The organism is Paenibacillus sp. IHBB 3054 (genome assembly GCF_051594305.1).
Lineage (GTDB): Bacteria > Bacillota > Bacilli > Paenibacillales > Paenibacillaceae > Paenibacillus_AQ.
This window is the reverse complement of the sequence record NZ_JBOFBG010000051.1, coordinates 1-51,531: the sequence shown is the minus strand read 5'-3', so window position 1 is coordinate 51,531 and position 51,531 is coordinate 1. Positions and strand designations below refer to the sequence as shown.

36 protein-coding genes are annotated in these 51,531 nt (G+C 50.9%); 4 read left to right on the top strand and 32 right to left on the bottom strand.

What is annotated here, in order from left to right; all coding sequences use genetic code 11:
- Positions 1–48: 48 nt before the first annotated feature.
- The 4 genes from ACQ76X_RS32470 to ACQ76X_RS32455 all read right to left on the bottom strand — a co-directional run bounded on the left by ACQ76X_RS32470 (position 49) and on the right by ACQ76X_RS32455 (position 5,170).
- The gene (locus ACQ76X_RS32470; protein WP_438497905.1) at positions 49–1,365 is read right to left on the bottom strand and encodes an ABC transporter substrate-binding protein; all 1,317 of its coding nucleotides are present in this window, start codon (positions 1,363–1,365) and stop codon (positions 49–51) included.
- Between the two features lie 158 nt (positions 1,366–1,523).
- On the bottom strand, positions 1,524–2,393 hold the full coding sequence (locus ACQ76X_RS32465) for a response regulator transcription factor (RefSeq protein ID WP_438497904.1): 870 nt from the start codon (positions 2,391–2,393) through the stop codon (positions 1,524–1,526).
- 15 nt (positions 2,394–2,408) lie between these two features.
- Positions 2,409–4,274, bottom strand: a complete 1,866-nt coding sequence (locus ACQ76X_RS32460) for a sensor histidine kinase (protein ID WP_438497903.1) — start codon at positions 4,272–4,274, stop codon at positions 2,409–2,411.
- A gap of 140 nt (positions 4,275–4,414) precedes the next feature.
- Positions 4,415–5,170, bottom strand: a complete 756-nt coding sequence (locus ACQ76X_RS32455; protein WP_438497902.1) for a helix-turn-helix domain-containing protein — start codon at positions 5,168–5,170, stop codon at positions 4,415–4,417.
- Between the two features lie 128 nt (positions 5,171–5,298).
- On the opposite strand from ACQ76X_RS32455, the gene ACQ76X_RS32450 reads away from it, so the two are divergent.
- Positions 5,299–7,563 carry an FAD-dependent oxidoreductase gene (locus ACQ76X_RS32450; RefSeq protein WP_438497901.1) on the top strand — a complete coding sequence of 755 codons (2,265 nt, stop codon included), beginning with the start codon at positions 5,299–5,301 and terminating at the stop codon, positions 7,561–7,563.
- 80 nt (positions 7,564–7,643) lie between these two features.
- Here ACQ76X_RS32450 and ACQ76X_RS32445 read toward each other — a convergent pair whose 3' ends face one another.
- On the bottom strand, positions 7,644–9,089 hold the full coding sequence (locus ACQ76X_RS32445) for a DEAD/DEAH box helicase (protein ID WP_076112242.1): 1,446 nt from the start codon (positions 9,087–9,089) through the stop codon (positions 7,644–7,646).
- Between the two features lie 90 nt (positions 9,090–9,179).
- Positions 9,180–9,833, bottom strand: coding sequence for an HD domain-containing protein (locus ACQ76X_RS32440; RefSeq protein ID WP_076112241.1), 654 nt, complete (start codon positions 9,831–9,833; stop codon positions 9,180–9,182).
- Positions 9,834–10,154: 321 nt separating this feature from the next.
- Here ACQ76X_RS32440 and ACQ76X_RS32435 point away from each other — a divergent pair, with 321 nt between their 5' ends.
- Positions 10,155–11,429, top strand: coding sequence for a histidine--tRNA ligase (locus ACQ76X_RS32435; protein WP_438497898.1), 1,275 nt, complete (start codon positions 10,155–10,157; stop codon positions 11,427–11,429).
- Positions 11,430–11,458: 29 nt separating this feature from the next.
- Here the strand turns inward: ACQ76X_RS32435 and ACQ76X_RS32430 are convergent, their stop codons facing one another.
- The 16 genes from ACQ76X_RS32430 to ACQ76X_RS32355 all read right to left on the bottom strand — a co-directional run bounded on the left by ACQ76X_RS32430 (position 11,459) and on the right by ACQ76X_RS32355 (position 36,567).
- Positions 11,459–12,478: a phosphotransferase enzyme family protein gene (locus ACQ76X_RS32430; protein ID WP_438497897.1), complete on the bottom strand. Its 1,020-nt coding sequence runs from the start codon at positions 12,476–12,478 to the stop codon at positions 11,459–11,461.
- 139 nt (positions 12,479–12,617) lie between these two features.
- On the bottom strand, positions 12,618–12,884 hold the full coding sequence (locus ACQ76X_RS32425) for a CD3324 family protein (RefSeq protein WP_038589454.1): 267 nt from the start codon (positions 12,882–12,884) through the stop codon (positions 12,618–12,620).
- 281 nt (positions 12,885–13,165) lie between these two features.
- On the bottom strand, positions 13,166–14,515 hold the full coding sequence (locus ACQ76X_RS32420) for a helix-turn-helix transcriptional regulator (protein ID WP_438497895.1): 1,350 nt from the start codon (positions 14,513–14,515) through the stop codon (positions 13,166–13,168).
- 141 nt (positions 14,516–14,656) lie between these two features.
- Complete coding sequence (locus ACQ76X_RS32415; RefSeq protein WP_438497894.1) at positions 14,657–16,690, bottom strand: methyl-accepting chemotaxis protein; 2,034 nt, start codon at positions 16,688–16,690, stop codon at positions 14,657–14,659.
- Positions 16,691–16,923: 233 nt separating this feature from the next.
- On the bottom strand, positions 16,924–17,949 hold the full coding sequence (locus tag ACQ76X_RS32410; protein ID WP_438497892.1) for a bile acid:sodium symporter family protein: 1,026 nt from the start codon (positions 17,947–17,949) through the stop codon (positions 16,924–16,926).
- A gap of 128 nt (positions 17,950–18,077) precedes the next feature.
- On the bottom strand, positions 18,078–19,088 hold the full coding sequence (locus tag ACQ76X_RS32405; RefSeq protein ID WP_438497890.1) for an L-rhamnose/proton symporter RhaT: 1,011 nt from the start codon (positions 19,086–19,088) through the stop codon (positions 18,078–18,080).
- A gap of 461 nt (positions 19,089–19,549) precedes the next feature.
- Positions 19,550–20,503, bottom strand: a complete 954-nt coding sequence (locus tag ACQ76X_RS32400; RefSeq protein ID WP_438497889.1) for a radical SAM protein — start codon at positions 20,501–20,503, stop codon at positions 19,550–19,552.
- Between the two features lie 238 nt (positions 20,504–20,741).
- Positions 20,742–21,986, bottom strand: coding sequence for a stalk domain-containing protein (locus tag ACQ76X_RS32395; RefSeq protein WP_438497888.1), 1,245 nt, complete (start codon positions 21,984–21,986; stop codon positions 20,742–20,744).
- Between the two features lie 110 nt (positions 21,987–22,096).
- Complete coding sequence (locus tag ACQ76X_RS32390) at positions 22,097–23,047, bottom strand: nucleoside hydrolase (protein WP_438497886.1); 951 nt, start codon at positions 23,045–23,047, stop codon at positions 22,097–22,099.
- 264 nt (positions 23,048–23,311) lie between these two features.
- The gene (locus ACQ76X_RS32385) at positions 23,312–24,490 is read right to left on the bottom strand and encodes a MalY/PatB family protein (protein WP_438497885.1); all 1,179 of its coding nucleotides are present in this window, start codon (positions 24,488–24,490) and stop codon (positions 23,312–23,314) included.
- A 228-nt stretch (positions 24,491–24,718) separates the two neighbouring features.
- Positions 24,719–25,372: a deoxynucleoside kinase gene (locus ACQ76X_RS32380; RefSeq protein WP_038589434.1), complete on the bottom strand. Its 654-nt coding sequence runs from the start codon at positions 25,370–25,372 to the stop codon at positions 24,719–24,721.
- Positions 25,369–25,992 (bottom strand): deoxynucleoside kinase, encoded by a 624-nt coding sequence (locus ACQ76X_RS32375; RefSeq protein ID WP_438497883.1) that lies wholly within the window; start codon positions 25,990–25,992, stop codon positions 25,369–25,371. The genes ACQ76X_RS32380 and ACQ76X_RS32375 overlap by 4 nt, the downstream gene beginning before the upstream one ends.
- A 202-nt stretch (positions 25,993–26,194) precedes the next feature.
- Positions 26,195–33,997, bottom strand: coding sequence for an S-layer homology domain-containing protein (locus ACQ76X_RS32370; RefSeq protein ID WP_438497882.1), 7,803 nt, complete (start codon positions 33,995–33,997; stop codon positions 26,195–26,197).
- Between the two features lie 30 nt (positions 33,998–34,027).
- Positions 34,028–34,186 carry a hypothetical protein gene (locus ACQ76X_RS32365; RefSeq protein ID WP_438497881.1) on the bottom strand — a complete coding sequence of 53 codons (159 nt, stop codon included), beginning with the start codon at positions 34,184–34,186 and terminating at the stop codon, positions 34,028–34,030.
- Positions 34,187–34,418: 232 nt separating this feature from the next.
- On the bottom strand, positions 34,419–35,102 hold the full coding sequence (locus ACQ76X_RS32360; protein ID WP_438497879.1) for a helix-turn-helix domain-containing protein: 684 nt from the start codon (positions 35,100–35,102) through the stop codon (positions 34,419–34,421).
- Between the two features lie 112 nt (positions 35,103–35,214).
- Positions 35,215–36,567, bottom strand: coding sequence for a cytochrome P450 (locus ACQ76X_RS32355; RefSeq protein WP_438497878.1), 1,353 nt, complete (start codon positions 36,565–36,567; stop codon positions 35,215–35,217).
- Between the two features lie 211 nt (positions 36,568–36,778).
- Between ACQ76X_RS32355 and ACQ76X_RS32350 the strand changes: the two genes are divergently transcribed.
- Positions 36,779–37,366 carry a response regulator gene (locus ACQ76X_RS32350; protein WP_438497876.1) on the top strand — a complete coding sequence of 196 codons (588 nt, stop codon included), beginning with the start codon at positions 36,779–36,781 and terminating at the stop codon, positions 37,364–37,366.
- On the opposite strand, the gene ACQ76X_RS32345 is transcribed toward ACQ76X_RS32350, so the two are convergent.
- Positions 37,353–38,822, bottom strand: coding sequence for a sensor histidine kinase (locus ACQ76X_RS32345; protein WP_438497875.1), 1,470 nt, complete (start codon positions 38,820–38,822; stop codon positions 37,353–37,355). The two genes, ACQ76X_RS32350 and ACQ76X_RS32345, sit on opposite strands and share 14 nt — an antisense overlap.
- Before the next feature lie 171 nt (positions 38,823–38,993).
- Between ACQ76X_RS32345 and ACQ76X_RS32340 the strand changes: the two genes are divergently transcribed.
- Complete coding sequence (locus ACQ76X_RS32340; RefSeq protein WP_438497874.1) at positions 38,994–40,601, top strand: stalk domain-containing protein; 1,608 nt, start codon at positions 38,994–38,996, stop codon at positions 40,599–40,601.
- 473 nt (positions 40,602–41,074) lie between these two features.
- Here ACQ76X_RS32340 and ACQ76X_RS32335 read toward each other — a convergent pair whose 3' ends face one another.
- The 9 genes from ACQ76X_RS32335 to ACQ76X_RS32295 all read right to left on the bottom strand — a co-directional run bounded on the left by ACQ76X_RS32335 (position 41,075) and on the right by ACQ76X_RS32295 (position 51,466).
- Positions 41,075–42,058 (bottom strand): phosphotransferase enzyme family protein, encoded by a 984-nt coding sequence (locus ACQ76X_RS32335; RefSeq protein WP_438497873.1) that lies wholly within the window; start codon positions 42,056–42,058, stop codon positions 41,075–41,077.
- A gap of 286 nt (positions 42,059–42,344) precedes the next feature.
- Positions 42,345–43,481: a carboxynorspermidine decarboxylase gene (gene nspC, locus ACQ76X_RS32330; protein WP_438497907.1), complete on the bottom strand. Its 1,137-nt coding sequence runs from the start codon at positions 43,479–43,481 to the stop codon at positions 42,345–42,347.
- A 20-nt stretch (positions 43,482–43,501) separates the two neighbouring features.
- Positions 43,502–44,701 (bottom strand): saccharopine dehydrogenase family protein, encoded by a 1,200-nt coding sequence (locus ACQ76X_RS32325; protein WP_438497872.1) that lies wholly within the window; start codon positions 44,699–44,701, stop codon positions 43,502–43,504.
- 360 nt (positions 44,702–45,061) lie between these two features.
- A complete protein-coding gene (locus ACQ76X_RS32320; RefSeq protein WP_438497871.1) occupies positions 45,062–45,631 on the bottom strand; it encodes a DUF5808 domain-containing protein in 570 nt (189 codons plus the stop codon).
- Positions 45,632–45,801: 170 nt separating this feature from the next.
- The gene (locus tag ACQ76X_RS32315; RefSeq protein WP_438497869.1) at positions 45,802–46,563 is read right to left on the bottom strand and encodes an alpha/beta hydrolase; all 762 of its coding nucleotides are present in this window, start codon (positions 46,561–46,563) and stop codon (positions 45,802–45,804) included.
- A 24-nt stretch (positions 46,564–46,587) separates the two neighbouring features.
- Entirely contained in the window at positions 46,588–47,568 is a 981-nt protein-coding gene (locus tag ACQ76X_RS32310; protein WP_438497906.1) for a FecCD family ABC transporter permease, read from the bottom strand.
- Between the two features lie 59 nt (positions 47,569–47,627).
- Positions 47,628–48,635, bottom strand: a complete 1,008-nt coding sequence (locus tag ACQ76X_RS32305; RefSeq protein ID WP_438497867.1) for a FecCD family ABC transporter permease — start codon at positions 48,633–48,635, stop codon at positions 47,628–47,630.
- Positions 48,636–48,664: 29 nt separating this feature from the next.
- The gene (locus ACQ76X_RS32300; protein ID WP_438497865.1) at positions 48,665–49,690 is read right to left on the bottom strand and encodes an ABC transporter substrate-binding protein; all 1,026 of its coding nucleotides are present in this window, start codon (positions 49,688–49,690) and stop codon (positions 48,665–48,667) included.
- Between the two features lie 123 nt (positions 49,691–49,813).
- Positions 49,814–51,466 (bottom strand): helix-turn-helix domain-containing protein, encoded by a 1,653-nt coding sequence (locus ACQ76X_RS32295; protein ID WP_438497864.1) that lies wholly within the window; start codon positions 51,464–51,466, stop codon positions 49,814–49,816.
- Positions 51,467–51,531 lie beyond the last annotated feature (65 nt).

The window sequence follows — 51,531 nt, the reverse complement described above, 5'->3', positions numbered from 1 at the left end:
ACCGCTCCCCATAAGGGAACGGTTCTATGCAGCACAACCGGCTGCGGCTTACTGATTTTGCTTCAGCCATTCATTGTGGCGTTTGACCATACTCTGTACCGTTTGTTCCGCAGTCTGGCTGCCAAGAAAATATTTCTCGTATTCCTGGGCGCGCATATCCACGATTTCCTGGGCGATGCTGCGGACAAAGGTTGGCGTCTTATCGCCGTAGAGCACGAACTCAAGCGAAGCTTTATCATAGGTGTCCGCATGATCGCCGAGCAGATGGGTGATCGCGGTCTGCTGGTCCACCGCATTGGAGGAAGGCAGGCGGCCTCCGGCCGCCATCGGTATCATACCGCCGTCGGCATACCATTTCAGGAACTCCCAGGCCGCTTGCTTATTTTTGGATTTGGCGTTGATGGAGATGAAGTCGCCCAGTCCGCCGCTTTTGACGAAATCCGCTTCATTGTCCGCCAGCCTTGGAACGGGAGCAAAGGCGATGGTGAACTCACGCGGAAAATCCGTCATATTGTTGGAGCTGCGGATCAGCCATTCCCCAATGTTGATCATCGCTGATTCTCCGCCGAGGAACATGTTCTCCACAGGCATCTTGGAGGTCAGCTGCTCGCCAAGCGGCGGGGTGGTGGCATCCTCCTGCATCATTCCGTTCAGTGTTTCAAGCCATTTGGTGATCAGCGGATCATCAAGGTTAGAGCTGCCATCCGCCTTGACATAACCGTTCTTCACGAGAACGGAATCCAGCGGATCAACCAGCGAGGCAGTATGCTGCACCAGCCCGTACTTGAACCCCTCTGCCTTCAGCTTGGCGGCATATTCTCTTGCTTCATCCCAGGTCCATGCCGTTGGTAAGGCCAGCCCGGCTTTATCGAGCGCATCCTTGTTCAGGGCAAAGAACAAAGCATTCTTTTTGGTTGGCATCCCGTAGTATTTATCGTCTATTTTCCAGGTAGCAGCATCCGTACCCATTTTCTCGTCGATGTTGTAGTCGCTGAATTCGCCGAGGTCGAGGGCAGTGCCGCCCTTGATGCGTTTATCCAGATTGGTCAGAGTATAATTGACGAACAGATCGACGTTCTGCCCCGTCGAGAGTGCGGTATCAAGCTTCAGGTTGCCGTCATCATCATTGACAAAACGCACGTATTCGACCTGAGTCTCAGGATGCTCCGCATTCCAGGTATCCACAACCTCCTGTGGTCCGTTCTCCGGCGGAACGGCACCCCACATGGTTAACTTCACCGTTTTGCTGCCTTCGTTCCCCTGCGCTTCTCCACCGGTGTTATTTTTAGTTCCTCCGCATCCGCCCAGTATCCCAAGCATCAGCACGCATGCCGCCAGCAGGGTCAACCCTTTTTTAGTTTTCATCGTTTCTGTCTGCCTCCCCGTTTTTGTTATGGATTGTGCTTCCCTTACATCCTAGCAGGGACGCTGGAGGCATTTTAGATACAAATCCACCATCCTAGCGGAACAAATATACGGAATTTGCAGCAGGGACCGGGCAAAAATGATCACACATATTTCTTCTATTCCTCACGGTGGCGGTATTGGCTCGGGGTGCATCCGGTCCAGCGCTTAAAGATTTTGATGAAATAGTTATCGCTCGGAAAGCCCACCCGATGCCCCACCTCATGCACAGGCAGATCGGTTTCCCGCAAAAACACTGCCGCTTTCTCCATCCGCACACCGTGCAGATAATGGATCAGCGTATGCCCGGTTTTCTTTTTGAATAAGGCGCTGATATAATTCTCTCCCATCATCACATAGCGGGACATGGACTTGACTGTAATATCGCGGTCATAATGCTCTCCGATATATTCAATGATCTTGCTAATCTCCGGATGCGAAACAACAGGCCCAGACAGGGACCCAAAGCCGGACAGCGGCGGATTTTTCACCTCATCTTCAGGAAAAGCCCCACCCGGTCCGGGGTTAGCAGTGTCAGGTGCTTCCGCAGAAGCTGCAACAACCGCTGGAATCCCGTCCGCCTCCAAAAGAGCAACATTCCGGTGACTGCCGGCACTCAGCTCGGCGCTAACCTTGCGCAGCGTATCCCGCAATGAACCTACGCTCATTGACAGCTTGAGAATATAATTGGAGGCCCCGTATTCCATCGCTTGGCGGACATATTCGAACTCCCCCATGCAGGTCAGCATAATAAATTTCGTATTCAGCCCCGCTTGACGGGTCTGCTTCAACAGCTCAATGCCGTTCAGACCAGGCATCACGATATCCGCGAGCACCAGATCAGGTTTATCCCGCGTGATCAGTTCCAGCGCTTCGGTCCCGTTGCCGGATTCACCGATAACCATGAAGCCGAGCTCCTCCCAGGAAATAATCTCCCGCACCGACTCTCTTACGAATACCTCATCCTCCACCAGCAGTACGCTCCACATGAGACCTTCCTCCTTTTACTCGATCTTCTTGTCCTGCACATAAGGTGTCGACAGCAGGAAGGGAATACTGAACCGGATCAGGGTTCCCGGTGACAGCTGGAGGATCTCCAGCTCACTTTGGCCCTTGAAGAGCAGCCGCAGCCGTTCCTTCAGGTTGGACAGTCCGATCCCCTTACGGGTCCGTGTCACCTGCAGGCGCCTGGATTCCTCCATGCCGATGCCGTTATCCCCGACCTCCAGCGTAAGCTGCGCTTTGTCATTTCTGTAAATACGGATACTGATCTGCCCCCGTTCAGTCAGAGGGCCGACGCCATGACGGATCGCATTCTCCACCAGCGGCTGCAGGCTCAGCTTCGGCACCAGCGCATACTCCAGCTCATCGTCAAAGTCGCAGGTTACCTCAAAGCTGCCCTGGTACCGGATCCGCTGAATATGCAGGTAAGCCTGAACCAGCTCGATCTCGTCCTTGAGGTAGACCAGCTCAACTTCAGCATTCAGGCTGACCTCCAGCAGCTTGCCAAGCGACACGCACATTTCGGAGATCTCCTCATTCCCGCTGCGGATGGCGCTCCATTTCATCGTGTTCAAGGTGTTCAGCAAAAAATGCGGGTTCATCTGGGCCAGCAGCATATGGAAATGAACCGCTTCCTTCTGCCGCTCCTCTGCCTTCAGCTGGGCAATCAGCTTATTCGTGTCATCCAGCATTGTATTGAAGGTCCGGGTCAGCTCCAGCACTTCGCCATGGCTCCGGCCTTCGGGGATGCGGATTTTCAGGTTTTTGCGGACGACATCCTTCATCTTGTTTTGCAGATGCGACAAAGGGCGGGTAAAGGTAGCAGAGATCATAAAGGCCATTAGTACAAATGCAGCTGTGAAGGCAAAAAACGTCAGGAAATAACGCTGCTTCAGCCCGGAAATTTCATTAAACAACACGGCCAGCGGGATCCGGTTGACCATATACCAGTCCAGCGACTCGATGTAGACATAATTGATCAGTGTGCCGGACTTGTCATCGGTCAGATATGCCTGTGCAGGATGGAGGGCAATTTCCCGGGTGATCTCCGGGGCCAGCACCGCTTTTTTGGAGGAGCGGGCCACTGTCTCTCCCTTGCCGGTAATCAGAAAATAATCCTGACTGCTTAGGGATTCCTTAAGGACGGACTGGAACCAGAAGGAATAATCAATACTGATCCGGGCCAGCCCGTAGCGGTTGCCTCCGCTGTCCTTCATATAGGCATAAAGCGAGAGCAGATAAGGGCTGGTGGATACCTCCCGCAGCATATTGTTCTCGTCCCGTGAATCCCATTGGTAGAACAGGCCTTGGGCTTCTGCGGAATCCAATGTTTGCGCTGCTGCTTCACCCGGGAGGGCAGCCTCTCTTTGAACCGTGCCCTGATCTGCAGGGACAGCGCTCCCCAGATGGCGGCGGAAGAGCTCACGGTACGGTTCATAGGCCAGCGCCTGTTTCGGCAAATAAGAAGTGTATACGCTCTCATGAAAGTCCAGCAGGGTGAAATATACGGAAGGATTGTATAGGAAAAAGCTGTTGTTGAGCATTTTAAATTTTTCTTCGATCAGCGCTTTATTCTCTAGAGGCGACCGGTTGCCTGGCTTTGTCAGAACACTGCGGACCGCCGAATCCTGCTCCAGAAAGATCAGCGTCTTAAAGGCTACGCTCATCTGATCCTCCAGCGTTCCATACATCTGCACCAGCTGCTCGTGGCTCTGCTGGCTGATTTTCTCCTCGACGAGGGATTCAATCTGCCGGTAGTTGTATACATTCAGCACACTGAACGGCAGAAGGATAAGGATGAGAAAAGCGCCGAACAGCCTGTATCTCAGCTTCTGTGGCACAAACATCTTCCAGTCCGGCTTCTTCATTTCCGCAGCTCTCTCCCTTCATTTGTGGGCTTATTATAACATCTGCAGGGGTCACCCGGCTGAAGCTGGAGGAAATTGCATTGTTTTGTCGCATCGCTCCTATAGACCGGGGTTATGATGCACAGATTTGTTCTATGCTTCTACAGCCTATGCCGTTTACGGTATTCCGCCGGACTCATTCCGGTGCTGTTCGTGAACACCCGGCTTAAATAGAATCCGTTCTCATAGCCGCATCTTTCGGCAATCCGGGCCAGATTCAGTTCACTGTCCTTCAGCAGAAGGCGTGCTTTGGCCAAACGGAGCGATTTCAAATAGGAGGAAGGCGTTTCCTGAAAAGCTGCGCGGAAGCGCCGCGTAAACTGCACGGGACTTAATCCCAGCTCCCGGGCGAGCTCCAGCAGGCTGAGTGGTTCAGCGGCTCTATCGGCAATGACGGATGCAGCTTCATCCATCATCGCGTCTTCGGAGAATTTACGCCCTCCGGCTTCCGCCCGGCTCTCCATATGAACCGGCAGCCACAGGTCTTTGATAAGATGCTGTTTCCATTCCCTTGCGGCTGGACTATTGTCTTCGCTGAGCTGGCGCAAATAGGCATAGGTCGAGCTTAGGCGCTTCGTATCGCTAAGCTGTAGGAGCCCCGGCTGCGGCAGGCTTTCATCATTCTCCGGAGTGAACTGGATGTAATGGAAGGTGAGCGGTGTAATTGTCTCACGAATGAAGGGAATTCCTGGAGGGCAGACGACCAAATCTGCAAACCCCGCTTCACCGCCATGTTCTCCAATTTCGAAGCGGAACAGCCCCTCCTCTACCGCAAAGGCGACCCAGGAATCATAGCAGTCGCTTGGCAGGGCAAAACTCGTCTTCTGCTTCCAGTAGATATGGTCCAGAAGTTTCATGGCTCCATCCTTTCGCGAAATAAAGTATATGCTTAATGATATAATCGTGCATTTCAAAAGTAAAGCAGCATCTTCATTATGAAATTATAGATATGCATTAAGAATATAATCCTAAGAGGTGCTCATTCATGAAGCAGGAGCTAGTGCAAAATGACATTACGGTGATCGGCGGCGGGCTGGCTGGAGTATGTGCGGCAATTGCTGCCGCGAGACTTGGGCAAAAGGTGGCTCTGATCCAGAACCGCCCTGTGCTCGGCGGCAATTCCAGCAGCGAGGTGCGGGTCTGGGTCTGCGGAGCAACGGCACACGGCACGAACCGCTACGCCCGGGAAACGGGAATTATGGGTGAATTGTTCGTGGAGAACCAGTACCGCAATCCGGAAGGTAACCCCTATCTATGGGATCTGGTCGTACTGGAGGCTGTCAAGGCTGAGTCCAATATCACACTCTACCTGAATACGGATGTCCATGAGGTTCTGGCTGAAGGAGACGAGCAGGAGCGGACGATTACTGCGGTCACCGGCTGGATGATGGGTTCGGAGCGGAGAATCACTTTTAAGAGCAGCATGTATCTCGATTGCACGGGTGATGGCCTGATCGGATTTCTGGCCGGAGCCAAATTTGCCCTTGGACGGGAAGCCCGGAGCGAATACGGCGAAGAGTGGGCGCCGGAGATCGCCGATGACATTACGCTGGGCAGCACCATCCTCTTCTATACCAAAGATACCGGCGTACCGGTGAATTTTGTGCCGCCTTCCTTTGCCAAGGACATCTCGCAGACGACGATTCCGATCCGACGCGTCATTAAGAGCGGTGATTCCGGCTGCCACTACTGGTGGATTGAATGGGGCGGCGAGCATGACGCCGTTCATGACAATGAAATGATCCGCGACGAGCTGTGGTCGGTCATTTACGGCATCTGGGATTATATCAAAAATTCCGGCAAGTTCGGCGCTGAGAATATGACACTGGAATGGGTCGGCTCGCTGCCCGGCAAACGTGAATACCGGCGGTTTACCGGAGACTATGTGCTGAACCAGAATGACATTATCGGCCAGCGCGAATTCGCGGACGGCGTAGCCTTTGGCGGCTGGTCGATCGACTTGCATCCGCCGCAGGGGATGTATGCCGACGCCAGCGGCTCCAAGCATATGCATGCCGACGGGGTATACCATATCCCCTTCCGCTCCCTCTATTCCGCCAATGTGCGGAATATGCTGATGGCCGGGCGTGATATCAGCGCCTCCCATGTCGCCTTCGGCACGACACGGGTGATGGCCACCTGCGCCGTGATCGGTGAAGCGGCCGGAACCGGAGCGGCGCTCAGCAGCCGCAAGGGAATCACCCCGCGCGAACTGCAGGAGCGGCATCTGGAAGAGCTGCAGCAGACGCTGCTGCGCAGTGATGCCTCGATCATCGGGCTGCGCAGCAGCGATGAAGATGATGTCGCCCGCAAAGCGCGGATCACCGCTTCAAGCACGCTGGGCGTGATTGAGCTGGCCCAACCGGGCGAAGCTTATCCGCTGCAGCATGATGCCGCTGTGCTGATTCCTGCGGATCCGGGAATCAGCCGCTTTCAGCTGCTGGTGGATGCCAAGCAGGCCACTTCGGTTACAGCCGAGCTGTGGGACACCGGGCGCAGGGAAAATTACGTGCCGCATACCCTGCAGGCAAGGGCAACTGCCCATACCGAAGCCGGTGAGCAGCAATGGCTTACCTTCGATCTGCAGTGGCAGCCGCAGGTGCCGCAAAATGCTTTTATCATCATCAAGGCGAATGATGTGGTCAGACTGTATCATTCGCAGCAGCCGCACAGCGGCGTGCTGGTCTTCTTCAAGGATCAAGAGCCTCATGTAACCAAGGATCTGGAGGACCACTCCACGGATCAGCCCGTGGTACTGTGGAAGATGCGGGGCAAAGCCCGCCAGCCGTTCTGCTGCCGGATCGGGCCACAGACCGCCGCCTTCGCAGCGGACAAAGCCGTAAACGGCTATCACCGCCCGTTCGGCGGACCGCAGCAATGGATGTCGCAGCCGATGGCAGACGGACAGCCGGAATGGCTGCAGCTGCAGTGGGATTCGGTGCAGTCCATCGCCGAAATCCACCTGACCTTCAACGATGATGTCAACGAAGATCTGGTGAACCTGCATCATCACCGCACGGCTTTTGCCATCATTCCCGAGCTGGTTCGTGACTACCGGGTAGAGGCGCTTGTTGCCGGCGGGGAGTGGACTGAGGTTGCAGCCGGAAGCGATAACCGCAAGCGCAAGGTGATCCACCGTCTGCCGAATCCGCTGCAGGCTGACCAACTCAGAGTACTGATTGATTCGACGAACGGCAGCCGTTATGCGGAGCTAATCGAGATCCGTGCGTACGGGGCCGTTCACCAGTAAGCGGTCCGGCATTCCGCAAAGACAAAAAGCAGTATCAGACTTTTCGTCCGATGCTGCTTTTTGCAATCTATCTTTGCGTCTTATTTCTTCGCGATATGCACCTTCAGCAGCTTGCCTTTTACCGTAGTGTCTTTCATCGCTTGCAGCACCAATGCGCCTTTGCCGTTCAGGATGTCTACGTAGCTGACGTTATCCTGGATCGTGATGATCCCGATGTCGTCTGCGGTGATGCCTTCAAGCTTCGCTATGGTGCCGACGAAATCGACGGCTCTGAGCTTCTTTTTCTTGCCGCCGTTAAAATACAGCTTCATGATGTTCTCGTTCATGACCTCAGTTTTGCCCGCTTTGCGGACCTGCTGCTTGCCCAGCTTCAGATCGAAGGCCGGTTTCGCGTAGGCCACAGCATCGTCCGAAGGAGCTTTCATTACCGGCAGGCTGAAACCGATATAGCCCTCAATGTCCGCTACCCATTTGTGCTCATTCGGCGTAACGAGCGTGATCGCTTTGCCGCTTTTACCCGCGCGTGCGGTCCGGCCGGTGCGGTGGACGTAGCTTTCTTTTTCCAGCGGAATATCGTAATTGATCACATGGGTGATGTTCTCAATATCAATACCTCTGGCGGCCACATCGGTGGCAATCAGATAACGGAACTGGCCACGCTTAAAAGCATTCATGACCTCAAACCGCTCGTCCTGCATCATCCCGCCGTGAATCTTATCCACCGGATACTCCAGATCGGCCATCCCGCGGAACAAGGCGTTCACCTGATCCTGGGTGCGGCAAAAAATAATGCAGCTGTCCGGATTCTCCACGGTGAGCAGATCACACAGCAGCTGGAATTTGGCAGCTTGTCTCACTTCAATCAGCGCATGCTCAATCGACGCTGTCGTGATGCCGCTGGCTTCAATCTCAATATCCGCCGGACTCTGCATATATTTGCGGCATAAATTCTTCACCGCCTCCGGCAGCGTGGCGGAGAACAGCATCGTCACCCGTTCCCGGGGCAGCTGCTGGATGATCTTCTCGATCTGCTCGATGAAGCCCATGCTGAGCATTTCGTCGGCCTCGTCGATGACGAGATATTTGATCCGCTGCAGCGGCAGCGTACCGCGTTCAATATGGTCGAACACACGGCCCGGCGTACCTACGACAACATGCGTCTTTTGCGTAAGTTCAATTTTCTGCGGGGCAAACGGCTGTTTGCCGAACAAGGCGACCGCCTTAATCCGCTTGAAGCGCCCGATGTTGGTGATATCCTCCTTCACCTGAGCAGCCAGCTCACGGGTTGGGGTCAGCACCAAAGCCTGCGGCTTGTTCTCCGCCCAATCCACCAGCTCGCAGAGCGGGATACCGAACGACGCTGTTTTGCCGCTGCCGGTCTGCGATTTCACAATCAAATCCTGCCCTTGCAAGGCTACAGGAATTACTTTACGCTGTACTTCAGTCGGCTCCAGATACTTCAGCACATCCAGCGCCCGGATAATTTCTTCATTCAAACCATACTCTCTAAACTGCAGTTCACTCATGTTCACTTCAACCTCTTCTATGCCGATTGTTCCGGTTCAAGCGGGGGTTCCCGCGTTCCTTCCATCTTGTGCATAGTCTCATTATAACAGTTAATGGCTGCCTTGATTCCATTCCTTATAAAATTGCTCCAGAAAGCCCAGCATGAAATCATGCCGTTCTTCGGCCAGCTTGCGGCCATAGGGGGTATTCATCAGGTCTTTCAGTTTCAGCAGCTTCTCATAAAAATGATTGACCGCCGTCCCCTTGGAATAATCGCGGTATTCCTTCTGCAGCGATTCATCGCGCGGCGCGATCTCCGGATCATACACCGGACGTCCCTTCGCACCCGAGAACACCATCGTTCTGGCAATGCCTATGGCACCAAGCGCATCCAGCCGGTCCGCATCCTGCACAATCCGCCCTTCCAAGGTCGACATAGGTTCTCCTCCACCGCCGCTGAAGGACATCGTCTCAATGATGAGCATGATATGTTTGATTTGGGCTTCATCCGCCAGGTGCTGCTTAAGCCAGTTATGTACTTTATCCAGTCCTGCTTCCTTGGAAGGGTTCAGCTTCTCGTCGGCAACATCATGCAGTGTCGCAGCGACTGTACAAATAAAAACATCCCCCTGCTCCATCTCCGCAATCAGCGCCGCCGTATTCCGCACACGTTCTGTGTGAAACCAGTCATGGCCGGTGGAATCTCCGGCCAGCTGTTCTTTGGCAAAAATCTCAGCCTCAGCAACAATAGGTGAATGATTCACAGTAAATCCCCCTTTTCGTTCAATTGATTATTCTAAACCATCCGCAGTATCACACTTGCAAGGATTTTCACTATCCGCTATAATGTGCTGTAATCCAGTCTGAAAGGGAGTTGATTCCAGTGAACAGCACAAACAGCATTACCATCATACAGAATCAGCTTCATCATCACAAGCAGCGTTAGCACTCCTGAACATCTATCAGGGAGGGCTAACGCATTTCGCGTTTGACCTCCCTGCGGCATCCATAAGCGCGCAGGACCATGAGGTCCGGCGCGTTTTTTTATGCTGATTTATATTTCGAGGTTAAAGGAGCTGCTTAACATGCAAAACATTAAAGGAACCTACGATTATTTCGGCCGGGAGCAAGCGGTCAGACAAAAGGTGCAGGCTGTGCTGCGCGGGCTGTTTGAAAGCTATGACTTTGAATCCATGGATACAACACTGCTGAATGAGCTTGAATTGCTGACCTCCAAATATGCCGGTGGAGACGAAATTCTCCGCGAAATGTACCAGCTCACCGACCAGGGCGGCCGCAGACTGGGACTGCGCTACGACCTGACGATTCCCTTTGCCAAGGTGATTGCCCTCAATCCGGGGATGGAGTTCCCCTTCAAGCGGTATGAGATCGGCAAGGTGTTCCGCGACGGTCCGGTCAAAAAAGGCCGGCTGCGCGAGTTCCTGCAATGCGATGCCGATGTGGTCGGAATTGCCGGTCCGCAGGCTGAAGCGGAGCTGATGCAGCTGGCCGCCGAGGTATTCCGCAGACTGGACATTGCGGTGGTGGTCAAATGGAACAACCGCCGGTTCCTCGGCGAGATTCTGGAATCGGCAGGTGTCCCGGCGCAGGAGCACCTCTCCGTGATGCTGACCCTCGACAAGCTCGCCAAAATCGGCATCGGCGCCGTGCTGGCGGAGCTGTCCGCTAAAGGACTAACTCCGGAGGCCTTACTGGCGATTTCCGATTTGCTGGAATCCGGCAACCCGGGTTTTGAGGAGCTGACGCGCAAATATGGACTCGCCGGCTGCCCCGGCGCGCTGGAAGTTCTGGCTCTGAAACAGCTGATTGAAGAAATTGGCCTGGACGGCTTCTGTGTCTTCGATCCGTTCCTGTCACGCGGCCTATCTTTCTATACCGGGACCGTTTATGAAATCTTCGACGCCTCCGGCGTTTATACATCCAGCCTTGGGGGCGGGGGAAGATATGATTCCATCATTGGAAAGCTGGTCGGACGGGAGGATATCGAATACCCTACGGTCGGCATTTCATTTGGTATGGAGTCGATCATGGCCCTGCTTGAAGAGCGTCCGGTGCAGCAGGAGCCGACTGGAGTATGGATCGTCCCCATTGGCGGGAATATGCCTCAGGTCTTACTCGCCGCTGCAAGGCTGCGGGCCGCAGGCATCCGCGTAACCGTTGATTCCGGTACCCGTAAGCTGAAGAAAACGATGGCCGCAGCCTCAGCAAAAGGCATCCGCTATTGTCTGCTGCTCGGTGAAAGCGAAGCCGCACTCGGCAAGCTCCGTCTCAAGGACATGTCTGCGCACAAGGAGGAACTGCTTACCGTGGAGGAAGCCATCTCGCTCATCTCCAGCTAATTCTCCTGGACCCGCAAAATTCCGGCTAATCATTTCACTTCCTCGGGCTCAATCACCTCGAACAAAAAGGGAGCACTCTTTAAATATTCCCTGAGATACGCCTGGGAATAAGGCTGCTGCTCCCGCAGTCCGGGGACTTCCGCCGGGTTCGAGGCATGATGGCTGTAATTTCCGATCATAATCATAATAAAAAAACATTCCAGTCTACGTACATATCCGCTTTCCAGCTTCTTCCGGCTTGCATAGCCTTCAATAAACCGCTTGCGCTGCCCAGGGGAAAGCTCCAATAATGCGGCAGCCAGATCATAGAGATAATACCCGTAACCGCATCTTCCAAAATCTATCGGATAGGGCTGCTCCCCGGCAAACACAACGTTTCCGCTATGCAGATCTCCATGAATCAGTCCATATTGATCTTCGTTTGCCTCCATGCTCTCCAGTTCGGAGAGAATTTTTGCAGCAGCTAACTGATAAGTCTTCCATCCCGTTTCGGATACAAACCCGCTGTAATAACGTCCCAGCTTATCTATCTCACGCTTAAAGCTCTGCTCCCCCCATACAGGGCGGATAAACCCAGCCGGAGGAACGAATCCTGCAGCCGTGATGTGCAAGGCTCCCATCATTGCTCCCATATCGAATATTCTCTGATCCGTCATTTGCCCGCCAGCATGCTCCCCTTCGACCCAGCGGGTAACTGTAACCCACAAGGAAGAGGCATCCTCTTCGGAATCTGCCTTGAGGATATAAGTGCCTGCTATACTGGCCACCCCTTCCGGCATCGTCAGTCCCTCCACCCGGTTCAGCGCCTGAAGCAGCATCAGCTCCGACTGAATCTCTGCATAGCTCATCCATCGCCCGTGCATCCGCAACAAATAGCTTCCGCTGCTTGCCGTCCCGATCTTATAAGTGATGTTATCGGACAGGCCGATATACGAAATTGCGGTCCAATCCAGCCCATACTGCGGCAGTGCCCACATCACGATGCTCCTTGCCTGCTTCAATAGAAGCCGTCTATCCTCATCCGTATCACAGCGAAAAGCTTCGAACATTCTGCTTCCTCCTTAACGAATATGTCCGTTTATTATAATGGCAGCGCCGCTTAGCTAATAGATAGACAACTCTTCTAAAGAGATTATTGCACACAAAAAACCGCATCGGACTGTTCATCCCATACGGCATTTTGTGAATCTATTTTTTGCAGTAGATAATTTTTTTGATGCTGTCGTATGACAGACAAAATTGCTCAGAAAGTTCACGGGCGGTAGCTCCGCCGGCATGCTGCTCCCTGATTTCATTGTTTCTCGCTGTCAGATACATTCGGCTGCCCGAATTCTCGCCCCATTTCTTCCGCACGCCTTCAGGCTTCGGAATATAGAGCATTCCACCGTGGATATATTTCTGAATTTCCTTCAGCAATACTTCGGGCAGAATCACATCTGCGTTAACATATTTCATTTTATAGCCCGCTCCTTAAAATTAGTAAACGTTTTAAGGGAGCAAAGTCTATAGGAGAAACAATTATCTTCTACAAGATAACTTATGCGGTAACCTGCTTACAGCTCTATACAAACAACCGCGGTTGTTAATCTATAGACTTTGCATAGAGCTGTGTGCCGAAACTTGTCATGGTCCTGTCTCCCTTCCGCTCAAATCCGGCAATGCTTAAATTTAATTTACCATAAAATGACTTGAAGATGAAGACGCAGGCCTTCACCCCCTTTTTGAAGAAGGCCTTATTATACCTTCATTTGTCTCTTCAAGTACCACTCCCGGTAGTCCTTGGGATTTCTGCCGCTGTACTTCTTGAAGGAGCTTATAAATTCATCAGTCACGGAATAACCTGCCAGCATTGCGATCTCAGAGCATTTCAGTGTATTTTCCCGCAGCTGCTGCTCAGCCTGGGCCATTCTCAATTTAGTGACATAGTCGTTCAAAGGAATGCCAACATGCATTTTGAATAATCGGCTGAGCTCGGCCTCAGATACATGAAATAACGCTGCAAGAGATGGAGCTTTCAAGTCGCAGGCAAAATGTTCTTTCACGTATTTCCTGATAGCCTCACCCAGCTCTCTTCCACCGGATGCCTGCGTCCTTCTCACTTCCGCCATGACTAGCTGTCCCAGTTCCTGCAGTAATTCCTTTGCATGTTCACTCGATGTGCAGGCGGCAAGGGTCATTTGGCTGTTCCATAAATATTTTTGGAGCGCAGTGCCGCCGTATTCAAATTTCCCCGCAGCTCCACCTAGAACCAGCAGCGTACGCTGCGCCAAAAAGCGGCAAACCTCCAGTTGAGAAGCCGCACCGTCCTCCAGAGTGAACAACGAATCCAGCTCCAGGCGGAAAGCAGCACTAGCTGGCTGTTCTAGACTCAACGTCAGCCTCTGTTCCGTCGCCTGGCTGAATGCAGTCAACCGGTCACTGGCACGGCTCTGGAGAACCAGCCCTGTGCCGCTGCCGGGAATAGCGCTCCGGCTCCCGCTTAAAGCCAGTAAACACGAGGCATAGCCATTCTTTAGCCGCTTCAGTCCTTTGTACTCTGCACCGATTCCTGCGGCAAGCCCCAGCCTCAATCTGCTCTCTACATTCTGCTCAAGCTCTCTGGCGAAGTGCTCAGCTCTGTCATTCTTATGTGACGCATTGTCTTTCATGACAATCAAGAAATACATTACCGGGCTAATGCTTCCGGCATCGCAGAACGGATACACACCCTTCGACCCTGCAGCCGTCCTGCGGCATATCTGCTGGAAATCCTTATAAAGCTGATTCCGGCGCTTCCGTGGCTCTCCGATTTCTCCTGCCGGAATCTGCAGCTCTACGGCTGCAAATTGCAGCTTCACTCCCTCATCGGCCAGCGGATGGAGCTGAAGCTGCCGCAGCCGTTGTTTCACCTTCTCCGGACTGAGCCACTCTTCCCGGACCATCTGCAGCAGAAAGCTCTCCTGCATAAGCCGAAGCTGATCCAGCCTGCGTGTTTCTCTATCGTTAACGGTTAACAGGGGAAATGCTAATCTTACGCCATCCCCATTCAACTCTGCTTGATTATGGCTGTATTCCTTCTCTTCGTCCCCGAGCGTTATCTTAATCATTACATCCCCCCATATCAGCGGCTGCTCTGCTGTATCCTGTCCATAGTATGGTCCAAAAAAGGATGAACCTATCAATAGATGTAATGATGATGAACAAAAAAAAGAACCCCGCCAGTGTGCGGCGGGGTCGAAGTTATAGCTTTATATTTTAAATTTCTCCACCAGTCCCTGAAGCGCTTTGGCACTTTGCGTATTTTCATCGGCCATCGTCGCTTCATGGAACGTCTTCTCTACAATATCCGCTGTCTTCTCGGCAATATCCTGCACACCGATTGCACCTTCGTTGACAGTAGCTGCCACCTCATTCACCGCAATCGCGATGCTTGATACCGTCTGGTCCAAGTGATCTGCGGACTCCTCGAACTGGTTCATGAGCGTATTGATGATGGAGGCGTCACTGTTGTACTGCTCGCTGACCTCTGTCAGGCGCTCATAATCCCCCAGCACATTATGGTCAATAAACGTAAGCATGGCTTCGGAATTCTCTTTCATCTGCTCTACAGAAGAGTATACATTCTTGACGACATCCTGAATTCCCGCTGCCGTTTCGGAGGATTTCTCTGCCAGCTTGCGGATTTCTCCCGCAACTACCGCAAATCCCCGCCCTGCTTCACCCGCGCGGGCAGCTTCAATTGCCGCATTTAACGCGAGCAGATTGGTCTGGCTGGTAATCGACAGAATGGTATCTGCCAGGAGATTGATTTCATTGATCGCGCCTGACTGCTCAATCGCCTTCTCCATTTCGATACGCACCGATTCGTAAATCCGCTTGGCATTGTCCGTAGACTGCACGGCGTCATGCTGCAGCACCAGTGCCCGCTCGATAATTTGGCTGGTCACTTCCGTCCCTTCCTTGACCTTTCCGGAGATCATTCGGACATTGTTCTCGATTTCATGAATCGCTGCTGTCATCTCTTCTGTTGAAGCTGCCGTCTCTTCCATACCTGCCGACAGCTGCTCCGTCGTGGCTGAATTGTCATGCGCATTCTCTCTGACATCAATGGACAGCTTCTCCAGCGTTTCCGCATTGTCCAGCACCTTCGTGGAGATGGTGATCAGGCTTTCAGCCATTTCCCGGAGCACAGCGCGGGTATGGAACATGGCTTTAGCAATGATTCCAGTTTCATCTTTGTTCTTCAACAAATACTCATACTGCGCATCGTATTTGAGTTCCAGCTTAGCTGTCTGGTTAATCATCTCCGTCAGCTTTATGATCGGGGAAGAAATTCTGCCGGCGACAAACAGTCCAATAATCAGAGTCAGCAGCAGACTCCCCAGACCAAGCAGGATAATATAATGCGTCATATTGTCTACAGGCTGCATGACCTCCCCGACATCACCAGTCAGCACCAGTGTCCAGTTCGTTTCGGGAATGACGGTATAAGCAGCTTTTTTCTCCGCATCACCGATGCTGTACTGCACTTTGCCGTCTTCAACCTTCTCTCCGGCTTTCACACGTTCCACAACAGCCTTGATCTGATCATTCTCGACAGGCAATCCAATCTTCGTCTCATCGGGATGATACAGCATATTTCCGGTCTCATCTACCAGATAGGCGTACGAGGAAGGCGCATTTGCCACATTGGCACCGGACAAGTATTTGATAATACTGTTCGCATTGACAGCCGAGGCGACAAAGCCGATCATTTGGCCGCCGCTGGTCACCGGATGCACAAACGCCACAACATAAGCCCCCGTGGCTTTAGATTTCAAAGTTTCACTGATGACGGGGGCGCCGGTCTCGATCACGCGCTTTGCATAACTTCTTTCGCTGAAATCCGTACCCACCAGCGCCGTGTCGCTATCTGCTACCGCAATCCCCTTCATATCGGATACAAATATATGTTCAAGATTGCCGGCATCCTTCACGATCCCTTGCAGCTTGGTGTTCACTTCGGCCTGCAGCGCATCTTCATCTGCTATGCCGCCGGTTTTGTTTTGTTGCAGCAGTTCAATAATTTCGGTCTGTCCGGCCACCAGAGCCATACTGCGTTTCTCTTTATCAATCATCGCCGCTATGGTTTCCGCTTTATTGGTGTTGACTTGCTTCATTGCAGATTCGGTAAGGCCCAGAATGGTGTTGGTGGATTTGTAATACGTGAAAGCCCCCATGATTACAGTAGAAAGCAGGGTAACGGCAATCATCATAACTGACAGCTTCATACGAATTTTCATTATTTTCTACGTCCTTTCATACTGGTCTTATAGTCCTGGTTATCTTCCTATTTCTATGTAATTTGTTACACTTATTATCGGTATACCCATGAAAACAGTGAAGATAAGATGTAGAATTTCAGAAAATAATAGCGTATTTCGTCGAAAAAATAGTTTTTTCGTATCATTTTCATTACTACTCAAAAAATAAGCAGGCCGGAAAGATATTCCGCCTGCTTATCGTTATATTGCTTCTATGAGGAGATCGTCGTTTCTGTTGGAGACGTTGAGGTTGACTGCGCTACAGTATCTTCGGATTGCATGCGTCTCATCCTGCTGCGGATTACAAATCCTGAGCATGCAGCCAGAATCTGCTGGAAGAGCATCCCGGAAATGACCGGGAGCGCCACAGCGGGAGGGAAATACTTCACCGCCAGCACAGCCCCCGCGCTCAGGTTGCGCATTCCGGAGTTAAACTGCACGGCCACCGAATTTTCGTAATCCCAGTGAAGGCGGCGTGACACCAAGGCTCCGATCACATATCCAAGCACAACCGTTGCAAAGGTGACGAACAGGATCAGCGCGAGTTTGCCGTCCGGATGCTTTAAATACCGGGCAATACTGGCGCCGTTAATCGATACGACGATAAAAAGTCCCACTTTGACAAATGGAGCCAGCGGCGGACCATACACTTTCCCGGCCGTTCCCTTCGTCCATTGATTCAGCAGCATCCCCGCCAGAGAAGGCAATACGACCATCCACAGCAGTCCCTTCATCATTTCCCCGAGCTGGATTTCCACGCTTGCCCCCAATAGCAGATGCAGTGTACCCGGTACAATCAGCGGTGACAGCAAGGTGTCAATGAGAATCAGCGCCAGCGTAAGTGCCACATTGCCGCCGTGCATGGATACCCAGACCACGCTGACGACTCCAGTCGGAATGGCGAACAACAGTACATAACCCGTAACCGTATAGGGATCGCCCGGAAAAAAAGCCTTCGCCGCAACCCAGCCGATCAGCGGCATGACCACATGCAGAATGACCATTAGAATAATCAGCTTCTGCGGTTTGAGCAGTACGGCCAGCAAATCGCGAAAATTAGACTTGAGACTGCCAATCAGTGTCATGAAGGCAAATATCCACGGCACCAGCCAGGTAAAAGGCAGCAGCCTGCTCTCGTTCAGAACGCCAAACGCGATGGCAGCCGGTGTCAGCAGCGGCATTATTTTTTCCAGCAACGTATTGGAACGCAGCAATCCATTCCTTATTCCATTGAGCATGTTCTTCTACCTTCATGTATGCAGCGGCATACAAGCCTTCTCCATAGATTTCACATTGCAGACTCTATTGAAATCTTAACAGATTCTCATGATGCCTCTGTCTGTTAATCATGGCAATTTGCAGAAAACTACGCCATGCTGTTCGCAATCCCCACGACAATCCAGGACATAATCAGGATTACATTGCCCCATAACAGCAGTTTCTTGGGAGCTGCAAACCCTTTCCACTCCCCGTCTCTGAGACCCCAGGCATTACTGATAATTAAGGACAAGCCGTTAAAGGCGAGCCAGCCGACCACGGAGCCAAGCGGCCCCAGCAAAGCTGTCGCTTTTGCATAAAAGCCAAGTGCCAGAAACCAGACTAATGCGGTAGCCAAAGCTTTGACATAGGCGGTGCCTGCCCCCTTAGCGACATAATCCCTGTAAGTGCCGTTTTTGATCAGCAGGATGAGCGCATAGGCGAAGTTGGCAACAAAACCACCGGACAACGTAATTACCCAGGAAATAAGGCTGGCGCTGATCTTGGCCGTTCCGTCAGCAACGGCAATATCCACAGCCTGATTCGCATAGGAGAAGCCGATATTCATAGCTGCCGAACCCAGACCGGCAACCGAAGCTATAATCAATCCTCTGGTAAGGCTGCTGCCGGAGCTTGTCCCTTGACCGGAAGCGGTAATCAGCTTTTCCTTGAGCAGACCAGCCTTAGTAATGACTGCAACCCCGCCCAGCATAATCGCCGCACCGATCAGAAGCACGGTGAAGGAACCCGCAGCAGGTATATTTCCAAAGATAAACAGCGGAATTAATGAGCCCAGGGAAGCCGATATGCCCATGTTTACCCCGTAAGTGAGCGAAACCCCGATGGAGTCAATCGCTTTGCCGAACATTATGGAGCTGATCCCCCACAGAAAACCGCAAAAAGAAGCGGTCCATAGCACATCAGAGGAGGTCTGCCGGATGTAGCTGAAGAAATTAGGCACCTCGATCCATGTCCAGACCACCGGAATGATCAGAATCCCCACCAGAGAGAAGATCGTCCAGAAGGCCTCCCAGGAGAACGGCTGATATTTCTTCATACCGAGTCCAAAGCTGCCCTGGAAAAAACAAGCCAACAGCAATAGTAAAAATCCGTAAATCACGTTGTAATCCTCCCAAACTATATAAGTTGAACTTTAGATTTACCGATCCGGCATTAGAACGCAACTGCGGTGAATGTTTGGACTTCCGGCCGCTGTTGTCTACAGATTTCTTGTTTTATACCGCTCTTAGCGGTTGAAATCCGTAGACAAAGGCGGTCGCTACCGCTCCTGCAGTTCCAAACTTCCCCTCCGCTGCTTTGCCTCTAGCTAGTTCTCTAGTTCAACTTAAATAGTATTCTTTGTCTATGTAGGTAAGCTGCAGAGTATCTCTGCATTAGTAGTGCACATGCTGATGATTATACATGAAAGTTTTCATTGTGGGATGAAATTCACAAGAAATATCTCACGCTGATCTATCAAACCGGCAACAAAAACAGACCGCAGCTGGAAAGCTACGGTCCTGTCTGCTGCAGAGCTGCCGAACCGGCTCTTTCAAGCTGAATCCGGTTCTTTACAGCTCTCTATAGGCCTTGCGGAAACAAAGCGTCCAGCGCCGGGCAAGGCTGCTTCTCGAGAAACTGCGAGAGCGGCGCAGGCATGTTACTGTACAGCTCGTTCAGCGAGGTTCCCTGATAAATGTTGCCGATGATTACCGGGTGGCAGAGCTCGGAGATCAGAATATCGCCATTGCCATGCAGATGCAGCTGTTTCTTGCCTTCTATGCAATGCGGGAAATATACCCCAGGCTGCTCCTGGAAACCAAGTGCTTCCATAAAGCGGTCCATACAGGTGAAGTATAGTGTTGTATCTTCTTTTTTGCGGTCAATCAGCTCATTCACTGCATTCTTCAGCTGTTCGCGGGCAGCAATGGCTTTCCAGCCGGTATGGCCCATGATGATGCTGTTCTGAATTTCGTGCGTTCTAACACCCATAGAGTAGACATGATCGCTGATTTCTTTCATATTGTCCTGTGTTTCATTGAACAGCAGCGTTTCCAGCACGACGTCCACACTTGTCTTGGCGAACATCATGATGTTCTCTCTGATTTTGTCATAGACGCTTGGATGAATGTTGTAATAACGGGAGAAGGCATCCGCTGTCGTAAAGTTGAACGAGATATGTATCGTAGTCAGCCCGGCAGACACCAGTTGTTCGATGCGTTCCGCATTCAGCAGACTGCCGTTGGAGTTCAATTGGGTCTGGATGCCCCGGGAAGCGCAGTAGGATACAATTTCAACGCAGTCCTGAAACTTCAAGGTGACTTCACCGCCGGAGAGGCGGACCCGCTTCAGCCCGGGAAGCTCCTCCAGGATACGGATAACCTCCTTGCCATTAATGCTCTGCCCGTCGTTTCTATTATATGCACAGCAGTAATCACAGCGGAAATTGCAGTTTGAGGTCACGCCAACCTCCAAACCTTCCAGTTCATACGTCAGCGGTTTGTCCAGCTCCAGTGATTTATATTTCATGCTCATGTTTGATAAGCCTCCTAAAAAAATAAGATATCCTGCTCAAGGGTCAACCTTAGAGATTATAAAGGTTTGCAGCTCAAGTTAATGTGATATTTGTTGTATAAAGAACACAATCTGCATTGCTGCCTTCCCTGGAATTAGCAAGAAGAGGCTGCCCGGTGGGCAGCCTCTAGTTCCAAACCGACTAACATTCATCTTCAACCTTTGGATTCAATCTATGATTTCCGGCAACTCTACCGTTCTACAACTCTACCGATTTGCTCATCTCATTCCAAACAGGCTGTCCGATCAGTCCAAGCCGCCAGATAGCGATGCCTTTGAGGCCATAGCGTTTGGCCAGTCCAATCTTGGCGTTGACGGACGTTGCATTCTCACTGTATACCGAGATGCCGAGCACCAGCTTGCTTTTATCCACCTGCTGCAGGGCGAGACGAATGCCTTCATCCACTTTGTTCATCGGCTCCGGACCTGACTCATCCTCATACGCATAAGCCATAATCACCAAATCATCGGCCAGCGATGCCAGCGTCTTATAATCATACCCTTTGTAGGAGCCGTTCAGCGGGGGAAGAATAACGGTCAGCTTAAGACCTGCCGCCCGCGCCATTACGGATAATTTTTTGACAAAAACATTATATTGGCTCTGTACCAGCTTCTTGTCGCCGGTCATCCCCAGCCCTTCCAGATCAAGCCCGATTCCCTTGAAGCCTTTCTGCGAAGCCAAATCAACAATGCTGGTAATCGTCTTCTGCTGAAGCTCAAGATCTTCCATATTCTTGGTCAGCTCCAGTTCTTTGTCCCCGGAATAAACCATCAGGTAAGGCGTGGTTCCTCCGGCAGCGGCATTCTGGACGATGGACTCTGGTGTCACATCGCCGTCAGCCTTCGGCCACCAGAAATCCGTACTGGTCGTTGTAAATTGTCCGCTGCGGTCGATCCGGCTCCACCCAAAGGCGACCGCGCTAAAATCAGGAATAAGCGAAACCTCGCTATAGGCTCCCTGCGCATAAAATCCAAGCGTATACATATCCTTCTTCGGCGAAGTGATCGATACAGTCTTGCTGGCCTGATTCCAGGATACTGCTGCGCCAAATTGCTGGCCAAAGAAGCTGAGCGGGATCATCGTGGTGCCCCGGATATTTTGCGGAGCTACAGCCAGCTTCACAGTTGCGCCGTTCACCGCTGCATTTTTGCTGCCAAGTGTAAGGATAACCTTAGTGGTCCCGGCGGCACCGCTTGTCGTTGCTGTGATTTTACGTGCGGCCTGGTCCCATACCACCGGAATTCCCAAAGCTTCCGCGATTGCCCGGAACGGCACCATCGTGGTTCCGCTCATTACCGCAGGTTCAACCGGAAAAGGCAGCGGATATCCGTCCAGCATAATGCTGACACCCGCTGCGGCAGCCTGAGTCGGCTGGGCAGGCAAAGCGGCAAAGCCGCTTACAGAGATTGCTGCACATAATAGCAGCTTCGTTAAGCGTTTCATGTATAAATTCTCCATTCTATGATAGGATGTCGTGTCTCTCAAACCTAGTTCAGTTCCGTCTACCATTTTACCAAAATAGTTATTTTTAGCAAATTAATAGATTGTAACTATCACATAAACGCGCTCAAAAAGACGCCGATGGCCCGTTCCGCATCCACATCAACGGCAACCTCTATGAATTCACCCGCTTTGGGCTGTGCCCGCAAATCGGCAACGACCATTCCGGCGGTATGCTCACCCCGGGTCTCCACGCGGACCTTCATCTGGCGGCAGGTCAGCAGGTCCGGCTGCAGCGCGGCCATCAGCGCCAGCGGATCATGCAGTGGTGCACCACCTATCAGATAATTAGCTTCACGGTAGAAATTAAAATAATACTTCAAGGATTCGTCCATGAAGTCAATCAGGGCCTTGTTCTCTTCCTTGCCGAACTGCCTCAGAAGCTCCAGATGCTCTGTGGTGATGAGCGTCTTCAGCGTAACATCCAGCCCGACCATCAGCACGGGAAGCCCGGAGGTGAAAACATGGTCGGCCGCTTCCGGATCACCCCACAGATTAGCTTCCGCCACCGGTGTAACATTGCCGGGTTTAAAGACAGTGCCGCCCATGGCGACTACTTTCTTAAGTTTCCCGGTTAGAGCCGGGTCCAGATCAAGCGCCAGCGACAGGTTGGTCAACCGTCCCAGCGTTACGAGGATAATCTCGCCGGGATTCACATCCGCCAGGCGGACAATAAATTCGGCTGCCGTTTCCAGCACCGGCAGTTGAGACGATGGAGGCAGCTGAACACCGCCAATACCGTTCTCACCGTGCACATGGGTCGAGAAGCCGCCCAGCTCGCGGACGAGCGCTTGGGACGCGCCAAGGGCTACGGGAATCTCATAACCGGGATTGGCCAAGGCCAGCAGCCTCAATGTATTATCTGCTGCCTGAGCGACATCAATATTGCCGAAAACAGTGGTGATTCCTTCCACCACCACATCTGGAGTCCGCAGGGCATATAATATGGCCAATGCGTCGTCAATGCCGGTATCACAATCAATAATTATGCGGGTTTTACTCATCTCTATTTTTCCACTCCCATTATATATCAATATCATAGATTTCATCTTAACACGGGTATCCCAAGTGCTCAATGCATGGCAGGTCAATAGGATACTGCCTAAGGCTTCAAATTCCTCTATAGGCTGTCTGTTGTGAGCAGGCAGAGAAAAAACGCTGCGCAAAATGATAGAGTATCAGCAGGGGCAAAAAAGCCCGCCGTATCCTCTGAACATTGCAGTGTTCAAAAGAGATACGGCGGGCTATCGCTAACAGCGTAAATCCCCTTATTTTACATAAGGTGCTGCAGCCTGACTGAAACGCTCCAGTGCTTCGGCCAGAATGGAACGCGGGCAAGCCAGATTAATCCGCAGATGGCCTTGTCCCTCCGTGCCAAAGACTGATCCTTCATTAAATGCCACTTTGGCTTCACGGTACATCAGCTTCTTCAGACCCTCAGCGTCCAGTCCAAGTGCGCGGCAATCCATCCACAGCAGGTAAGTGGCCTCTGGTGTCATTGGCTTCACCTGTGGCAGATGCTCCGCGAGGTAGCCGACGGCATATTCCGCATTGCCGCTGACATGCTGTATGAGTTCATCCAGCCATTCCCCGCCTTCATTGTATGCCGCTTCCACGGCCTCTGGTGTAAAATATGGAGACATATGCAGGCTAAGCGCCTTAAGCTTGTACTCAAATTTCCGCTTCAATTCCGGATTGGAGGTTACGATGTAAGAGGTCTGCAAGCCCGGCAAATTGAACGTTTTGGTAGCTGCCAGCGTGGTCAGTGTAAGATTCGACAGCTCCTCCGACAAGGAAGCGAACGGAATATGCTTGTGGCCCGGCATAGCCATATCACAATGGATTTCATCCGAGATCACCGTTACCCCATACTGCAGGCACAGCTCTCCAAGACGCAGCAGTTCTTCCCGCTCCCACACCCGGCCTCCCGGATTATGCGGGCTGCACAGCAGCAGCAGCTTGGCGCCGCCGGCCATCAGCTCTTCCAGTTGGACATAATCCATAACATAATGGCCGTCTTCGAGTTTCAGCGGATTAATGGCCACCTTGCGGTCATTCATCCGGATCACATCATAAAAAGGATAGTAGACGGGCGACTGCAGAATCACCTGATCTCCCGGCTTGCTGAACAGCTCCACCGAGAGACTGAGCGAGGTTACGATTCCGGGGGAATCCGTGATCCAGTCCTTTTGAATCTCCCAGTCGTGGCGTCTGCGGTACCAGCCGGCAATCGCCTCTTTGTAGGAATCACTCGTCACGCTATAGCCGTATATTCCCTCCTGAACGCGCCGCAGAATCGCTTCTTTCACAGCAGGCGGACTCTCAAAGTCCATATCCGCTACCCAGAGCGGAAGAATCTCCTTGTCTCCGAACAGCTTCTCGGACTGATCCCATTTGTAGGAGCGGGTATTGTGGCGGTTAATTACTTTGTCAAAATCATACTTCAAGTGAGGTTCCTCCATCCATTACGGCTTTTCAGATTATTGTATCACAGGGGGACATCTTCAGGCACCTCTCTCAATAATTCCTATCCATCAAGTGGAAATGGCTTCGCCGTCCTCAAAAGGACGGTATCCGTTTCAGCGAGAAATAGAAGGATAATTTATAGCGTGAAGCATATAAATTCTTATATTTCAAAAAAGGCCAACCGGATTCCTCCGATTGACCTCCAACTTCTACTTCTCCACCGGAACCCGCTGGATCGACTTCCCTACCTGCTTCAGAATCTCCGCCATTGAAGCCGCATCATTCACATCATAATCGTCAATATTCAGGCGCAGCACCGGGCAGGCGCTGAACTCACCAATCCACTGCGAATAACGTCCGTGCATATGCTCCCAATAGGAGACATCGGTCTGGATTTCCATCTCGCGGCCACGTTCATTGATGCGGGTCAGGATCGACGGCAGGCTGCCTTCAATATAGATCAGCACGTCAGGATGCGGGAAATAGGGCGTCATCACCATGGCCTCGTACAGGCTGGTGTATGTTTCGTAGTCCGTTTTGGACATCGTGCCCTGATCGGCATGCATTTTGGCGAAAATACCGGTGTCCTCATAAATGGAACGGTCCTGCACAAACCCGCCGCCCAGCTCGAACATTTTCTTCTGCTCCTTGAAGCGTTCGGCCAGGAAGTAGATTTGCAGATGAAAGCTCCATCGTTCAAAATCATGGTAGAACTTCTCCAGATACGGATTGTGGTCTACCTGTTCCAGCGAAGTCTGAAAATTGAGACGCTTCGCCAAAGCTCCGGTCAGTGTGGACTTTCCGACACCTACCGTACCGGCTACGGTGATAATTGCGTTATCAGGGATGTTGTATGGGTTCATTTCATAAGCTCCTTTAGGTGGTCGGCGATTGCGGAAAAGTCTTCTTGGTTTCCCACAAAATCTACCTGGGTTCCGTCGATGGTCACAATAACGGTTGACGGTTCGCTGACGGCCAGAGAAGCCATCGCATCGTCGTAATCCTCTATTAATTGCTGCAGATAAGCAGGAGCAATCTCCTCTTCGAACGGGCGGCCGCGCTTGGCGATTCTGGTAAGCAGCGTATCAAGATCCGCTCTGATATAAAGAATGATATCCGGTTTCGGCAGATCATCGGTCAGCACATGATAGATTTCGCGGTATTTGTCACGTTTGGTGCCTTTCAGCGTCCGCTCGCCAAAGATCAGGTTCTTATAAATATGATAATCCGAAATAACCGGCTTGTTCTTAGCGATGTACTCGTTCACGGTATCTTCAAGCTGCTTATACCGGTTGCAGAGAAAGAACATTTCAAGCTGGAAGCTCCAATCGTCCATGTTCTGATAGAACTTGTCCAGGAACGGATTCTCCTCCACAATTTCTTTGATGACCGGAAGCTGCAATTCACCGGCCAGCATCGTGGCAAGTGTTGTTTTACCGGCTCCGATCGGGCCTTCCACTGCTATAAAGGGTGCATGTTTCATTAACGCTGATTTCCTCCTCAGGTACGGACAATGCCGGATACAGCTTGCTGTGATTATTCCTTTAAAAAACAGACTAAACTATTGTATCACAGGAGGGCTTTCTGTGAACGGATGAATTCGTGATTTTTTTTGCAGGCGCAGCTCCAGAAAAGGCCGTATCCGCTTCAGACTTAGCGGATACGGCCTTTTGATTGATACTGTTTTACTCTTCCAGTTGACTGAGTAATCGCTTGAGCACGACAGCGGCCTGGGCACGGGTGGTGATGCCTGCAGGCTCAAAGCGGCTACCTGAGATGCCATTCATGAATCCATCATTGATTACGGCTGACACATCATCCTCTGCCCATTCATGAACCATGCTGCTGTCTGAAAATCCCTCCAACAGGCTGGAGTCTACCGTGGATAGACCTCCAAAGCCCAGCAGCGGATAAGCACGTCTTATCATGACAGCCATCTCTTCGCGGGTAATTGTCTTGTCAGGAGCAAAATGGTTGTTATCCCATCCTTTAATGAGACCCTTGGACACTGCACTTTGCACAGCTTCTCTGTACCAGGCCCCTTGACTCACATCCGTGAATCCAGAACCCGTTTGTTTGTCACCTTCCGGAAGATTCAAGGCTCTCACAAGCATAGCAGTGAACTCCGCCCGGGTAATGAAATCATCGGGTTTGAACGTAGACTTGGACGTACCGTTCACCAGCAAACGGCGCACCATCCAGTCAATATCCTGTTCCGCCCAGTGCCCGCCTATGTCGTCAAAACGGCGATTCACGCTCATGAGAGCCGCGTAAGGACCGATGGTCTGGATATCGAACAGCAATCCTGTACCCTTTGCATTCCGGGTACTTTTCACGTAAACCCAGCGTGCAGATGCAGTATCGAACCGATAAATATCGATAAGCTCTGTTTTCTCTGTAAACTCTACGAATTCCCCCTGCAAGGCCCGTTTAACAGCAGCCAGCGGGACCGGCGCAGCCAGATCCTTGCTGATGGTTTCCGCATGCACCCTTACCGCAGCGGTAAGCATCTTGATTCCTGTACCTGGTTTGCCTGCTGCTTCGGATGCTGTTGCCGGAGCTGGGCCCGCTGTCTTCACAACAACTAACCGATACTTCGCTCCGTCAACCAAAAAGGTCCCTTGCAGTGCCGCTACGGTATTAATTTTAACATTCATCAGTACTGTTTTTACCAGCAATATGGCCTCCGCATTTTTCATTTGCAGCATGCCTTTAGCCGGAATTTGCAGAAAAACGCCATCTGCCTTCTCTTTAATTTCAATATAAAGTTCTTTGGACTTCTGGCCATCTTTCAAGGCTTGCACTATTGCTTCTGTACTGATATCGACGTATACAGTCGTTTTGCCATCAGGTGTGGTTTTTCTGGATATTATTGCACCATCACTTACATCCAAAGGATCTTTCGGCTCCCCACCCGGAGTAGACGTTGGGCTTACCGTCGAGGTCGGGTTTGCCGTCGGAGCCACACTTGCCGTTGGCGTCGTACTTGCCGTTGGTGTCGCACTTGGTGCAGGCGTCGCACTTGGTGTCGGTGTCGCACTTGGTGTCGGTGTAGGCTCGCCTCCACCGGAATTTTTCACATGAATGCGATACGTTTTCGCTGCGATTCCGGTTCCAAGATCAACAGACACCTGAATGATTTTATCCTCAGGGATGGTTAGCTTCTTTGTGAATCCGCTAACCGCCGGTTCGGAGCCTATTGTAAGCTTCACGGTATCGTCTGCTGCAGTAGCCGTAATCTCCAGTTCCTTCGTACCCGCAGGAAGTGTCAGACTGTACTCAGTTTGTGCCGGATCAAACGCCGGAGTGAGCGTCCCGCTCCCTACAGTTAGAGCACTCAGATTCGGATTCACATCAGGTGTTAACGCCAAAGACATTTCTGCTGATGGATTTCCCTCCACATCCTTAGCAGCTTCCGCAAGTAAAGTCAGCTTAGAAGGTTCCAATATAGTGCTGCTCAGTGTAATCAGAAGCTCACGGGATTCGTCGCTGCCTTGTTTCGTTGCGGCTACAGCCGAAGTAATGATACCAGGTGTGCCATTTAGCAGAAATTTAGCAGCATCCGCAGTCGCTTGAACGGGTTCATTATACATGATCCGGATCATTCGTCCGCCGCTTTCCATACTTGCTTTAACTGCCGTTGGCCCTTGCAAATCGAGCACTTTCACCGAAACCGGGTACGGGCCTGCATGTTTATCCAGCATCATTACGTTGGCATAGCTGCTGAAGAAGCTCTTAGCAAGCTTCACACTGTAAATTCCATCAACGGTTAAGTCTGTTTTTGGGGTAAAACGAACGGTCCGGGATAAGGAGATATCCGGATTCGCCGCACTCTCCTCCTGCTGAATGAATTCAGCGGTACCCTCCAGCAAGTTCTGATCACTGCCGGTGAGGATTACGGCTCCCTTCGGCAGATCAGTCAACTTAAGGTATTTGGAGAACGTAACATCCACATAGCTTCCGCCCTCATAAGTGACTCCTTGTACGGTGGAAACTTGGGGAGATGCCCGGGAGATTAGTCCAGCGTTCACTTCCGTATGTGGCGGCGGCACATCTAATTCTGTGCTTGATAGGGATTCATAACCTGATTTACTCCAGACTACCTTCCATTTGCCCGGAGGCACATCCCATCCATATTTGCCGGCATGATCCGTTAATTGCGGATTCACCTGCTCATACTCCTCAGCATTCCAGACCCTCCACGCCCCGGAATTCGTGTCTTGGTACAGCACGGTTGCCGTTACTCCTTCAAGCGGATTGCTCTTCACTGCTTCATACACGAAACCGCTAGGGTCATAAATCCATTTCGGACTGGCAACCTTCATGCCCTTCTTCCGATTCTGCTTTTTGTCCGGGTTTTCTTTACATTCATTGTACCCTGACCCTACTTTATCAATTTGCTGGTCGACATATTGATTGATTTTATAGCCGGCATATTTGGTTATCCCCGCCGCCACAAGTGCACCAGGTCCGGTTAGAGCCATCGCGCCAGTACCTGCACTCATAGCGGTTTTGGCTACCTCGCCAAGAATGACAGCGGCGACAGCTTTCCCTGCTTCTTTGGCAGTTGTCGGCATTTCATCTATGCAATCGAGACCGCTGGATTCGACATTATGCATGATTTTATTGATCTTTCCGGCATATTCCATGTAATCGTCGTATTGCCCCTTAATATCACTTATAGGACCATGAACCTCACCAACCTCATCTTTGATATCCATCATTATGATATATTGAGATGTGTGCTCCCAGTCTTCCAGACCGGGAATAGCCGTACTTCTTCCTCTTAGATTTCCTTGTTCCTTGAATAAGAAATTGCCGGGAATATACCCCTCCAGCTTAAGACTCATGGACGTTTCCGTTTCATTAGCCTCATAGACCTTCTGTACAACAGGGATACCTGAGCGCCGGGCCAGCTCCTGCTCCTCCGCTGTCGGTTTATACCTGGAATCAGGATCGACAGTTATCGAATAGCTCATCCTGATATCATGAAGCTGAGGAAAACTCAGAACCGCTTCTCCCGAATATTTCCCATCCACAAGCTCAAACTTCTTCATGGAAACTACTTCGAAATCCCTCATCTTCAGTGGCATTGACGCACGAATCTGCTCGATGTTTGGAAGACTTCCGTCATAGGTGAGCGGCTGATTCTTGACGTCATAATCCACATAAATAGCCCCTAATGCATTCTGAGTTGTCGGCACACTGGCCCGGAACAAGTTCCCTTCCCTCACTGCGGGAATGGATTCTCCTTCCTGTCCATCCATGTATACTCTTACGTTCTCCACTTGCTCCGGCTGTGTAAACTCCAGATCGAACAGAAACGGATGTCCAGGGACGACAGTATACGGGAGGTCTGGTACATTCTTGCCAACCTCCAGCGATATCCATCTGCCGTCAGGCGCTTGGGAATAGGCCATTCGCACCAGCTGCGGCAGATTTACATCGTATTCCGCATAGGCTTTTGCGGACTGTAATTTCACAGCATTCACTTCGGTTTCAGCCCATAAGGCATGCATGCTCTGATTCCCCATATCCACCAGGGTCACGGCAACCTTCCAGATCCCTGAGGCATTGGCAACCGCACCGCCAACCCGTGCATTTGTGTCATAGATGTGCACCATGCTTCCAGCCGGCGCATAGCCGCTCAGTACAGTCTGCATGCGGGCGTCCGAGATTTTTTCCGGTGCATCCAGCGTGACTTTTGGCGTATCCAGATGCACAGTACCAATCGTCTCTTCTACGCTCTCCGTATTCAGGCGTGTCTGGATTCTCGCGGTTGCGGATACGCTTGATTGATTAAAAGCAGGGGAAACCTGAAGCTTATAGGAGACCATCCCGCTGCTTCCATTAGCCAGATCGCCCAGAGGTACACGCAATACGCCTTCTTCCAGGGTGGCTGATCCGGCTCCGCCCGTTACAGCCATATTCCCGATTGAATCGGTAACGATTGTCATATCCTCGGGCACCTCAAGCAGGAGATACGCATCCTCTGCCGTAAAGTTCGTATTGTTTCTGTATGAGGCCTTCATAACTATTGTACTTCCGGGGATAGCCCGTGCAGGCTGCGCTATAAAGGCATTCCCGGATTGATTCATAAAATGACTGGATGAGTTGAAGGTAATCTTGCCCAAGTTTTTAATCTGATTCTCTTCAACTGTAAATTCGACGGTCGCGTATTCATAATGATGCTTATAGCTCGCGTCCCGGATGATTTTGAGAATATCCATCCGGAAGGTTCCGCCTGTAGGGATATTTACGTTAAAAGGATAGCTTTGGAACTGGGCATCCCCAGCTGCAGTAACCCATTTCTTTCCTCCGTTCGAGGTGATTTCGTAAATGGAAGCACTGTACATTATATTGCGCCCTGTCTCCACCTCACCTTGAATTCGGGCTCCTTCTTCCTCCAGGCGAACCTCCACATTGGCGTTGGAATTTTCATCCCTAATTGCAGTTCCGCAAGATTTCACATACCCGTAGATATTTCCCTCCACACAGGCTTCTACCTCGCTGCCGGGTCTTCCGCCAAGAGTAAGAGAATTCGAAAAGTAGGATTTGATCCATGCGCCACCCGGCTTAACGGACACCGTAGACAAGAAAAATTCATCGTTCAAATTCAGAGGCCCTATCCATTCTGTATCCAGTGCCTTTTTGTACACATTCAGATTGACTACATACTTCTCCGGCTGATTCATTGGAATTTCCATAGTTGTCGTGGCCTCGGCCTTCACAGTGGCCTTCAGCAACCCGGAGCTGAGCTGGTAGGAGGATTGAACAGCCTCCAGTGTCGCTTCCCCTGCATACAGCTCCAGCTTCACTTTGCCGTCAAAACTGGTACGTCCTTTGGTGACGACCGGTTTGCCTTTGTAAGTTTGGGTAGCGGTGACTATTGAATCATATACGAGTTTGTTCTCAGGATCCCGAACCGTGACCTCCAGCTTTCCGCGGTCAGGGGAGACGAGATTTACCAATAATTCATTGTCCCCTCTTTCCAGTGTGATGCTTGAAGGCATGCCGGGCGCAAGCTCGTATTCAACATCGTCCAGCTCTAGCTCAGCAGTAAGGGTCTGATTCTGCAGCAGCCCTTCGCGCCACCCGGTTGCCCCGTCAATCTCAGTTATATCTGTCTCTACCAGTTGGTGCTCAGAATCCCAAAGGTTCACCGGGATATCGGGAACCGGCTTTCCGTAGGAATCCAGCACCTTCACTCGGAGCTGCGCAGGGAGTGTAACGGGGACAACGATGGAAGTCGTTCTTCCGGGTTCAATTGTCACTCCTTCCACGCTGGCCATTTCATACCTGTAATCCGGGGTATAGAGTATAAATTTCGTTTCCACGTCAGGCTGCAGCCCTTCGATAAGCTCCAGCTTATTTCCACTCAGTGTGGCGGATCTTTCTGCAGCGTCTGATTGAAATAGGGTAAAGATGGCACCCTGCAATTCCTCTGGCGGCACACCGCTAAACTCAATATCCAGACTTCCTCCAACAGAGAGGGGCAGGTCTTCCGCTTCCTTCTCCTCTACCTGCCCTTCACCGGTCAACGTGAGCTTCATGCCGGAAAGCTCTGTCACTTCCGGCGGTAATTCAAACGAGGCTGTGTATAATCCCGATGCCGCTGGTGTTTCTTTCATTAGAAGGGATGCCGATTTATCTACTTGAACATCACCCTCCCATTCCTTGTACGTCCACTCTACTTTCGCTTCACGGCCCGCCGTTCCCTGGGCATACAGCTGAATCTTGCTTCCCTGTTGCAGCGGCCCCCAATCACTGCCGCGTTCTCCCACCCAGTCGAAGTATAGAGGCTCTTCCCCCGGAGGATTCTCTCCGCCTTCCCTAAGCCATGTATACGCAGGACCGCCCATGCTCATATGATATCGACTGTTAATAGCTTCAACCTGGATCAGATCCTCATCATCAGCCCCTTGGGGCTGATTGGTCAGCGTATAGGTTGCTTCCTCGCTCGCCGGTATATATGCAACACGTTGCCCGTTTACATATAGGGCATAACCCGTAACGCCATCCGGGTGGGAAGCTTCCGGCCAGCTTACAGTAATATGATCCTTACCGATATCTGTTGCCGTAAGGCGGCTGCCTTCCGGCCATACTGGTGCTATTCCGCTCGTAGCCACAAAATAATCAAAGGATTCAAACTCAGTGTCTCCCACGTGCTCCATGTAAGTAGAGAAGAAGGTAACGGTTATTCCTCCATCCCCAACGGTGGGCCTCATCGCTACAGCACCAAGTTTTATAGCAGACTCCGGCACGGCAATTTTCGCCGAGGTTAGATCCTGAATACCCGCTACATAACTCTCTGCCGGATCGGAAGTACTATCCTGTTTCACCTCATAGGCTACATAAGCACCATCCCCGCTGATCGAAGGGTATCTGCTGTTCCTGGTATGCTCGCTCCCGTCTTCCTGCAGGGAGACTCTCCGGAAACTGTCTTCTGCGTGATCGTACACATAGATATCATCTTTGCCGTTGTCGTCTCCGGTTGCAAGATCCTGCCGGTAGGTGGTGAACGCCACATATCGGCCGTTGCCACTGATAGACGGCGATCTCCCCTGGGTAACCCGCTTCACCGCGCCATCTGCGAGGCTGTACAGGTATATGCTTTCTGTGCCGATGTAATCCTCCTGAGAAGTGAGTTTAGCCTTGGAAACAAATGCGATGATGTTTCCATCCCCGCTAATAGAAGGGGCCAAACTGTCATAGTTCACGCCTTCCTCCAGCGGTACACTTATCCGCTTCAGCTTATCCCCGTTTCCCATACGATCATAAAGGTATACATCCCGTTCCTCATTGGTATCCTGAGCCACCAGCTTGGCATCGGTATCAAAAGCCACATATCGTCCATCTGAACTGATGGAGACATATTCACCATCGTCATATCTTATGTCGTTAGGACCGCTTGTTCCGCTCACCGTTTCCAGCTGATCCGTCGTTCTGTCATACAGATACACCTTGGTAACTCCACTAACCACATCTTCTCCATAGGTATACACGATATACCGGGCATCGGGCGTCATATCAAAATAGATCACAGTGCCGGTTTGATCCGGCGTCTTAACAAGCTGGAATTCCGCCGTACTCCGATCCTGGATGTACACTGCCTTCCTTCCTGAAGCCTGCTCATCATTTTGCGCATAGGTCATAAACGCCATATATCTCTCATCCTTACTAAGCTTGGTGAGCGGCATATCAAATGTAGGATACATGAAGGACAAAAATCCCCTGTTGAGTCTACTGAGCAGATTCCATGACGCAGGAGTACCAGTCCCGGCACTCACTGACGGCAGCAGGGCTCGAACCCCGTCTGCATCATATACCGTTTCTGTAACACTATCTGCAACAGAAGGGGAAGCCGGAAGGATGTCCGGTGTAACGGAAGCAGCCACTGTCCCTGGCATTGCTGCTGTGATCAGCATCGTGAATGCCAGCAAGGTAGCAAGCTTTTCTTTTATGCCTCTGATAAACCCGATTTTCATTTCATTCTACCCTCCAATCCCATACTTCTATTATTGTTGAGCAGCATCGGTAATGACGATTTTTCCTTCATCAAAAAACACCTTCATTTTCATATTCTCGCTGACGAAGCGAATGGGGAGCAGGGTAAAGCGGACGTACCGCCTTCCTGATTGAACGGCGCGACCTCCAGCGTGTAGTCCTTCTCTCAACGCTGGCCTTCACAGAATCATTTTCAGCATATGAAGTAATGTTTGATTTCACTGTTCCCTTATCCGTAACGATCTCCAGATAATAATATTTTCCTGACTTCAACCGTTGTTATCCGAATCATAGAGCTCAAACTGATTTTACGAAACATGATATCAGCTCCTTTAGCTTTGAACTCCTATTCACCTTCACTCAGGTCACCACCGAGGCGCTTCTCTCTAGAGGCGCTACCCCCTAAACTTCCAAATACCTTTTGAGCAAGTCTAGAAGATCCATCTCATTGCCAGCCAACCACTGCTTATCTTCCGCATATAACGTCTTTTGAACTTTAATAATCCCGCTCCGTTTGGCCAACCGGTTCATCTGGTTCTGCATGAACTTAGAATTGCAGAGAACGATGACTTGTTCGCAATAAGGAAGGAACCAGCGCTGAAGATCTTCCCATATTTCCGTAACCTCGTGTTGAAAAGCTATCGGCTGGCCCTTGGTCATCATTTTACTGTTATCGATAAGCAGCTTTACTTGACCAGGGATTAGCTGACGGCAGGCCGCTTTTAAATTCATGCATATCCGTTTTACTTCATCGGGATGCAGGGCTCCGGTCACCTTCCAGGCCAGCAGATTCTCCTCTGCCAACACGCTGTAGCTGAAACGGTCTGCCAAGGGTCTGGTAAGCTCCTGTTTGAAGAACGCGCTATGGACCGAGAACCGTTCATCGTCAAAAAAATAACTGATGTCCACATCCAGTGTATTGCACAGAATTTCAATATTTTTCAACGATACATTCCGTTCTCCGCGCTCCACGCTGCCAATATAAGTCCGGTCCAGACCGGAACGGGAAGCCAGCATATCCTGTGACATGCTCGACCGTAATCTTAATTCCTTCAGCCGGATTCCAAAATCCTGTAAGATATTCATGCGCAAGCTCCCTTTGGCTTTCTTAATTATATTCACATGTTAATCCAGATACGGGCATGGAGTCGACGGACTATAAGTATCATTGAAAAAAGTTTAAAATTTGTGTATCGGCTTACCGGCTGTTAACAATGACCTGAATGCCATGTTTAGGGCGCAGTGTCATCAGCGCTTCCATTTCAATCGGAGGATGCGCTGGAGCCAGTATCAGGCGGTACCGCTGGCCGATCATGCAGAGGGCAATCACCATTTCCATCATTGCAAAATGATTTCCGATACACCCCCGCGGTCCGCCGCCAAAAGGAATATAAGCAAACTGCGGAATCCGCTTCAGCAAATCATTCTCGAACCGTTCCGGAATAAAAGATAACGGGTCAGGAAAATACTCCGGATTCTGGTGAATGGCATACGGGCTGAAAAGAATGGATTGTCCCTTCTTCACCGTAATATGGCCAATTTCCACATCAGCTGTGGCCGAACGTCCGGTAAAAAAGGACGGTGAGCGGAGCCGCATTGCCTCTCTGAGCACATTCTGAGTATAGGTCAGCTGCATGTAAGTGGTATCTGTAGGGTCACTCCCGCCAAGTACCCGGTCCCATTCCTCATAAAGCTTCTCCTCTACCTCCGGCTGCTGCAGGATATAGGAGAACGCCCAGGAAAGTACATTAGCCGAGGTCTCATGGCCAGCGATGAAGATGATCATCAGCTCATCACGCAGCTCTTGGTCGGTCATGCCGGCTCCGCTGTCATCCTTCGCGGATAACAATACGGACAGCAGATCACCCGCACCTTGCTCGGGATTATTCTTTCGCTGCTGAAGAATTGCATAAACGGCTTGGTCCAATTCATTCAGTGCCGTTTTATAAGCCCGATTCTTGGCCGTTGAGATGAACAGGGGCACAGGCAATAGTGATCGCATGCGTTCCGAGCACATCCGGTTAATCAGCTCATAGGGCTCTCGAATGGCACGGGCATATCCATCATCTTCCAGGCTAAACAATGTTTTTGCAATAACCGCAAAGGTGATGTTAGAGATATCCTCCGTCAGAATACGCCGCTCACCGGGCAGCCAGCGTTCCAGCTCATCATTTACAATCTGTACCATTTGTTCTGCATACGTCTGAATATGGGCTCTCGTAAAATAGGGCTGCATGAGCTTTCTGACCCGCTTATGTTTTTCTCCTGTACTGGTGGCAACACCGTCCCCCACAAAGAGCCGGGCTTCTTTAAACGCTTTAAGCTTGATAAAGTGTTCCTGCTTGGTCAGCAGAACCTCCTTTAGAAGTATCGGATCATAAATGACGTACATTTTCTGGGGACCGAACCGTATTTGTGCCACACCCCCATAGTCCTTCTGGAGTTCTGTTAAGAAGCCCACAGGGTCCTGCCGGTATTCCATCAAATTCCCGCTCAGCCAGGATCCCTTGGGGCCTTGTGGAGCGTACCTATTTTCTGCTGTAGCTTTCATACTGGGGTATCTCTCCGTTTCATCTCGCGATTTCAGCGTAATGGCCGCTGTTTACAATCCATAGCTTATAGTGCTGCCGGCGGATTGGGGAGGATGAATTTTTTTCACCCCCCTGTCAGCTCCAAGGGTGAAAAAAAATCACCCTACCAGCCCGGGAGATTCCTTTGTTATACTATTGCTAACCTGTAGGCAGAGGGATGGAGGGAATGTTATGGAGCGAATACGCGTCATGTTGGTCGAGGATGATCCGTTCTGGCAGCAGAACATAAGTGCGGATTTGGCAGAGGAGCCGGATATTGAAGTTATGGCTGTCGCCAGCACAAAAGAAGAAGCGGTCGAAGCGGCTTTGCGGCATCCACTGGACATCATATTGATGGACATTAATCTGACCGGCAACAATCTGGACGGCCTGGAGGCCACGAAGGAAATCTTATCAAGACTTTATGAACAAGGAATAAAAGTAATCATGCTTACCTCGCTGACCGAGAAGGAAATCATCATGAAGTCCTTCCAATTTGGAGCGCTCAATTACATTACCAAGCTAAGTTATAAAGATATTGTCCGGGCGATCAGAGAAGCCTACGAGGACCGGTCAACGATCCATGCGGACGCCGCCCGCGTCATGCGCAGTGAGATTCAGCTTATGGAACTTTCGCCTATGGAGCGTGAGGTATTCGAGCTGAGAAAGGAAGGACTTAGCAAACAACAAATCTCCGATAAGCTGCATAAATCAACGAACACAATTAAATCCCAGCTGAAGAGTATCAAGAATAAGCTCACCTATTTTAAAAACGATTAACAGATCTGCTCATAGGCATAGAAGGTGTGTATACGCTTAGTTCTGATGATATTTTAAAGCGCTGTATTGGAAAATGCAGTATGACTGTCGTTCCTCTCCCCGTTTCTGCATTCACAAGGGTCAGCCTGCCGCCGTGCTTCCTCATGACTGACACACAATAAGGCAATCCGAGACCGTGATTATAGGCATTTTTCTTCGTGGTGTAAAAGGGTTCAAAGATCTTGCCCAATTGTTCCTTTGGAATGCCGCAGCCGTTATCGGTCACTTCAATGATGTAATAACGTTTGGCGCTCACTGTCCGCAGTGTAAGTGTACCGCCCTCAGGGTCCATTGCATCCACAGCATTCTGAACGAGGTTCGACAGCGTCTCCTTGAGATGCATCGTATCGCAGACTAACTCCCCGTCTTCCTCCTGCATGACCGCTACCCGGACTGAGCGGCTCTCTAAAAGCGGCTGCATCGGCTCTAAGACCGCTGTAAATATATCTTTGACACCTACTTGAGTTTCACTGAGGACAATATCATCAGCCTTATCCTTTATTCTGCCGACCATATCAAGAAGGTGAGCCGTAACCGAATGAATCTGTTCTATAGACTGAAGTGACTTGTTGGTTTGGCCCGTATGAATATAGCCCTCCGTCTTCTCCGTTAAGTAATTAATTTTTTGAATTTCGTTCTTTATGGAATGATTCAGGATCGATACCCCCATCGTAAGTGCACGCATCGATAAATCCCGCTTCTCCCGCTCAATTCTAAGCTTGATGCCCATGAAGCCATTCTTCACGAGATAAAAGATAATAACCGCCACAAGGCCCAGTACAACAACAACATTGTATTTCCATGTCCCGTTGCTCTTCAGTTCAAAGCTCCACTCTCCCATGGTCAAGGAACGAAACCCTACAAAATCAGTTACGAACGCAAATAGAGTACCAAGAGTAAATATAACTCCTACTCGTTTCTTATTCTTCCTCGTGTAGAATTCCTTCTCCCGTTTGAAGGCAATTCCGTAGAATACAAGGCTTAACACAATATAAAACCCTGCCCATGAGCGAAAATGACTGATATCGAAGCTGGCCCATGGCTCTTTTAGCAAATGATGGCCTCCTACAAGAACAGCCGGTATAAACAGCAGAATGGATATCAGAGCCTTTTTCTTAGTGGTGCGCACCGCACCCAGCCATAATGCGCCCATGCAAGCTGTAAAAGGAAATAGATAAAAGTATACCGTCATGGCCACCACACTAAGCTGATAGAGAAAAGAACTGAACGTAGGCGTTAGCCACCCGCGGGGTAAAAGGAAGGGAACAATCGTGAGATGAATGGAGAAGGCAAAACTGGCCATCCCCCCAGTCATCAGTGTCAGGCTGATCCAGAAGTTGGATTTACGGTTAAACACCAGTAATACCACACCCATTGTCCACATGGACAGAAACATCACAATATAAAAGTAATTCAATCAAAACCCTCCGTCATCCCAGCTTCAACTACAGTTGCTCCAAGTTATTTTCCATTTTATCACATCTATTAGATTGATTAGGAAACTTTTTAACCAGTCCTTACGTCTAACCTTACAGGTTGTTTTATTTCCTATATAAGTAAATTACGCAAATTGTCGAGGAGGATTTCCGTGAAAAAATGGACGATGACTTTATGCTTGTTGCTGAGCTTAACAGCTTCAACGGCTTCAATACATGCATCCGCTGCCGGGACTGCCGAAACTGCTGCCACAACCGCCGCAGCAACAGTGCAGGCAACTGCCGGCATTAAGTCCTATGGACCAGAATACCTGATTAAAAATGACGGAAGCCTTTGGATATGGGGTGGCACCAAATCCGTGCCTACTCTGCTTCCGGGGCTGAAGGATGTACAAGCTGCCTATGGGTTTGGCCTACAGGCCGGAGGACTGGCTGTCACAAAGGATAATGCCGTGTGGCGGTGGCAGACCAATCCTAAGACTCTGGCGGTGGAAGTCACTTCTGTGCAGGATCTGACCAAGGTAACAGAGCTTTCTACGCTTTGGAGCCGTTACATAACTGTAGATGGAAATGGCGCGGTATTCAGCTCTCCCCGAATATCAGACGAAGACAAATCTCCCCTCTTTACAGCTGTTCCCGGCATAGATAATGTCGCTGCGGTGAATGGTTATAATGAATGGGATGGAGACAAAGGCTGGGAACGTATTAACTTCCTGAAAAAAGATGGCACTGTGTGGACCTCCCGCGATGAGCTGTCCACCTTTGAGCCTGTCCAGAATTTGACCGGTATCCTCCAGCTGACGCAGCAATATGCGCTCAAAAAAGACGGTACACTTTGGACCTGGCCTATACAGTCCTATGACTCTGCTGATTCCGGAAAGCCATTTCCGTCTGTCTTATCCGCTTCTCGGGTGAGCGGATTGACAGATATCCGCTCGATCCATGGCAACTCGCGGACCATGCTGGCCATCGATGCTCAATCACGCCTATGGTTCTGGGGTTCCACCGTAACGGGCTGGTCCGACGGAACCACTTATCATGAGCAGAAAGTCCCCGTGTGCCTTACAGGCATCAAGAACGTGACTGGTGCCTACTTCATGGAACGCTCAATCGTCGCCCTGACTTCGGATGGCAAAGCTTACACGGCCTCCCTTGAAGGCGACTCCATGTCAGCGGATGCGAAATTCACTCTCCTTGCCTCTGATATCACATCTATACAGGAAGGTGAGCGTCATCTTATTTTGCAAAAAAAGGACGGGGCGCTCTTGGGCTGGGGCGTCAACAAAGACGGACAGCTGGGGTATGGTGAGTATGAGTTCAGCTATAAAACTCCCGTTCCCGTGCAGAAGCCGATTGCAGTATCCTTGAACGGCGAAAGGGTTACTCTAACGAACGGTGTAATTACCCGGGGCGGGCAGAACTTTATTCCACTCCGTTCATTGTTTGACAAGATGGGGGCCAATGTCTCTTACAAAGAAGATACGAAGAGTGTCCCTTCAGGCAAAGCAGGAGGCACAACAACCACTGTGGATAAAAAAGTGACGATTACCCGCGCCGCTGGCGATAAACCCGCCATCTCGATCACGATCAATTCTGTTACAGGGGCTACGACCGTGAATAACAAAACGGTAACTCTTGAGACCCCGCCGTTTGTCGTATACGGGACGATCTACCTGCCGCTGCGCTTTATCAGCGAACAGCTAGGTGCATCTGTCAACTGGATGCCGCAGGAAGAGGAGATTGCAATCACTTACAAATAGATCTCCACAGTCCCCAGCTTATCCAATAGCCGATCTAAAACAGAAAGCGGGCCTCCGCTCCACGTTACGTGGATGCGGGACCCGCTTTTTCCTGGGGTTTATCTATTCAGGATTTCCTCTACTGCAAGCTTCTGTTAAGATCGCCAGTCAGTCTTAGCAACAATAACGGGCAAAGCTCCCGGTATTGTTGTATAAACAATCCTCTTCAAAACCTTTGCGGGAATTTCTCCCGCTAATCTGAACCGTTTCACTCAATCTGGCCATTTGGTTAAATAAGGCGGGAGAAATTCCCGTTAGTTACTCAGATTCCGGCAGTAGCATCTATTTAGCGGGCGCAATTCCCGTTACGAATTTCTGAGTTGTCCGACGGGACGGCAACAAGTTACTTACCGCTCAAGACCGGCAGTAGCATCCATTAACATCCGTCATCATCCATCAACATACGTAACACCGCTCACATTGCGCTGCCCGCCCTAGGTTAACCGCTCTCCAAACCGTGCAGATCTGGTCACCAGGGAATGGTTCAGCCGGCCCCTCAGTCCCGTGAGCCATTCCGGCTCATGCTCCCATTGTTCAGCGGTGGACCTTAAAACTCTGGCATACCCGTACAAATCGGCGAACCGTCTGCACGCCGCCATAGAGGGGCCGTCATCGGGAAGACTAAACTGGCTGCGGTACCCTTCCATAAAGCGCTCTTTCTTCAGTCCAAACTCTTCAGGATCAATCTCCTCTACCAAGCTGTCTAGCGACTGCTCGATATCCACAGCATACCAATGATACATGCAATCATCAAAATCTATCGCGCTGATGGTGTCACTTGCTTCATCATAAAACACATTGTCCAGTTCAAAGTCATAATGGATCAGCCCGTAATTGGCTGTTGTAACCGGGAGCTTGCTGAAATACTCGGCAAGCAGCCGAGCTTCCGCCACAGCCGCCGTTTCCTGCGGAAACGCCTTTAACACATCTACGATCCAGTCCAGCTCATCGCGGTATGACCCTCTCTTGGTTAGTACAGGGCTATACGTGCTGGACAGCTGATGCAGCTTGCCCAAGGCCTCGCCATACCTGAACATGACACGATCGCTTAAGCCGGCATCCTGCAGCTGAACTCCGGGTACACGTTTGAAGACAGAAGCATAATACTCTCCCCAGGGAGTCCTCGCTTCTACCAGCTCCTTTCCTTCCAGGGAGGGAACGGCCTCCAGCACGCCATATCCGCAGTCCTTCAGGTAGGAGATGAACTCCAGCTCCGCCCGCAGGTTCTCCATCAGCTTCTCCGACTGCGGGGCAAACCGCAGGAATTGACCGTTCCCGGCACTTCTGAACGGATATATCGCATTGGAGGAGATTCGATAGTACTGGAACAAATGCAGCGACTCCGGATCATATGTCCAGTTCCCCAGCAGCATCTCCGCCAAACTTTCATTCGAGAATAAATATTTTAACTTCAGCATGCGTTGCAGCAGCTCCTTTTCAGTTCACAATTGGATTAAGTACTCAATTCCTCTTCACCGTCAATGTAATAGTAGATGGATTAGCCCGGCGTTTCATGCCGATCACTCCTTTCACGTTCAAGCTAGCTGGCTTCATGTCTCGATGTTACGCGAGTACTATGCTTAAGAGCAATGGATAAAACAGCTTTAACCATTCAGTGCTGCCGCTTCCCCGTTAACCGCAACCAAAAAAAGGCGCCCCATCACCCATGAACACAGGTGGCGGAACGCCTCGTTATTATAATTATTAAGACAATCTGTTGCTGAAATCGCTATATTCAAACTCTCTGATCACCTTAAGGCCCTCTTCTTCGTTATACGAAGCAATGGCCGGCAGGTTCACACCGTTGAACATATGATTCTTCACCATGGAATAATGCGCCATGTCGAGGAAGACAAGCTTGTCGCCGTATTTCAGCGGCTCCGGGAATGAATAGTCCCCGATCACATCTCCTGCCAGGCAGGTCATGCCGCCGAGTCTGTACGTATAGGCATGTTCGCCCGGCTCTCCGGCGCCGATAATGTTCGGACGGTACGGCATCGCCAGCACATCCGGCATATGGCATTCGGCCGAAGTATCCAAAATGGCTATATCCATTCCGTTATGCATCGTGTCCAGAACGGTAGCCACCAGGTATCCGGTATTGAGGGCAACCGCCTCACCGGGCTCCAGATAGATCTCGACATTATAGGTTTCCTTCATATGCAGGATGCAGCTGATCAGCTTCTCCAGATCATAATCGGGACGGGTAATATGATGGCCGCCACCGAAATTCAGCCATTTCATGCCATGCAGGTACTCTCCGAATTTCTCTTCCACGACCTTAAGCGTACGCTCCAGCGTATCCGAGTTCTGCTCGCACATCGTATGGAAATGCAGGCCATCGATACCCTCAAGCTCATCGGGCCGGAAGTTCGGCAAAGTTACGCCCATCCGGGAAAAGTTGAAGCACGGATCATAAAGCGGCACTTCAATCTCGGAATATTCCGGATTGACACGGATGCCGCAGCTGATCTGCTTCGGAGCATTCTGCACCCGGTCCTTGAACCGGCTCCACTGATCAAACGAGTTGAACACAATGTGGTCGGTATAACCGAGCAGCTCATCGAACTCGCGGTCCATATAAGCAGGCGCGTAGACATGCACCTCTTTGCCCATTTCCTCGAAGCCCAGCCGGGCTTCGAATAAGGAGCTGGAGGTCACGCCATGCAGGTACTGTCCGACAAGCGGGTACAGGGCATGCATGGAGAAGCCTTTTTGCGCAAGCAGAATTTTCGCACCACTACGCTCTTGCACGTAGTTCAGTGTCTCGAGGTTCTTCTTCAGCAGCCGTTCATCCACAAGATAAGCAGGTGACGGCAGTGAGCTGATATCGATATCTATATCCTTCATTACGTTACGCCCTAATCCAGCAGCGTTGGCGAGAAATCTTCTTGCCAAGGCAGCCCGTGTTTGTTCAGTGCATCCATGAATGGATCCGGATCGAATTCTTCTACGTTGTAGACGCCCGGTTTCTTCCAGATGCCTTTTATAATCAGCATAGCCCCGATCATTGCTGGAACGCCGGTGGTGTAGGAAATGGCTTGGGAGCCAACCTCTCTGTAGCATTCCTCATGATCGCAGACATTGTACACATAGTAAGTTTTTGGCTGGCCGTCTTTAGTGCCTTGAATGATGCAGCCAATGTTAGTTTTGCCTTTGGTTCTTGGTCCCAGGGATGCCGGGTCAGGCAGAATCGCCTTCAGGAACTGCAAAGGAATAATTTCTTTACCTTCATAAAGGATCGGCTCAATGGAAGTCATGCCCACATTCTCAAGCACCTTCAGGTGAGTGAGATAGTTCTGCGAGAAGGTCATCCAGAAACGGATTTTCTTCACACCCTTGATGTTGGCAGCCAGGGATTCCAGTTCTTCATGATACAGCAGGTAAATATCCTTCGGACCGATCTCCGGGAGATCGTAGACTTTTTTCTCGGACAGCGGTGCAGTTTCAATCCACTCGCCATTCTCAAAGTAACGTCCGTTAGCCGTAATTTCGCGGATATTGATTTCAGGATTGAAGTTGGTGGCAAACGGATAACCGTGGTCGCCTGCGTTGGCATCAACAATATCAATCGTATGGATTTCATCAAAATAATGCTTCTGCGCATAAGCCGTGAACACACCAGTTACACCAGGGTCAAAGCCGCTGCCGAGCAGCGCGGTAATTCCGGCTTTCTCGAATCTTTCTTTGTACGCCCACTGCCAGGAATACTCGAATTTAGCAGTATCCTGTGGTTCATAGTTGGCGGTATCCACATAATGCACTCCCGTTGCCAGACAAGCATCCATAATGGTCAGGTCCTGATATGGGAGAGCGACATTAATAACGACATCCGGCTGGAAGCTCTTGATCAGTTCAATGACCTCGTCCGTGTTATCTGCATCGAGCTGAGCAGTAGAAATCTTCGTCTGGCCTCCGGCCAATTTATCTTTCAGAGCATCACATTTCGAAAGGGTTCTGCTCGCGATACAGATCTCTTCAAATACATCCGGGTTCTGACAGCACTTATGCACAACAACACTTGCTACGCCGCCAGCGCCAATAATTAACGCTTTTCCCAAAATTAACAACCTCCCAAAAAAAATTTTGTCAGCGTTGCTTCAGAAGAATAGCTTTATACAAAACTTGCTTCGGAAGCATGGGCTATTCCATATGAAAAATCAACAAGGCTGATTATACAGAATACTTTTGAATAAATCAATAAAAAACGACAAAAACTGATACCTTTTCTGTAAAATCTACGGGTTTCCTTATTAATACTCTGTAATTCATAATAATACATGAGAATGCTCTGTTTTCCTCGGCTTCTTCTGTTCATTGCGTCAAAGAAGCAGAAGCTATATTGAACGGATACCCGTATACAAGGCCAACCGGACTATTGTATCACAGCAGGGGTCTACTTCATACGATTTATTTTAAAATCAATGAATTCCCCACCTCCCTTGCAGCTCCGTAAAAATCTGCCGGGTCTCGGATGCCTCCTTATGGTTATAAACCACATAGAGGTCAGGCAATCTGATTACACTGTATGGAGGGGATTGTTTATAGAGGTATAGCTTGCTTTTGCCGAATTCATCCAGCTTAAAGTTTCCTATAGCCACTTTGTCCGTTCCAATACCGTTAGTCCTTCTGCCGCCTTCCGGCAATTGATCCACCAGCTTCAGTTTAAGAACATCCTCTAGTGCAAAACTGTAGTTGTACATCGGAAATTGAATCTTAACAGTTCCGCTGTCGCCGATCTTCATCACAGGTGTAGAGAACTCTGCCTGGACACTGATCCATCCGGTCCCGATGATCACTGCTGCCACAAACACAAAAAGGCCGTAATATATATATTTACCCGTTTTTGTCCCTATATTAATCGTAGTGCCAATTCCAATCCGCTTCGGCAACATAATGGAACGGTCATTAGGGTTATTATAGGTTGTCCCGTTCATCCAATACTCATCATCATCCGTGTATAAAATCTCTTGTTCCCCCGCAAGCGCCACCGCCTCAAGTTTCTTTAAGCTATTATGTACACATACAACGCCCAGTATCGGTACAATTTCATCCTCACTTCTGATCCTTGTAAAAAAAGGAGTCTCCCTCTAGCCGCCAGCGCGGTTTTCGGAAGACTCCCTTATATGATTGCCCCGCCATTGATTCACTCGCCACAGGATCAGACTCTGCTGCCCCCGGCATGCTCTGCTCCAAACAGCCAGTGCAGGGCTTGCGGAAGCTGCTGGCTGAAAAATACACTATCATGTGTTCCTATGGGGTTGGTCTCAAAGCGCAATGTCTCCTCGCTAAAGCCCTGCTCCAGCAGCAGTTCATGCGCGAGGCGTGACTGCGGGACCATTTGCTTTTGCAAGTTTGTCTTGTACAGTCCCTCCAGCTCTCCGACATACATATAAATCCGCTGTTCCGGCATCGTCCTGCTCTGTCCCCGTATGTAATTCACGATACCTTCATACCAGAACGATGCGGAGATCAGCCCGATCCTGCCAAACACATCAGGATAAAGGTAAGATCCATAAAGTGAGATCAATCCGCCGAAGGAGCAGCCAAGCAGCCCCGTATGCTCTGGTCCTGGCAAAGTATGATACCTGCTGTCGACATACGGCTTGATCCTCCCGACAAGTTCCTTCAAATATTCTCCGCCGCCACCGCCAAAATCCGGTCTGTCCGGCATCAGGGCCGGCGACGGCCATGGTGTGTATTCATGATTCCGGTCATGCGGGGTAATGCCGACAAAAATCAGTTCCGGCAGCGCTTTGGTTATAAACAAATGCTCCAGGTAATTCAGCGAATGCTCCATCACTTCGCCATCATCCTGCAGATAGACAACCGGAAACCGTCTGCCCTCTTCCCCATAGGACATCGGAGTATAGAGGGTCAGGCTGCGGCCGCCAATCTCTTCCTGTCTATAGGTTCCTTCCATGATGCCAGCCTCCTTCAAGCGCACCTATTTCGTGCGTGTCTTGAACAAAAGTAAAATGAAATACGGCACACCGATGATAGAGATGACAATGCCTACCGACAGCTGAGCCGGAGCGAACACCGTTTTGCCGATAAAATCGCCAATAACCACCATCAGCATCCCAATCATGCCGCATAAAGGGACGATGTACTTATAGCTGTTGCCGATCAGTCTTCTGGCGATATGCGGTGCGATCAGACCGACAAACCCGATGCTGCCGGACACGGAGACACAGGCGCTGACCAGACCGACACAGCAGAGCAGCAGGATCTGCCGTTCTCTGCCTACTGCGACACCTAATCCCTTTACACTCACTTCATGCAGCTGCATTAAATCAAGAACAGCTGCGCGTCTCCAGATCACTGGAATTAATATCACCAGCCAGGGCAGGGTCGAAAGCACCTGTCTCCAGTTCGCACTGTACACGCTGCCGGCCAGCCAGACGGCGGCCATCTCAAAGTTTTGCGGGTCCATTTTGAGTGAGACAAACAGGGTAATTGCCCCGAAGCCGGATGCAAGCGCGATGCCCACAAGAATCAGCTGCTGCGGATTAAACTCACCGTTCTGCCTGGCGAAGATATAAAGCAGAACGACGGCAACCAGCCCGCCCACAAATCCGAACATCGGCATGGACAGGACCGCAAACCAGTCCGGGGTCTTCATCGTCCCTGCTGCAAAGAACATGTACAATACGACAAAAGCTCCTGCGGCAGCATGAATGCCGAGAATTCCGGGATCCGCAAGAGAGTTGCGGGTGATGCCCTGCAGTACAGCACCGGCGATTCCCAGCCCGAATCCGACAAGTGCGCCAAGTACAATGCGCGGCAGACGAAAATCAAAGATAACGAGGTCATGATCTTTGGCGGGATGAATCCGCAGTAAAGTACGGAGCACATCCTTTGCTGAAAGGTCGAAGGTCCCGTTGGTCAGGCTGATGTACATGAAACACAGCGTGAGTGCACACATGACCAGAAACAAGGACCAGAAAGCAAGCCGCTTTGGTTTCGGTGAAAGAAAGGACTTGCTCAAGTCTGTCCGCCCCCTCTCGTCTTAATTAAATAGAGGAAAAAGGGAACCCCGAACAAAGCGGTGACTACACCGATCGGTGTTTCAAACGGAAAATTCACAAACCTGCTGATGAGATCGCATACAGCCAGGAACAGCGCGCCCAAAAAAGCGGAAAAAGGAATGATCTTGCGGTAGTCCTGACCGATCAAATAACGCGTAATATGCGGGATTATGAGGCCGACAAAGGCTATTTTCCCGGCAATGGCCACTGAGATCCCCGTCAGAATGACGACACTCAGCATCGTCAAGCCTTTTACCACTGTGACCTTAAGGCCGAGGCCTGCAGCGGTCTCATCCCCAAGCGAGAGCATCGTCACGGAACGGGCCATCATCAAGCCCAGTGCCAAGCCGCCCATGGCAAACGGAATTGCCAGCTTGATTAACGCCGGGTCCATCATATGCAGACGGGCGTTGTACCAGAAGCTGATATTTTGCGAAATTTGAAAATAGGTAGCGAGCGCCTGCGACACCCCTCCAAGAAACGTGCCGATAATGGTACCCAGGACGGCCAGTGACAAGGGCGAGGCACCGCCTGGTAGCAGCTTGGCTGTACCGAAGACCAGAGCCGCTCCCAGCATCGAGCCAGCCAGTGAATAGAGAATCATCGTCATTGATGAAGCCCCGGGCAAGAACACCATACACAGCGTAATGGCAAATACAGATCCGTCGCTAATCCCCATAATTGAAGGGGAGGCCAGATAATTCCGCGTCATCCCCTGCATTAAGGCCCCGGATACGGCCAGAAACGCGCCGATCAGCAGCGCCCCGGCCACCCGCGGAATCCGCGAGGTCCGGATAATCAGATGATCAATATTGTCCCCGTCCAGATGAAACAGCGCATTCCATACGGTGCTATAGCTGATGGATTTAGTGCCATAGAGCACCGACAAGACACCGACGAGTATAATGAGGACGACCCCCAGCACCAGCAGGGAGGTCGTCTTTAGTCCGGCAGATAATTTCATATCATCCCACTCTTTTGTACAATCTCAGATTACTTGTTCAGCTGCCCCACTGCAGCCTGCAGGAAGTGTATGCGGCTCCATGCCGGTCCGCCTTCGGACAACGGATCAATTACATTGACGAAGGTCTTGTTATTTTTCATCGCATTGATTTTTTGGATAATCGGATTGCTCTGCAGGTCTTCCAGCGCTGTCGCAGTCTCGGCATTCTCATCGGACGCGAATTGGATAAATAGGATATCCGGATTCATCGACGCCAGCTGCTCAACCGAAATGCCTTCCTGTGCTTTCGCCGCTCCTACCTCTGCCGGAACACTCAGGCCAAGATCGTTATACAAGATTGGGTTAACAAACACCGCCGCAGGGAAAATAAACATTTGTCCCGCACGGATACGTACTGCCACTACCTTCTGATCCTTCAGCTTCTCTCCAAGCTCTGCCTTTGCACTTTCCAGCGCTGCCTGATATTTGGCGATTTCCGCCGCAGCCTGCTCCTGCTTGCCGGTCAGCTCTGCCATCAGATTCAGGTTGGCTTCCCAGTTGCTGGCGATATGCGAGACTTGAATGAGCGGAGCGATTTTCTTCAGTTGCTCTACTACTTCAGGCTTGAACTTCGTAGTCCCGAGGATCACATCCGGCTTCAGCTTCAAGATGGTCTCGAAGTTCGGCTCGGTTTTCTCCCCGATCGATTCAGCCTTGTCCGTAATGGCCGCGAAGCGTTCCGGAAATTCACCGCTGAACGTAATCGCGCCGACTGGATGCACATCCAGCACCAGCGCATCCTCCATGGCTTCCATAGCTCCGGTAATAACAATCCGTTCTGCTGATGCGGGTACCGTATATTGCTCCCCTAAATACTCAATCGTGCGCGTGCCTGCTTCAGCTGCTGCCGGTGAGGCTTCAGCCGTTGCCTCTGCCGTTGCCGCCGGAGCTGCTGTTGCGGTTTCCGCAGCATTTGCGGCCCCATTTGCCGGCGTATTGTTGCCGTTGCCTCCGCACGCTGTAAGTACCAGTACAAATAATGCTATCAGTCCTGCTATCCCAAATGATCTTTTCATCTTTCTATAAATCCCCTTCCACTCTGTAAAATGTCCAATCTATATCACAACAAGTGATAATGATTATCATTTTCGATTATAACGAAGGGTCTGCTGCCGTACCATGGACAAAAGGCGGAACATTTATGGACGATTGGCTGCAAGCAGCTGCAGCGTCTGCCGGAGCATCCGCAGCTGCGCATAAGCGGAATGCTCACGCCAGGGATCGGAGCTCATATGATGCACCCGGTGTCTCTGAACCGCAGAAAGCTTCAGCCATAACGGATGATTCTGCAACTTCTGCCACTCGCCCAGCGTATCGTTCTCTCTGCGGATCAGCATGAACAAATGATCTGCCGGCAGATCCGCAAGCTCTTCTAGTGTTACCGGCACATTATAAATACCTTCGCCGGACTTAAAGGCCGGCTTTAATTCCAGCTCCCGGTAGAGCATGTCCAGCATGCCGTAATTGCAGTACAAATACAGCTTGCTGCCAAGCATCCGGATCACAGCAACAGATTCATCGCCCATCGCTTTGTGCAGAAGCTCTTTGACGCTGCGCACCTCACGGTCATACGCTGACAGCCACTGCTCACCTTGCCAGCTCTCGCCCAGAACCTGCGCCAGTTCTTGAAACTGCCCACGCCAATCACAGCTGCCGCCATGACTATAATAGACTGGAGCTATCTTCTCCAGCGCGGTTTTCTCCTGCTCCTTCAGCTCATCCCGGGCGATGATCAGGTCAGCCGGATGCTGGCTAAGCAGATCAATGTTAGCCTGCCATTCCTGGTTGTTGCGGTACGCGCTGATATGCACGGGAATATCTCCGCGGTAGTTCAGATAATAATATTCCGTCCATTTCGGATGCAGCGCCGCCGCGTAGGGTATCAGGTTCAGCGGCAGCAATTGTCCCAGCACCGCCGGAGTATAAGCAACCAGCTTCCGGTGACGGCTTTTCATATAGACTGCAGGCGGCACACCGATCATCTTTTTGAATTTCCGGCTGAAATAGAACTCATCGGCATACCCCACCCGGTGGGCGATATCCCGCAGCTTCAGTCCACTCTCCGCCATCAGCCGTTTCGCCTGCTGCAGCCGCAGTTCGGCGGTGTATTCCACTGCACTTTTGCCGTATTTCCGCTTAAACAGGTCCACAAAATACTTGGGGCTGAGCTCGGCGGCTTGCGCCAGCTCCTGGGTCGTCAGCGGCTCCGTGAAATGATCCTCTATGTACTGCTTGGTCTGCTCCAGTGCCCTTCCCGTATCTCTGGGCTTCTGCCGGCAGCTCAAACGAATCACATACAGCAGCTCCTGAAAATCTATTTGCGCGCGAAAGCTGATGTTCTGTTGTCCTGCCCCGGATAGCCGAAAAACTTCACTACAGACGGAAGAGATTTGCTTAGCTGGGAAGTGCGGCAGTATGATATCCGGCGGAAACAGAAGTGCGTCATGGATTGCATGGTCACGAACGTTCTCCGGCTTGCCGTAATGATAGACTTCAAAATAAAAAATATGCATATCCAGGCTGGCGGCCGGTTTGGCCGTTCCGATCGTTTGCTCCGGCAGGCATAGACAGACTGAACCTGCGGACAGCTCCACCTGGCGGTGATCCACATGAATCCGGACTGCTCCGCCTGCCACCAGAATCAGCGCATAGCAGAAATTCAGCTGCTGGGGCAGCCGGACCTCCCCGTCTCCCCTCAGTGCCTGAACCGACAACAGTCTGAAGGACAACTGATCCCAGTCCGGCAGTGTCTCAGCATCCTTTTCAGCGGGAGAAGTTATTTCTGGTTCCATTACTTTTAGGTCCATTGTTATATAACACCACCATTGCTGAACATTTTATATTCCTCTATTACTAT

What these genes read in the sequence shown, in the direction of transcription:
- ACQ76X_RS32430 (WP_438497897.1), bottom strand. Translation starts at nt 12,478, where the DNA reads ATGTTCGAAGCTTTTCGCTGTGATACGGATGAGGATAGACGGCTTCTA.
- ACQ76X_RS32435 (WP_438497898.1), top strand. Translation starts at nt 10,155, where the DNA reads ATGCAAAACATTAAAGGAACCTACGATTATTTCGGCCGGGAGCAAGCG.
- ACQ76X_RS32380 (WP_038589434.1), bottom strand. Translation starts at nt 25,372, where the DNA reads ATGAACCCATACAACATCCCTGATAACGCAATTATCACCGTAGCCGGT.
- ACQ76X_RS32335 (WP_438497873.1), bottom strand. Translation starts at nt 42,058, where the DNA reads ATGCTGAAGTTAAAATATTTATTCTCGAATGAAAGTTTGGCGGAGATG.
- ACQ76X_RS32420 (WP_438497895.1), bottom strand. Translation starts at nt 14,515, where the DNA reads ATGATTAAGATAACGCTCGGGGACGAAGAGAAGGAATACAGCCATAAT.
- ACQ76X_RS32445 (WP_076112242.1), bottom strand. Translation starts at nt 9,089, where the DNA reads ATGAGTGAACTGCAGTTTAGAGAGTATGGTTTGAATGAAGAAATTATC.
- ACQ76X_RS32460 (WP_438497903.1), bottom strand. Translation starts at nt 4,274, where the DNA reads ATGAAGAAGCCGGACTGGAAGATGTTTGTGCCACAGAAGCTGAGATAC.
- ACQ76X_RS32300 (WP_438497865.1), bottom strand. Translation starts at nt 49,690, where the DNA reads ATGAAAAGATCATTTGGGATAGCAGGACTGATAGCATTATTTGTACTG.
- ACQ76X_RS32315 (WP_438497869.1), bottom strand. Translation starts at nt 46,563, where the DNA reads ATGGAAGGAACCTATAGACAGGAAGAGATTGGCGGCCGCAGCCTGACC.
- ACQ76X_RS32415 (WP_438497894.1), bottom strand. Translation starts at nt 16,690, where the DNA reads ATGAAAATTCGTATGAAGCTGTCAGTTATGATGATTGCCGTTACCCTG.
- ACQ76X_RS32295 (WP_438497864.1), bottom strand. Translation starts at nt 51,466, where the DNA reads ATGGAACCAGAAATAACTTCTCCCGCTGAAAAGGATGCTGAGACACTG.
- ACQ76X_RS32360 (WP_438497879.1), bottom strand. Translation starts at nt 35,102, where the DNA reads ATGAATATCTTACAGGATTTTGGAATCCGGCTGAAGGAATTAAGATTA.
- ACQ76X_RS32390 (WP_438497886.1), bottom strand. Translation starts at nt 23,047, where the DNA reads ATGAGTAAAACCCGCATAATTATTGATTGTGATACCGGCATTGACGAC.
- ACQ76X_RS32425 (WP_038589454.1), bottom strand. Translation starts at nt 12,884, where the DNA reads ATGAAATATGTTAACGCAGATGTGATTCTGCCCGAAGTATTGCTGAAG.
- ACQ76X_RS32350 (WP_438497876.1), top strand. Translation starts at nt 36,779, where the DNA reads ATGGAGCGAATACGCGTCATGTTGGTCGAGGATGATCCGTTCTGGCAG.
- ACQ76X_RS32455 (WP_438497902.1), bottom strand. Translation starts at nt 5,170, where the DNA reads ATGAAACTTCTGGACCATATCTACTGGAAGCAGAAGACGAGTTTTGCC.
- ACQ76X_RS32310 (WP_438497906.1), bottom strand. Translation starts at nt 47,568, where the DNA reads ATGTGTGCACTCACGCTGTGTTTCATGTACATCAGCCTGACCAACGGG.
- ACQ76X_RS32410 (WP_438497892.1), bottom strand. Translation starts at nt 17,949, where the DNA reads ATGCTCAATGGAATAAGGAATGGATTGCTGCGTTCCAATACGTTGCTG.
- ACQ76X_RS32305 (WP_438497867.1), bottom strand. Translation starts at nt 48,635, where the DNA reads ATGAAATTATCTGCCGGACTAAAGACGACCTCCCTGCTGGTGCTGGGG.
- ACQ76X_RS32470 (WP_438497905.1), bottom strand. Translation starts at nt 1,365, where the DNA reads ATGAAAACTAAAAAAGGGTTGACCCTGCTGGCGGCATGCGTGCTGATG.
- ACQ76X_RS32450 (WP_438497901.1), top strand. Translation starts at nt 5,299, where the DNA reads ATGAAGCAGGAGCTAGTGCAAAATGACATTACGGTGATCGGCGGCGGG.
- ACQ76X_RS32355 (WP_438497878.1), bottom strand. Translation starts at nt 36,567, where the DNA reads ATGAAAGCTACAGCAGAAAATAGGTACGCTCCACAAGGCCCCAAGGGA.
- ACQ76X_RS32465 (WP_438497904.1), bottom strand. Translation starts at nt 2,393, where the DNA reads ATGTGGAGCGTACTGCTGGTGGAGGATGAGGTATTCGTAAGAGAGTCG.
- ACQ76X_RS32375 (WP_438497883.1), bottom strand. Translation starts at nt 25,992, where the DNA reads ATGAAACATGCACCCTTTATAGCAGTGGAAGGCCCGATCGGAGCCGGT.
- ACQ76X_RS32395 (WP_438497888.1), bottom strand. Translation starts at nt 21,986, where the DNA reads ATGAAACGCTTAACGAAGCTGCTATTATGTGCAGCAATCTCTGTAAGC.
- ACQ76X_RS32370 (WP_438497882.1), bottom strand. Translation starts at nt 33,997, where the DNA reads ATGAAAATCGGGTTTATCAGAGGCATAAAAGAAAAGCTTGCTACCTTG.
- ACQ76X_RS32400 (WP_438497889.1), bottom strand. Translation starts at nt 20,503, where the DNA reads ATGAGCATGAAATATAAATCACTGGAGCTGGACAAACCGCTGACGTAT.